We start from the raw sequence: 56,602 nt of genomic DNA on the forward strand, positions 1-56,602 counted from the left end.
CTTGAGCGGTGAGCAGCGAGACACCTTCTAACAAACGAGAGACATGTGGGTCTTCTACATTTTCTTCGCTCATGCGTAAGCGCCCAGCTACTTTTGGGTAACGCTCGGCAAACTCTGCTCCCATATGGCGCAGATACGCTAGCTCTCGATTGTAGTACTTTAATAACTCGTCGCTCATGCTCTACTCAACTATCTTGATGCCAAGACTTAGGGGCTCTACTTCTGAATCAAAGGTCATTTCTTCAGGCTCGGGATCGGCATGGCATAAGGCATGGATCCGTAATCGCATTACCCTGTCTAAGGGTTGCTCTTCACTCACTGTGGTCACCGACAAATCGATAAAACGAGGCTCAAATTTGCGAATGGTTTGCTCAACAATTTGGCACAACTTGTCGCGACCATCTTGGCTACTTAAAGGCATTGATGAAAAATCTGGCAAGCCATAGCTAAACAAAGAAAGATCCAACTCGCCGTACCATTCAGGCCAGGTATGCCAATGCAATTTGGCGTTCAACAAGGCTTCCAAATCTCGACGAATGCTGCGTCGATATGCCTGACGCCCATAATTGGAATACACATTGGTTGAGTTGATATCCTCATCCAAGGTATTACTCAATCGATCAAGCAATGAGAGTTGTAAGGCCGGTTGAACTGCGCTCATTATTCGGCGGTCTCAACTTGTTTGGCTTCAGTAAATGATTCCAGCTGCGATAAAGTTAGTGCGCCATCATTAACCAGCCATAGCTTTTGGCCACGGCCTTGGTAAAACTCACTCTCTAGCAGTGGCTGCCAATCGGTCTCACGGCCTAGTTTCTCAGCATCAGTTTCGCTGGCTAGGTAGGTCATTGGGATAAATACTTCGCCGGTTGGGCCGTCTTTAATGTCGATTTCTGCACGACGCCAAATGTGCTCAAACAAGTTATTGGCAGGCAATAGTTTTAACCACGTCACTTCAGAGAACGGCACCAAGTAATACAAACCATTAGAACCAAAGGCTTCTAGGTAACCCGCTAAGCTGTCATCTATATCGCGCAACTCCTCGCAGCTTTTTTCATTGATATCTAGCGGCGCGTTCTCGCGCAGGGCTTCCAATTGCTGAGCCGTTCTTTCAAGCTCTGGTTTATCTTGATTCAACAAGGCTAAACGCAGCTCTACCAAAGGAGTAAGGCTTTGTTTAGCACCACTGGTTAATGTGGCGGTATCGCCGCCGTTGGCAAAATCTACTCGAGATTGTGCAGCGTGCACGATTTGACGCATATTAAGCGCGCCTGGTACACATTCTGGGTGCTGCTTTACTAGCAAATCTAACTGCTGATCTGCTCTCTCTAGCTGACCGTCGATACATAACAACTCAATAAAGCTGCTGCGCGCTTCTAAATCTTTAGGTTTAACCTTTAAATGCGCGATGGTAGCGGCAATCGCTTCGCTTAATTGTCCTACTTGAATCAACTGCTTAATTTGTTGTTGCATCTGTTTATCCTGCTTGTTTATAGCTTGGAGATAACTCGGTTATCAGGCGAATACTTGAGATCATTTGGTCTAGCTGAAAGTGCGGACGTAAATGAATAATCGAGTAGTAATGGCCCGGCTTGCCGGATTGTTCCTTCACTTGAATATTGGCTTCGTTTAAGGGGTAGCGCGCTCTAATTTCATCAGAGGCTTCATCGGATGCGGTGGTGTAAGTGCGCAACCAAGATTGTAAGTCGCGTTCTATCGAATCGGCATTTTCAAAAGAGCCCACCCGATCACGCCCCATCACTTTTAAATAATGAGCAAAGCGTGAAACACACATAACGTATTGCAGCATTGACGATAAACGCGCATTCACCGTTACCGACAAGCTGTCGTAATGTTTCGGTAAATTTACTGAGGCATTGCTATACAACACCAAATGTTCGGTATGCGGCACGGTAGAGACCGGAATAAAACCACTGTCAGATAACTGTTTTTCTAAACGGTCGCCGACTTGTAAATTTACCGAGGGTTTGGCTGTTCGAATATGCCGAGACAACTTAAAACGCGAGCTAGGCAAATCAAACAGCAAACCATGTTTGTATTGGCCTGGTTGCAAGCCACGTATTTGGCTAAACCAACCGGATTCTTTAAACGCTCGCAAAGCAACAGTGGCAACGCCATAGGCTGCATTGCCCCACAAGTAATCACCTTCGGCATCGTTTACTTGCTCTACAAACATGAAGCCTTCTTGGCGACGACCATCTTGCTGGTAAGGTTCGCGCATTAAAATATTGGGTGCGGTAATGCCCAAAAAGCGTGAGTCTTCTTGGCTGCGTAATTTGCGCCAGTTAAGGTATTCGGCTTGAGAAAACTGCGCACTGATATCGCTGACCGACGCCAACTCGCTAAAGAAATCCACCCCAAACATTGAGGGAGCGGCCCCCGTAACAAAAGGTGCAAAAGCTGCCGCAGCGGCATGACTAATCGCACGGAGCGCTTCAATGTCATTGGTAGGCATGCCCGGCTTGGCTTTATGGCTGATGGCGTAATCACCCACTATCATGCCGAAAGGCTCACCACCCGGCATATTGAATTCATTGGTATAGATAAGTTTGAACAGTTCACTTTGGTCAAACTCAATCGCGCGAGATACGTCTCTACACAACTCACGCCAGTTAATGCTGATCAGCTTAACCTTGGTTACTAAGCTATGATCTTGAGTTCCCGCGTTGTCGGTGAGGTACTTAACCCCGCGCCAACTTGCTTCTAACTGCTGAAAGCGATCATGATGAATAATCGCATTCACTTGATCGTTTAAGCGTTCATCAATATCGCGAATGGCGCGCAGCAATATCGGCCTTAAGGTTTCAGCTGTCCAAGCGGTGTTGTATTGCTGGTTATCACGTTCTAACCATATACGTAGCGCTAAGTAGGCGTCTTCTGCCGCTAAAAACTTATCTACCACTTGGCTCTGGGCACACCAATCCACATCAACATGTTGAGTATCAGTCTCAACTTGATGCAGGCTTTGGCTGTCCACAAAACTCAGTGGTGGTAAAGTTTGAGTCATCGTCATAAGAAATTAGCGGGCCTTGCGACCCGCCATCTATTTAGCCACCAATTTCTGGAATTTTTGCAACTAAGCGCAATGAAGTAGTTAGCTCTTCCATTTGTAACCATGGACGTAACCACGCAACCGCGTTGTACGAACCAGGGGCACCAGGAATTTCTTTCACTTGCACTTTTGCATCAGCCAGTGGGTACTTAGCACGAATCTCTTGGCCACCACCCTCAGAAGCATTAACAAAGGTTAAGATCCAACGGTTTAACCAAGTTTCTACGTCTTCAGCTTCCATAAAGCTACCAATCTTGTCGCGCGCCATTACTTTTAGGTAATGAGCAAAACGAGAAGTAGCCATCATATAAGGTAGACGAGACGAGATGGCTGCGTTAGCCGTTGCATCTGGGTTGTCATACTTCTTAGGTTTCTGACAAGTTTGCGAACCAAAGAACACTGCGTAGTCAGTATTTTTGTAGTGACAAAGCGGTAAGAAGCCTAGTTTGCTTAGTTCAGCTTCGCGACGATCGGTAATACCAATTTCGGTAGGACACTTAAGATCTGGGTCACCATCGTCAGACACAAACAAGTGCGATGGTAAGTTTTCAACTTTACCACCACCTTCTGCCCCACGAATTGCAGTACAGAAACCGTATTTGGCAAAGGCTTCTGTCATACGTACACCTAGTACGTAAGAAGCATTCATCCAACAGTATTCGTCATGCTCAGTGGTTTTAGACATGCCAGTTTTAGGATCAACTTGGAATTCTTCGTAGTTGAACTCTTCAATTGGCGTGGTTGATTCACCATAAGGTAAACGCGCCAATACTCGAGGCATTGCTAAGGTAACAAAACGTGAATCTTCACTTTCACGGAACGAACGCCATTTAGTGTACTCAAGAGATTCAAACACTTTCTCTAAATCACGCGGCTTGGTTAGCTCTGTCCAGTTATCAAAACCAAACAATGCTGGTGAAGACGCAGATAAGAACGGTGCAAAACCAGCAGCAGCTACATTAGACATTAAGCTTAGTGACTCAATATCTTCTGGGTGATTAGTAAATTCGTAATCACCTACCAATGCGCCATAAGGTTCGCCACCTGGCGTACCAAACTCAGACTCATAAACCTTTTTAAAGATTTGGCTCTGGTCAAACTCAACCGCTTTACTTAAGTCTTTGTGCAATTCTTTCTTGCTCATGCTTAGTACGCGAATTTTAAGTGTTTGGCTGGTTTCTGAATTCATGACCAAGTAGTTAAGGCCACGCCAAGAACCTTCCAATTTTTGGAAGCTTTCATGGTGCATAACTTCAGCTAGCTGTGTAGAAATCAGTTCATCGATACCGGCAATAGCTTCTCTAAAAGTCACCGTAAGGTTTTTATTCCAGCTTACAGTTCCTTTAAGTGCTTCATCGGCTAGCGTGCGGATCAGCTCTGCTGAACGCGAGCTATCCGTTTGCTTAGTTGCGCCGATAGCTTGCTCCAAGATTGAACCTTGGGCTTCCTCAACACTTGGGTCTAGGGCAGTTTGGCTTTCTACGCTCATTCTGTGCCCTCCGCACTAGGCTCTTTATCTAACTCGCCTTTTAGCTTCTGCAGAGAATCCGTATTGTTTAATACTTCTTCCAAGATGTTTTCTAGATCTTCCGAGCGGTCAACCTTAGTCATCAAGTCGCGTAACTTGTTACGGGTATCCATTAACTTACGTAATGGTTCAACTTGGTTTACTACCGCAGCAGGGTCGAAATCTTTCATCGAGCTAAATTCAAGCGACACTGACATTTGTGAGTCATCATCGGCTAGCTTGTTATCAACACGAAACTCAAGCTTTGGATTCATGCGCTTAAGCACATCATCAAAGTTGTCACGGTCGATTTGAATAAAACGACGGTCTTTTAATGGTTTTAGTGCAGCGGTATTATCGCCTGCAAAATCACCCATTACGCCTACTACAAAAGGCAATTCCTTTTTAACTGCAGCACCTTCAGTTTCTACATCATAAGTGATGTGAACTCTCGGTTTGCGTACCCGAGACAACTTGCCGTGGATACTGTCCATATCAATCTCCTTGTTATTGATTAACACGTAGAGCGCTAAGCACCACGTTAGTCCTGTGATTCCGATGAAATACCAGTTAATCGGAAGTAACCCGTACGAGCATCGTTGTCGGAAATCAACTCTTGCAATAGATCTGGCAAGTTCATTCCACTCCAACGCACCACCTGTTCAATGGCATAAGCCATTGGCGAGTGAGGCTCGGTTTCTTTAAAAAATTCGGCAATTTTGCCTAGTTGCTGAATCGCGTCTGCACGATTCCTTAATTGATTACTTGGCCCGGCAACCGCTTCCGCGTCGCTTGGCTGTTTATCAGATTCTTCTAATATTTCTTCTATGGAAGCCTGCGCTTCTGCGGCCGACAATTTGTCTGCCGCTAAATAACGCACGGCTTCTATACAATCGGTTAAACGCTTTATGATGTGTGAGCTAGGTTGGGGTTCGCCCACCGCTTCATCCATAGCGGCTGATAGCTTTTTGTAAGCTTCGCTGGCCAGTTCAATGTCTTGCAGCAAATCAACAAAAAATGCACCCGAAGTGGCTTTTACCGTATTGGTAATATCTTCTAAGCGCACTGCACCGGAGTTATGACGTTGAGTTCGCTTCTTCTCTTCTAAGCGCTCCACTTCACTAGCTTGCTCAAATTCCCATAAAGAGTAGGGCTGTACGTCAATTAAATCAGTCAGCGGCACACAGGCGATGGGCATTAATAAAGTGCCTTCACCGTCGTAGCCATTTAGCCCCACAAGTGGAGCCACTCGGGTCACAACACCGTCTTCATCGGGGCTTGGATATAAATTATCCCAGTGGTTTTCAATCAATGTTCGAGCTATATCAAAGCCTTGGCGTAGGCCTTTAAAACCTTTACGGCGCACTAAACCTTCAATAAGCCAAGCCGCCAGCTCTAGGTCTTTGCAGTTTTCTACTAATACCTCAGGAACTTGATTAACGATCGGGTCCCATTCGTTAGCAAAGCTCAGTAGCGGTTCGTTATCCACCAACGCATTACGCTCGGCAGCACGGGCAGTGTTGCGCACATCTTTAAGCGTGAAATAAGTAGACATAGGCGAAGCATCTAAACGCGGATCTTCGCCACAAGGTTGTTCATCTGAAAGCGGCTGAGCCAGTTGTTCAAAATCGATATCGGTCAATTCTAGAAACATGCTGTTAAGTCCTTACCGCTGCGCGACGATTAAAAAATACCGGCACCGTGTCGTCACAGTGTTCGTCTTCGGTATCTGCGTCACTTTGGCTTACTTTTACCAATACACAGGTAACGTTATCGCTAGCGCCTTTCACTAACGCTGAATGCATCAGCGCTAAACCAATATCAGAGACACTTTTTGCCTGCATGCACATTGCTAAATCGCTATCGTTCAGCTCTTTAGTCAGTCCGTCGGAACACAACAAAAATTGGTCACCCGGTAGCAACTGCCCAGAGTTTTGGTCAACAGTCAGTTCATCACTCACACCAATGGCGCGGGTAATCACGTTAGACAAGGGATGGTCTTCCGCTTCTGATTCGGCAATTAAGCCTTGCTCTACCATGTCCATCACTTGGCTATGGTCACGGGTTTTACGCTGTAAATGGTTGTGACGCATGAGGTAAATACGGCTATCGCCCACCCATAAGCAGTGATAAAAACCATCGCGCACATGCAGTAATACGGCAGTACTACCAGCGGTTTTACCGTCTAAGTTTTGCTGCGAGTAATTTATAATTTGTTGGTTGGCTTGTAGAAATGCTTTACGTAAGCAGTCAATACTTAAGCTCGCCGCAGGGGTTTGCTCTACGCACTGCTTCACCGCATCAATCACCATTTGGCTGGCAACATCACCTGCCGCATGACCGCCCATACCGTCGGCAACGACCCAAACACCTTCTTCTCGCATGTCTAGCACAGCGTCTTCGTTGTAAGGTCTTACCTTGCCCGGATGGGTTTGGGCAAAACTCACAAAAAAGCCATCCATCAAGCTTGAACTAGCTACCATCCCCATTGCTCCCATTGGCCATCTAACATGGCTGAAAATTGACTGACAAGAGGTAAGCTTTCGGTCACCAAACTACATTCTGGAACAAACTCTGAACCGGCAGTCCACCATATGCAGTAACGCTCTAAGCGCTTGCGTAATTGCTGATGTAATAGGTGCTCGGGGCTAATAAACTGCTCGCTCTCCAACACTAACTGCTGGCTTTGCTTGGCATGATTAACTAAACGATTAGCGGGTTTGATAGCATCTAACCAATCTACGTCTGCCACGCTTTCTGCCCAGCGAACTACATCAGTATCATCATCTAATAGCTTCAGTACTTTTTGTTCACTTAGTTCACTCCACTCACGTTGCTGCCAAGCGTTCACTGGCGGCTGGCTAATAGGTTTAGCCATGGTGAAGTAAAAATGCCGGCCCACTTGATCTACGCTTGGCATTAACGTGCCAGCCATGGCCGACTCGCCACATACACCTGGCGATAGAGCAAAATGCCAAATCGGGCTGGTGAGATAACGGTCTAACCATTGTTCACCTAACTGCTCTCGGCTCACTGCGATAACAGCTTGTAGCCACTCGCTCCAGCCAGCGACAAAATCGCTAGGTAAATGACTCTGAATAAAGTCCCCGCGAGCCGGGACCTTACCAAAGTAACCAAATCCGTTTATAGCGTTACTGGGCATGAGAACCTCGCTAAATCTCTAGACCAGAATGGGTGCATCGCAGTAGTTGGTATCAACTCTAATTGCACTTTATTACCTTTAAATTCAATGTCTAAAACGTTGTCTTTACGGCTTTCTGGACGCTGCATAGCTAAACCATCTAGCATTCTGAACAAGCCCCAATGACCTGGGTAAGTTTCAGAAATAGAGTGACCAGATTTAGGTGGTACAAAGGCTAAGCGGGTACTACGGCTTGAGTCAGTTGGCCAAATAAAGTGCGAGGTTCGCTGCGGGCCATGGCGATACACCAACTCTTGCTCGCCTAACTCAACCCGGAAGTTATTAATGTGGCCATCTAAGTAAAGTGGCTTCAAGCCAAACTCAACCCTTGGTGTTTGCGAGCCAGGCTCAAAAAATACGTCGCGAATACGGCGTGCTTGTTGGAATACTTTTAATGACGCAGGGTCTATGCCTACCGAACGCTCCAGTTTCCAATTACGCTTACTGGTATCAACCGATGATTTTAAGTAGCGCTCAAAGAAGGTATCCATGGTGCCGCCGTAACCAAAGAAGCGACCAAAGTCTTTTAGACGAACCTCTTCACCCGCTTTACTATTGAATGGGTATTTGCCACGAATCGCGGCGCGGTATTCTTTGTAAACACTGTCTTTCCAGATTGCGTTTACATGCACTTGTGCACCGCGTTTAGCCAATGATGAAGTTTGGCTAGATAGCTCACCCATCATATTCGAGAACGGCGCGGGTAAGTCTTTACGCGAACGACGCAGCGCACTAGTCACCGCTGATTGACTGTTGTCATCCATTAAGCTGGTATAAGCGCGTTTGTTATTTGATTCTGACAGTACTTCTAAGTAATCACGTAGCTGCAGCATTGAAACGTGCATGCCTTCCAGATCAGCTTCATTAATGCTTAACAAGTCTTCAAATTCGGCTTCTACTTCAGAGCCAGGCAACGAAATTTTGGCCTTAGACATATCGTTAGGCAAGAAACGATTTAAACGTGCCTTTTGGCTCTTTAAGGCAACATCTGTAACGTTTCCGGCAACTTCACCAGCCATTTTTGCGTTATCGCTCACTGCGATATCGGTTAAGCGAAGCTCTTTTTGCACCGCCATAATGAAGCTTTGTAAGGGACGCTCTGAACCAGTTAAGTTTTTAGCCAGTTCTGCACCTTCTTTAGCCGAAGAATATGGGCGCAACTGAACGTCATCTAACAATTGCTCCCAAACATAAACATAATCCCGGAAGTAGCGTTCACTCACCGCTTTAACGACTTCATCGCGAGTCGCTTCATCAATTGACAAGCTGTCGCCGTATACCCAACTGTCTTCCATTAGGCGTTTAACGATGCGGTTGTTTTCAATGCGGAATAAGCCGTGGAAGCCACTGTAGGTATATAAACCAGGAATACCTTCGTGCAGGGGCTCGCCACTGTTTCGAATAAATACTTGGCGACCTTGGCGGCCAAATACGTCACTCAACCTAAAGTCGGCTACGTGGCTAGACAAAAACTCAATGCGTAATCGTTGATAAGCACGCTCGGCCAAAGGCATACGCGTTAATACGCTACGCGCTTGGGCAATTGCGTTTTGATTTACCGGAATAATGTTCACGCCATCAGCAAACAAGTTGCGGGTATGAGCCATTAAATCTTGGCGAAGCCCAGTGTTAATTTCACCAGGCAAGTGACGCTCGTAGTAGATTTCAAACCAGCTATAGATTTGCTCAATTTCACGATGTTCGGCATCGTAAATCATCAAATAAGTTTTAAGCGATTCGTATAAATACTCGAGGTATTCTTCGTTTTCGGCCAACTCGGTGGTTAAGGCATCTGTTAAGTAAGAAGCAAAGAAGCCTTGCAAGGCACGTTGATAAGCCATTTGCGCAGGCTGACCAATTTTTTCACCTTGGTATAAACCCATGCGGTGAACGTCTTGATCAATCAGTTTTTCACTAAAACCCGCTGGTAAATCGCGTAAAGCATTAAGCGCTTGTACCAAGGTAATCACGTCGGTATCAGTACTTAGGCCGGGTTTTACAATGTCTTTGTATTGGCTAACAGCCGTTTCACTGTGATCAACTAATTGTTTGTTCCAGCTATAACTGTTGTACCAAAGAACACTACAAGTCAGCAGGGTAAAAGCACAACCACCCGCCACAATACGACGGGTCCACATTGAATGTTTCTGGTGATGGCGATTAACCGAACCAACAAACTTCTCGGGGAAAATTACGTCTTCAAGCAGGCGTTTAATAAAGTAACCTTTGGTCTCACCGCCCTGTTGCTTCAGAGGCACTTGGCCTAAGCCCAAACCGTTAGACGTTTCAGCCATCACTCGGTCAATCGGCTTACCTTCTTGGGTGGCACTGGCAATGTATAAACCACGCAGCATTGGCGCTTCTTCAAAGGCATTGGGTGAGAAAATCTCTTTTAAGAAATCATCGATGCTTGATTGCAATAAATGCATTTGCTTAGGAAATTCGTACATCAAGGTACGTTTATCAATGTCGCGCTCTTGCTGCAGGCGAACATTTAAGCGGGTTTGAATACGTTTAAGTAAACCGTGGAACTCACGGTTGAACAATCCCACTACGCCAGTATCTTGGTTTTCAGCAATAAGTGGGAACGTAATACCCCAAATTTGCTCTCGCTCATTGGCGTTTAAGTCAGCAAAGAATTCGCTAAAACCAGCGATTAAGTCAGCCTTAGTTAGTACCACGTAAACTGGGAACTGCATGCCTAACTGATTTTTAAGCTCTTGAATACGCTGTTTAATAGCGCGCGCATGCAAGTTACGCTCGGTGCGAGTTTGTTGTAACAGGCTAGCCAAACTCACCGTAACAATGGCACCGTTAATCGGCCGCTTAGTACGATATTTTTTAAGTAGTCCTAAAAAGCCCAACCAAGCACGGGAGTCTTTAGCACTGTTACTGTCTTGCGTGGTGTAGCGCCCGGCGGTATCAATCAATACTGCTTTATTGGTGAACCACCAATCACAATGGCGAGTACCACCTACCCCAGCTAAAGGATCGTCACCTAGCTTGTCTTTAAGCGGAAACTCTAAGCCTGAATTTTGTAGCGCGGTGGTTTTACCGGTACCAGGAGGGCCAATCATGATGTACCAAGGCAATTGATAAACGCCTTGGCCTTTGGCTAAACTCGAATTTTTTAATACATCTAAAGCCGTTACCACTCGCTCACGCAAAGTTTCTACTTCACGGCGGCTTTCTTCATCGTCACCATGCTCATCTTCACCATCGAGTAAAGACTGAACCGCTTGTTGGTTTTGCTTAGTGCTTTGTATGTGCTGCCAAAACTGATAAATAATACAGATTAAGGCCAAGGTAATAATAGTGAACCAACGCGCAGCAGCACTACCTAAAGGCTCTGAACCAGCAATCGCGATTAACGGGCCACCAAACCAGATGAGAAAGGCTACGGCAAGAAACCCTAGTAAGGTAATTGCCCATTTAGACTTCAACATTTGAATTAAGCGTTGAAAAAACAAACTGTTAAACATTTTTCAATCCTTTAGCCTTGCTTAGTAAAGCAAATCAATCTCTACACGACGGTTCAAAGCACGTTCCGATTCAGTGTTATTGCTAGCACGTGGATCAGAATCTCCTCGGCCTTCTGGCCATAACCTGCCTTGTAACAAGGTACCTATCGACATGGTGTTGGCGACTGAAGTCGCGCGCGCCAATGACAAGTGCCAGTTAGAGGGATAGCGGCTAGTAAAAATAGGTTGGTTGTCGGTGTGGCCGGTAATAAGTACTCGCCCGGTCGTGGACTCTAATGCCCGAGACAGCTTTTGCAGTACTGGCACAATTGACGATTTAACTTCGGCGCTGCCTGCACTAAATAACTCGCTAGAATTAATAGTGATTCGAACACGATCACTCAGCGGAGCAATTTCGAGTAATTGGCGATCCACCTCTGTTTGCAGGCGTTGCTGCAGCATAAGAATTTGTTGGTCGTCTACCGCAACGGTTGTTGTTGACGTGCTTTCCCAGCGAGCTAAGGTATTGATTTGGTTAAACACCTGATTTGAATAGCTATTAATGAAATAGCTGCAGCTCATATAAATAGATAACAACACCACACCAAAAATTGCCGCTATCACCCACAGTGGTAAACCACCGTTGGCTTCATTACCAATACTCACACTCGCTTGGCTTTGTGGAGACAAATCAATATCAGCTTCGCCATGGATAGACTGCAAACGGTCAAATGCTTGCTGGCGGTACTCTTCTAGCCTCTCTTGGCCGCGTTCTTCTAAACGCATTTTACCAACAAACCCTAGCGACAAACTGAGATACTGCAGCTCTAACAATTGGGTTTTAGCGTGCGGAGAAATTAGGTTTTCATCTAGCAAGGTGAAGAAATGCTCCCCACCTGAGGTTTGCGAATGAAACGTAGATAATAAGCTGTCACTCGCCCAAACAGATTGGCCACCCCAGTTGGTATTGAGTACGGTTTCATCAATGAAACAGCACACACAATAACGGGCAGCATCAATAATCTCGGGGCTTATTTGTTGATGCCTAAGATTAGCTTCGTAATCACGAATCTTGTCGATACACACTTGGCGTAATGACGCGATATCGCCATGTTTAGAAGTACAGCGAATCTGGCCTACCATTGACAATAGCGCGCTGGCCTCGTCAATCAGAGGGTTATCACCAAACTTTGGTAGTTGTACACCACGCTCTTTGTTTTTAGAGGGGGTGATAACCACGGTACACTCTGCTTCAGCAGCATTTGCGGCAATTTTACCAAGGTCGCTCACTGGCTTATTACCACCGCGGCTTCCTGGTCGAGGCTTCATCACTGTAGCTTCAGACATCTATATTCATCCTTGGAACGTTGATTACTGGCTAATCGCCCAAATTTGCATTTCAAGCTCGGGGTAGTTCCCCGAAAGGTGGATGGCGACACCACCACTGGCGCTAAGGCGCGACCAGTAATCGTTGCTTTTATCCAATTTGAAATAGTGAAAACCAGCGTGGTATGGGATTTGGCGTGGCGCTACGGGCAAACCAATCGCAGAAATGCCCGGGAGCTGGTTATTAACCAAGTCTCGAATGTGCTCAACAGGGCCAATTTTCACCTGTGACGGGAAGCGTTTACGCAACTCGTCTGGGCTAATGTTGGCGTTAACCGCAAGTACAAACTCTGCACGCTCTAGCAAGCCTTTATCTTGTACCTGCGCAATACGAATCCCGTAGTTGGTTTCATCTAAGGCAATTTGTACCGCTGTTTGTTCTAGTACCATGCTCATGAATTGGTTCAATACCACCATCACGTCACCGAATACGCGGGTTAACTCATCATGTTGGTAACCAGGTAATTGCGGGGCGCGTTTTTCTTTACTAGAGAACGTCGCCAACTCACCAGCAAGACCTGCTAGCTCTTGATATAAGCGCTCCGGATGCAAACCGTTGGTCGCCAATATATGTGCAAGCACCGCGTCGTAACGGTTGAGCAATTGCAGCATTAAAAAATCTGCGATTGAGCTGGCACTGCCTTGGCCAGCGCCAATACGAGCAGCCAAGGCTTCGGCGCGTTGGCGCAACATACCGTGAACTTCTGTTAACTGTTGTTTTAGTACCGGGTTAGCCTGAGCGTTTAATGACGCGGGAATAAACTTTTCATCGAGGCTAACTTGACCTTCTTCCGACACTTCGATGATTTTGGCTATCGCCAATGTGTCGTAACCCGATAAGTTGTCACTTTCCAGCTTCAGTTCAAAACCCGCTTGGGCTAATTGCAATACTTCAACTGCGTCATTACCAATGTTGGTATCAACCACCTCGTGATCAACAAAGCGATAACGAGTAACACTGCGGCCTTGGGCTGATACGTTCAAACCGTTCGACTTTTCAGTAGGAAGAGCAATAAACACCAATTGGTCTCTAATGCTGCTATCTAAAGAAAGAGGCTCTGGAATAGGGTCTCGAGTAGGGCTAATAATTGCCGCGCCGTCTTGTAAACAAGCCTTTAGAGTAGATAAACCAAACTTGCCATTACTTAATAGAGCACGGTCAAAATTGAGTTCGCTCACACCCCAGTAATAACTCGATTGCTGTAATAGATTTTGCTGCAACTGAAAATTCAAACTGCGTTCTTGCTGCTGAAAGTGTTGCGGACGCAAAAACATCCCCTCGCTCCAGGCGACACGACAAAAGTCACTCATGTTTTAATCCCGTGATACTGCTTTATGGATTGCCAACAAATACGGCGAGTTCACCCACATGAACGTCGAAGGTTTTGTAGTTGGTAGGGTCAATAGTTACTACTTCACGCCAGCTGGCGGTATCGATATCTCGATAAGCAACTAATACACCGGCATAACGAACGCCCGGCGATAACGACAGTTTGTATTCAAACTGGCTACCTGGTTCAAATTCGAACTCGGTGCGATTGATTAGGTCAGGACCAAGCACTTGCGATGCATCGTCGTACAAAGCAAAGAAATCTTGGCTATCGAATAAGGTGCGAGACGATAATTCAAAGACTTTCACTACGACCGGCGAAGCACGCCCAGTAATGTCTGGATTAACCCCTTCGTCGACATGAAACTGTAGTTTTGAATATGGTTCTACTACGTAATTGGCTACGGTACAGCCAAACATTGAAACACTTAGTAATACACTAAGTACTAACTTCCCTATGTTGCTCATCGTTATCCCTTTTGCTCTATGCTTTTTAAGCTTGATTCATAAGCCTTGGCAAAGTCTTCCATATAGAAAGCGTTGCTGTTTCGGCTAAACTCATTTTCCAAATCACTGTAAATTGAACAGTAACGGTTCCAACTCTTATGCTTTTCAATTGCCGAATACACCTTGGCAATTCCTTTAGCATGTTGATCTTTGGATTCTATCGATTTAGGGTCAAGCAGTTGCATCACTCCAGCAACCGCACCTTCAATCCCCGATAACAGGGCGTATTCATGGCGCTCTAAATCAATAAACGCTTCTTTAACCGCTCGCTCTGGAGGCAGAAAACCAGCAGTTTTGCGTTGTAATAAGTTATGAATGGCATCTTCGGCATTAGTAGAAAACTTAAGCGGGTTGTTTTCATTCCTTCTGAAAGTCGTTTGATTGATTCGACTGTTTTCTTTAAAGGCAGCACGGTTATGCAAGGTATTCATGATGCCATCCAAAGAGTCGCGAGTAATCACGCCTAGTTGGTGCCACCAGCGTACCGGATTATCTTGAGAAACAAGCTCAGCAGATATTCCCATGCCTTCTAAAAAAGCAGTGAGATGGGCGTGTTCATCAGCAACTGTTGCCGTTGGTTTAGCCTGATTTTGCTGAGTTGGCGCACTAACTGCTGGCGCCACGTGATTTGAATGCTGAGCAGTATGTTGCGAGGTTGCGAAGGTAAGCCCTTCATCAACTCGAGGGGCAACTGGCTCTTGAGCAACAGGAACATGAGGTACTGCTGGGGACGGTGCAGGAGCACTCACTACCGCTGCTGTAGGCGCTGGTTGTTCTGCAGGCTGACTGTTTTGGGGCGCCGGTTGAGACACCGTAGCAGGACTAGAGAATAGGGCATTCCAATCTTCTGGAATGCTAGATTGCTCGTCATTGGTTAAGGTTTTTGGCAGTGCAAACGCATCATCTAGATTGGCATTTAACCTAGAATCTAAGCTGGTTGCCGCAACTGCTACCGGCTCTGGTTCAGCCAATACACCAAAGTCTTCTGCCACCGGTTGAACGGGTGCAGAGCTAACCGCTGCAGGAGCAGCAACACTAACAGGCTGGGCCTGCGCGGAGATAGCCACTTCAATCTCGTAGTCACCAATAGCTAACACATCACCATCGTTTAACTGATAAGGCGTATCTTTAGCTAATGGCTCAACCGAGCGGTTTACAAATACGCCATTGGTAGACGTATCGTAAAGCCAAAACTGACCATTATTCGATTCAATTCGAGCATGGCGACTTGAGATAACACGCTCGGGGTCTAGCAGACACCATGAGCATTGGCTAGCTCGGCCAATAGTAATTACAGACTCCCCTGAATCAGTAGAAAGAAATTTCTTTTCTTCCACGCCAGAGGTAAACCTGTGATAACTCATCACAGACAAACACAAATTCATTTTCTTCCCGTCCCTTAGAAGTACTTTTTTACTTTAGGTTGAACCCATCACCCTAAAGATACTAATGATTTATATATCACCAGAAAAAGAAGCGGTATTATTACACTTAATAAATAAACCAATCAATATCAAAATAAATAATTTTAATAATAAAATTATTTTTCCCCACCTTTGATTTCTGACAATATTATTGTTAGCATCCGAACCTTTGTTTTACTGGGCTAAAAGCTAAAAACCATGTGAAGCAATGACTAAAAAACAGTCAAAAAAGTAAAGCAAACGGATTTCACAATAAATTTCTTATGTTTCTTAAAAATACTTTTAATTTTCTTCCATTAAAGAGACTTTAATTCGAGAAAATTAAAGACTAGAAAAACCGAAAATAGTATTCTTACTATTAATATATTTGTCACACATTAATGATATAATGTGTTTTAGCCTGATAGGGTAGTTTCCATGGATGACGTTAATAAAGACCAAACCGCCACACCGAAAAAAAAGGCTGAACAATCAGCTAATTCTTCAGGTTCTAATGACAAAACCGTAGTAAGTAATACAGAAACGGTAACCCCGAAAAAAAGCAAAGCGCACACTCCTAACGATCAAATGCTCAATCGCGTCATCAAAAAGCGCTATCAAATTGAAGGTTTGGTTGGCCACGGCGGTATGTGTGATGTGTATCGCGCCAAAGACTTATTGCTAGAAGCCGCTGGTGATAGCCAGCCTTATGTGGCGATTAAGCTGTTACAAAAAGAATTTCACGATCAGCCAGATGCTGCACGTATTTTGATTCGAGAAGCTCGAAAAACGCAGCGTTTAAGCCATCCTAATATTATTCGTGTGTACGACTTTGGCGTAGACCAAGAAGACTACTACTTGGTGATGGAGTGGTTAGATGGGCAAACCTTAGATGAAGTGATAAAGAGTCATCGACCAAATGGTTTGTCTTATAAAAGCAGCTTGGCGCTACTTCAGCAGCTGACTTCTGCACTGAGTTATGCCCACGAAAATGGCGTAGTACACGCCGACTTAAAACCAGGCAACATCATGCTATCGCGAGATGGCACCATCAAAATCTTTGATTTTGGTGTATCACGCGCACTTAACTTAAATGCCGATCAGTATGCTGCAGACAAGCCTGAAGAAACATCACCAGTGAGTGGCTTTACACCGACTTATGCTTCGCCAGAGTTGCTGAATGGCGCTGCGCCGAGTATCGCCGACGATGTATTTGCCTTTAGCTGTATCGCTTACGAGTTGCTATCTAGCAAGCACCCATTTAATCGCAAAACAGCAAACCAGGCAGCAAAAGAAAAGATTATTCCAGCTAAACCTAAACATGCTCCTTTAATTCGTTGGGCTAGTTTGAAAAAAGGCTTAAAGTTCGAGTTAAATCAACGCACAACAGATCTTTCCAAGTTGGAAAAAGGCCTAACTAATAGTTACTTTAAGCCTACTTTTGCTGTTGCTTGCGGCGTAGCATTAATTGGCTCTGCAGCTTACGGCTACCAACAAACCGAGCTGCAATTTAGCCAAAGCCAGCAAGCCCTAGAAACCTTGCAACGAGTAGAGCTTGCTAACCAAGAGTTAGTGGCCTTAACACCTCAGCAATTTTTGCCTATTCTCAGCACTATTCCTGCAAAGCAACATGTGCCTAAACAAGCGATGCTTCGTGATAAGCAACGTTTAGTGATTGATTATTATGAGAAACAAATCGACGATTTATTAAATAATCGAGACAGTGCTTACCCCGATTACTACGCTATTCAGTCTTTACTTCAAGAAGTGAATCGAATTTATCCTGATTCCTATAGCTTGGCTTTAATCGCTGAAGACGTAAACCAAGGCTGGATGGGAACTGTTGAAGCACTGAGCCAACGTTTAGACACTAACCTAGAGCAAGGTAGATACCAGCATAGCGAAGATGGCGACGATATTTACCTTATCTATCAAGATTTGTTGCAAGTAAGAACTGACTATCAGTTTGCGCCCAATGAAAAATCAGAAAAAATGTTCACTCAGCTTTTCGATAAAGCCGCAGACGACTTAGATGTAGTTGCTCTTGCCGACATGATTTCAGCGGGTGAGACCTTTTTTGCTAATAGCGAACAGCAACAAGCGCGCATTGCTCGTGCAGCAGAGTTGAAGTCATCAATTAGTGCCATGGCAGAGTACAAGCAAGCCATAGCCAATGAACAAGAGGCTGATTTTCCTTATCAAGCCGCTGAAGTATTTTACCAAAATCACTTCGCACAAATGCAAGAACGCATCGATGGTTTAACCCGTGTGAAAACGCTAGATAAAATGGCGCGCGAAGTAGACGTGATGGCCAAAGAGTTGCCTAACGACTTCTCACACCTAGTCGAAACACGCCAATCCATGGCTAATAAGTACCTACGTTTTTCAGATTACTTATTGAAGAAACGCCGTACTAAAGAAGCCAGCGCCGTAATGAAAAAAGCGCAAGACTTAATGACCAAAGTACAAGACGCTCGCGTTGCCGATAACGCTTAAACGGCTTCACCCGCGCTTATAGTTACCCTTAAGTAATGACAGTTTAGAGTGGTTCAAAGCAGGTAGGCCGAGTCATCGGTCTACCTGCTTTAGCTAAAAGCTCATTGGCTACGCTCTGCAGGTATATTCGGTGCTCAAGCGTCTAAAACTCAATAGACTGATAATGTTATTCCTCCACTGCTTATCCATTCTTAAAGCACTGCGCCTGTAATCCTGTTTACTCGAAAGCCAGCCTCGTTATTGCCAATTAGCCTTAAGTAAAATGGCTAAACCAACACTCACCAAGCGCTAAACCTCTGCCATCAAAAAATGCCGTCAATCCAGGCTGTTTAAACAATCTACAAAAACGCGAGTAGGTTCACAGCAAACCCGCCTTAAATTATATAATAATACAAATATAATGGGATTTATCGACGACTCAAAAGGATTACCTATGCGCTTACAAAAAACAATCGCTCTTGGTGCTGGCATTCTGGGCACTTGTATTGCCCTATCCGCTCACGCTTATGTTCAAGATCCGCAGCTCACCAACTACCGCGCCGACAAAGGTAAAAGTGCTGTATGGCTAAGCCACGAAGATTCAAGTAATGGTTTAGGCGATGTGGGCAGCTCAAAAGATAGCGCTTTTGAAGGAGAAGGCTCATCTCGTTTTCGCTTTAAGCGCGATGTCAGTAACCATAATTTTTCAGCTATGCCTGGTTTAAGTCAGCTGGTACGTGATTTACCAGCTAATACAGACATGGTGTTCTCTCTATTCTATTGCGATAAAAAAGGTAATAGCTCACCAACACAACTATATTTTGGTGTTCGAGAAGTTGGCGATGCATCACTCACCGGCAATATGCTAGCCGAAACTCGCGCGCACGTGCGTGATCTAGCCGACGCGCCACAAGGAGAGAACAAGAAGTGTTTCCGCCAAGTCAGTGTCGACTTCAATACTGGCGATAATAACCAAGTGGAAATATTTAGCCTTTTAGAAGTAGACACCAGCACGACACCTAGCTTAGATAAAGAGCTAGAAGTACGCGTAGATGCCTTTTCTATCAGCAGAAAATAGCAACACACTACGCCATTAGTCACTCACGGCTAGCGCAAAGCTAGCCACGTTTTAATTCCATAAAGTCCTACTCTCGGCTCTGCAATAAGCACCCTACGTAGCAGTATTCTTAGCAATGACAGCCAGTTTTAAGCGGAATACAGCCTTTCTCACCCAAGGTGAGTATTTTGCCCCTGCTTAAATGCCAATGACGAATTTGTCTTCAAAAACACCCTAAGAAAAATGGTAATTACTGCTATATGAGCAGTATTTATATTGCTTAATGTTTAAGCTAGCCCCCGTTTTTACTTATAAACATAAGCTAGAGCGGGGCTTTTCATAACCAGCATGTAATAATGTTTAATACATCAAATAGCCGCCAGTCATTTCATAGCCACCAGCTTAGAGAGCGCCTAGTGAAAAAAATAGCCGTATTCGCCGATGTTCAAAACATCTATTACACCTGCCGCGAGGCCTACGCTAAACAGTTTAATTACCGCAAACTTTGGCAGCAGTTAAAAGAGCAAGGCGAGATTGTTGCAGCTTATGCTTACGCGATTGATCGCGGTGATAACCAGCAGCTAAAATTTCAAGACGCACTTAAGCACATTGGTTTCAAAGTAAAACTTAAGCCTTTTATTCAACGCAGCGATGGCTCAGCCAAGGGCGACTGGGATGTTGGCATTACCATCGACGTATTAGAAGCGGCACGTAACGTAGACATGGTAGTCTTGCTCTCTGGCGATGGTGACTTTGCCATTTTGCTAGATAAAATCACTCAAGAGTATTCGGTTGAAGCCTTGGTCTATGGCGTACCTAGCCTTACCGCCAATGCCTTAGTTAACTCGGCCAGTGAGTTTCAAGCCATCGAGCAGCCTTTATTACAATAAACTGCCCACATTAGCACCCAGCAAAATGCCGCCTAGTTTTGCTGTTCGGCCCTTCTAAAACACCTCAAGTAACATATATTTTTACAAGACAAGCTCAGTAAAGTGAAAAACTTGCTATTTTTTACACAATTGTGCCGTGTTTTCAGCTATCATCGCGCCCCCGAAAGCAATTGCTGCTGCGGTTATACCTTTATTTTTCCCTCGAAGAGGACGCCATTGTGAGCCAAACTGATTTTTCTACTCTTGCCCTACACCCTGATTTATTAGCAAATCTGGAAACTCTGGGTTATAGCTCCATGACGCCAATTCAAGCGCAAAGTCTGCCAGAGATTCTGGCAGGTAAAGATGTTATCGCTCAAGGCAAAACGGGTTCAGGTAAAACCGCCGCTTTTGGTTTAGGTTTGCTTAATGCCTTGGAAGTTAAACGCTTTCGCATTCAAACATTAGTATTGTGCCCAACCCGTGAACTAGCCGACCAAGTGGCTAAAGAGATCCGCAAACTGGCACGTAGCATTCATAACATTAAGGTGCTAACCCTATGTGGAGGCATGCCTTTTGGCCCGCAAATTGGGTCGCTAGAACATGGGGCTCACATTGTTGTTGGCACACCGGGTCGCGTAGAAGAGCACTTAAACAAAGGCACGCTGAAGTTAGATAACATTAAGAACCTGATTCTTGATGAAGCAGATCGCATGTTGGAAATGGGCTTTCAATCGGCCATTGATGCCATTATTGAATTAGCACCGAGTGATCGCCAAACCTTATTGTTTAGTGCCACCTTCCCAGCTCAAATTGAGAGTATTTCTCAGCACATAATGCGCAAACCAGTGCGTATAGAAGTGGCTAGCACTCACGATGACTCGTCTATTTCTCAGCACTTTTATAAGGTAGATGACAATGAGCAACGTATGTTAGCGCTACGCTTGCTGTTATTACAGCATCGCCCTAAATCTAGCGTGGTATTTTGCAACACCAAACGCGAAGCGCAAGAAGTTGCCGATGAATTACGCCTACTCGGCTTTAGCGCTGTTGCCTTACATGGTGATTTAGAACAGCGTGATCGCGACCAAACCTTAGTGCAGTTTGCCAATAACAGTGCCGCCATTTTGGTGGCAACCGATGTTGCCGCTCGAGGCTTAGATATTGACTCGCTTGATGCCGTGATTAACTACCACATTGCGCGCGATGTAGAAGTGCATGTGCACCGCATTGGTCGTACCGGACGTGCTGGCAGCAAAGGTTTGGCTTTTTCATTCTTTAGCGATAAAGAGCATTACAAAGTCGCCTTACTGGAAGACTACTTAAGTCGTCCCATTGAAGACGAAGAACTTCCAGACATGTCTTTACTAAACAAGAAACCTGCGGGCGCACTAATGGCTACCCTACAAATTGACGGCGGTAAGAAACAAAAAGTAAGAGCCGGCGATATTCTGGGTGCGTTAACGGGCGAAAATGGTATTAGCGGCGCACAAGTTGGCAAAATTAACCTGTTTGATAACCGCGCTTATGTAGCAGTGGAGCGCGAAGTACTTAAGCAAGCACGTAAGAAGCTAGAGCACGGAAAAATGAAAGGCCGCTCGTTTAGAGTTAGACACCTAACTTGCTAAGTTAAGCAAACTCACACTCCGCCAGTGATCGCTGGCGGACCTAATAGGTATTGTAATTAAAGACCAAACTGCCACCTTTTAGCACGCTGCCATAATTAAATAGCAAGCCAATACTCACATTATCTAACCAGCCCTCGCCATATGCACCAGTGCCCATTAACAAATCAAAACCAAATTCATAGTAATGCGGTGTTTGAAAAGCCTCGTTAGTATTGCCAGTTAAATCAACCCGTGAAGCCGATAACTGCCCAGCAAATGAGATATCTAAAGCGCGACCAATAGGGTGAGCGTAATACAGGGTATTACGCCACGACGTAGCAGCAATTTGCACTTGATGTGAAGCAACATCGGAGCCAAAGCTTTCTCCGCGTAGGTACTCAAAACGGGAACGATATTTTAACTTATGGTTAGTCCAACGTCGCTGGTACTGCAGCGCAATACTCGGGTGTAGCATCCACGCATTCAAAGAAAAGTTAGTCAGCACTCCGTCAAATACTGGCTGAAAAATCTGACTTATCGAGTTGTTGTAGGTGTAATTCTGATTCAAGCGACGCAAACTTCCACCTAGCTCCGCACTTAAGCGCCAATTAGACCAAGGGTCTAGATGCAGACCACCACCAAGATAAGCAGAATAAACCTGAAGTTTTTCATGGTCACGGGTAGAGTCGATTTCTTCGAACAGCGCCACATCATGAAAGCGTTGGGTATAACCCAACCGACCAGTGGTATAGGTTTCCCAACCAGAACCATGCCAAGGTAAAGTTAGCGTTAGCGGTAATGTGATGGTTTTCAACTCATTTTTTAAACGATTAGCATCGTCTCCACCGAGATTGTCATCGTCAATGGGAATAAAACCTGAGGGGTCAAAATTAACAAAACCAATAGTTACCGTTTCGCGATCATGAATAATGGCATCTGCGGCAAAGGTACCCGACAAATTGCGCTCTAGTATAGGTAAGATTTCATTCTCTAAATGCCCCTTTACCAACGCTGCTTGAGCCATAAACGGCAAGCAAAAGCCAATCAAGATAAACCGGCTACATCGCTTAGCTAACACTTTTTTCATCCTTGAAATAGTGATTCCCTCTTTGGTGAATAGTTAGTGTGTTTTATCTAAATGATAGCGCAACGCCATAGCGATACATATCTTGAGCTCAGCAAGAGGCCATGCTTGATCGACGCCTAACAAGATTGCACGCTGCTTCTGATAACAAAACAAGCCTGGAAACAGAGTACCAAACGAAGCAACTAAATGCGTTTGGCAGTTAACGTATAAACCTATGTAATCGGGGTTTGCTACTTTCCAATCAATTCGCAAGGTAGAGCCAGATTTGCTTTGCTCGGTAAGATAAGCCAGTTCGCCCCATTTGCTGGTTTCGGTCAACTCGCCTACCCCTTCTGTATGTTTAGCAACTTGAAAGATTTCTTGGCGCAAAACCATTAGTTGGCGTTGCACCGTTACCGGGTAGTCGGCGATGATTAACTTAAGCTCTGGTGCAAGCTCACTTTGCATCACCAGTTCTCCGCCTCTTTTAGAGTATGTTTGAACAATGGCCAAGCCATTAAATGATGCTGATAGCGCCCTGCAGCATCGTCTAACTCAATCCCATAGTTGAACAGCCGTAACGCCATCACTGCATAAAAAGCGTCTACTGCGCTAGCTTGGCCAAAGGCAAAGCAGCCGTCAAAGGATTGCCAAATAACACTTAATCGCTGTAGCTCTTTTTCCAGACTGCTGCTTAACATCGGCTGTTCTACCCGCTTAAGCTGAAAGGGTAACTCGGTGCGAATGTTGATAAAACCAGAATGCAGCTCCGCTAGATAGCTACGAGCTAGGGCGCGTTTGCCTTTATCAACCGGGAGTACAGTTCCCGGAGAAAGCTCATTAGCATATTCACTAATAGCCAAAGAATCATGGAGCAATAAATCGCCATGCTGAAGGACCGGAACTAAGCCAGTTGGCGATAAATTAGATAGCGTTTGTCTATAACCCTTTTCACCTAAAGGCACTGTAGTTAACTCAAGTTCTAATTCAGCTAACTGCATAGATAAGTAGGCGCGGATCGACCAGGTAGAATCTCGCCCTACTACCAGTTTAAGTGGGTTGCTCATTCTGTGAATCCTTCTTTGTTACTTTCTCCATACTTGCTCTGCTGTATATTGTAAGTAGTATGCCACCCAGTACCAGGCTGGCTGACACCACAAAGTTCAAACCTAAGCCTTCACTCGCAAATAGCCAACCACCTAGCGCTGCAATAATCGGCACTAACAGCTGCAAAACTGCTGCTTGGCTTGCCGATAGGCCGGCAAGTGCCAAATACCATATCCAGTAACCTAAACCCGATGCCAATGCACCAGATACCACTGCCAACACTACACCTTCAGCACTCAGGTTTGAATCCATCAACAGCCAAGGTAACAACAGCACTAAAAACGGTAAGCTACGCCAAAAGTTATAACAGGTATCACGGCTTGCACTGTTTGAGCCTCGACCGTTGAGGGTGTATACCCCCCAAGCGCCGCCCGCGACTAACATTAACCCAAACCCTAACCAAGAGATTGAGATTTGCTCATTAGGCGCTAATAGCCACACTAAACCACTAAAGGCCAAAGCAATGCCAAAGCCCTCACCCACAGATAAGCGAGCACCTTTTACCATAGAAATACCCACCATGCTTAGTTGCACCGCCGCAAATAAGATTAATGCACCAATGCCAGTATCTAGATATAAATAGGCAAAAGAGAAGCACGCGGCATAAGCAAATAGCATAAAACCAGACCACCAACTGCCTTTGGCGGAATTCACTGAATTTTGTCGAGCCACACCAATAAGTATCGCCAAAGTCACTGCGCCCGCAAGTAAACGTATGGCGGTAAAACTGGCAGCATCTATTTGTTGCTCGCCTAACGCTAAACGACACAATACCGAGTTACCGGCAAAGGCAATTAACGCAACAAGAGTGGTTAAGTAGGTGCGCATAGGCTGGGAGTTACTCAAGCTCAGACCACACTGCAAATTCGTTACCACTAGGTTCGCAAAAATGAAAACGTCGCCCACCGGGGAAACTGAAAATAGCTTTAACTATCTTCCCGCCAGCCCGCTCCACTTTAGAAAGAGTCTGCTCTAGGTCTTGGCTATAAAACACCAACAAAGCAGCACCGTTTTCGGTTGACGACTTTAACGGCGCTTGAAAAAAGCCACCATCTAAACCCTGTCCAGAAAACGCGGTGTATTGCTCACCAAAATCTTCAAACTGCCAAGCAAAAACGGTGCTAAAAAACTGCTTGGTGGCAACGAGATCACTGCTGGGGAATTCTACATAGTTAAGCTTTTCGTGCTGATTCATTAATTCACTCCTTGAAAGTTAATTGAGTTAGCACTTACATAAACACAGTGCCCTGCATATAGGTTGTAGCATGCCCAGCAACAGTGACACTTTGCGCATTTAACGCGCAATGCAACACTCCACCGCGGTTCGAAGCTTGGTAAGCCACCATTTTCTTCTTACCTAAACGCGCCGCCCAGTATGGTGTGAGTCCAGCATAAATAGACCCAGTAACTGGATCTTCATATCCCCCATTGGCCGGCCAAAAGTAACGCGACACAAAATCGTAATCACGAGCTTTAGCGGTTACAACCACATCATAAGGGCCAAGGGTTTTAATTAACGCTTCATCAATAACTATCGACTCAACCTGCGATTGCTGATCATAGACCAGAAAATAAGCCTGTTGATTTCGCAAAATCTTACTCGGTTGTATCGATACGCCCTTTAATAGAGCATCTGGAATCTCTTGTATTGACTGAGGCGGGTGAATGGGGAAATCCATAGCAATTAAATGGTCTTCCGCTCGGCGTGCGCTTAGCTCTCCTACTTTAGAAGTCGCAAATCTTAGTTCTAATGCCTCAGTATTGTCTTCAAAGAGAACGTGTGCAGCCGCCAGCGTGGCATGCCCACAAAAATCAATTTCACAAATAGGCGAGAACCAGCGGATAAAATAATAGTTGGTCGCGAGAGGTACTAAGAATGCGGTTTCAGACAAGTTATTTTCTATGGCTATCGCCTGCATTAACGCGTCGTCCAGCCAGCGTTCAAGAATGATCACCGCTGCCGGATTACCTTTAAATAAGTCTTGGCTAAAGCTATCCACTTGATGGATTTTCAGGTTCATTGTGTTCCTTATCATTAGACTAATTGCCTATTGTCAACGGGGGGAGAGATATGGGCTCGTCAACTTTACAAGACGCACTCCTCTGAACAGTGAGCGAAAGATCACACATACACCTTTACATTAATCCAATATACGTTACACTTCGCTCGCTGGTAAAGGTTACAGCGGATATTTATGCCCCATACAAATGCGTTGATTTCTTAGATTTCATACCTGTTTGTTCGTAAGTAATTTCTGCATCTTTCGGCACCCTTTAACTTACCCGTTTTTGGTGTAAGTTTTATTTATTATATTTTGGAGATTACTCATGGCTACAGGTCGCGTAAAATGGTTTGACGAGCAAAAAGGTTTTGGTTTCATCGAGCGTCCAGATGGTAAAGATGTATTCGTACATTTCCGCGCTATCAAAAGCGACGGTTACAAAACTTTAGCTGAAGGCCAAGAAGTACAGTTTGAAGTAGAAGAAGGTCCAAAGGGTCCTCAAGCTGCTAACGTAACTGTTGCTTAAGCTGCTCTTAAAGGCATAGTATCCAATTAGTCTTTGATTAATTAGACACTAGCTTTAAGCTAAAAAAACGGCCTGCTTGGCCGTTTTTTATTGCCTGTAGAAAAGTAAGCATAGCGATTAATCCGCTAAGGCGAACTGCGCAGCCGCAGCAACATGAATAGCGGTAGTATCGTAAAGCCTAATGGCGGTATCTGATTGCTGCACCAACAAGCCAATTTCGGTACAGCCTAAAATAATGGCCTCCGCCCCTGCTGCTCTAAGCTTTTCCATTTCCTGTAAATAAACATCTCTAGAGCTGTCTAACACTTTCCCCTGACATAGCTCTTGATAAATAATGGTATGCACTAACGCCATACCAGCATCGTCGGGCACCAACACATCTAAACCACTCTGCTGCAAGCGCCCTTTGTAAAAATGCTGTTGCATAGTGAACTGAGTGCCTAATAAACCCACTCGCTTAACACCATCTTTAAGCAACTCACTCGCGGTAGCATCCGCTATGTGCAGCAGGGGAATATTTAAAGCTTGCTCTACATGCTCTGCTACTTTGTGCATTGTATTAGTAGCAATTAGCAGAAAATCTGCGCCTGAGGCTTGAACCGACAAACCAGCAGCCACCATTTGTTCAGCTAAAGCCTGCCAATTCCCCTGGTGTTGTAAGCGTTCTATTTCAGCAAAATCGACACTGACTAGATTTATTTTGGCTGAATGTAAGCCACCTTTTGCATGCTTAACGGCAAGATTCAGTTGCTGGTAATACATCAGGCTCGATTCCCAACTCATGCCGCCTATAATGCCAATTGTTTTCATCACTACCTCAATACTCGCCCAGCTACCACTTGGTAGGCTTTTCTATTTCATACAAATCGTCAGCAATGTTATCAATGCGCTTTTGCATTACCACTTGCGCATCTTGCAAGCCCTGGTTGTAATAAAATGCGCCAATTTCTTCAGAGAAAAAATCCAATAGAAACTCGGCATCGAACTGACCAATTTCAACATCTAACTGTTGCTCACAATAACTTTGGACTTTACTCACTAATGCGCGTTTTTGTTCAACTGAAAACTCAATAGCAGACATGGTTAATATTCCTCTAGAACCTCTTGTTCCAACTCATCTATTTGTTGCTCGGTTTTAATTTGCTGCTGCCAATAACCTACATTGACCCATTCGCCAAATTTTCGCCCTACCTTTTCAAACTCAGCCACCTTATGAAAGCCCAAGCGCTCGTGAATGGCTACACTAGCCGGGTTAGGCAAAGCAATACCTGCGATAACAGTGGCAATAGGATAATCCTGAAGGCGGTTTAACAAAGCTTGGTACAGCTGAGTACCAACTCCTTTGCCAGCGGCGCTATGCGCAACGTAAATGGAGCTTTCAACGGAAAAGCGATAGGCACTACGTCCCTTCCATGGGCTCACATAGGCATAACCCAATATCTCACCTTGCTGTTCGTACACCAACCACAGCAGCTCTTTTTGCAGAGTTGCGACCCGCGAAGCAATATCACTAGGCTCCACCTGTCGCTCTTCAAAGGTGGCACGACTGTTTTCAATAAAATAATTGTAAATACTGCAAATTTGCGGGCAATCACTTAACTGTGCATCTCTGATCATGGTCATCCTTTTCCTATCGAATACCGCTCTGTATTCACCAAACAAGTCGCTTGACTGTCAGCGACTTAAAAACAAAGCCAACTTGATACAAGACAAAAGTAAAATATTTGATGACGTTCCTTCAACAAGATTATGCTTCAATGTTGAAACTAAATTGGGCTATAAGCTCCCTAATACAGAGTTAAACTAACCCCACAATAAAACATTTTTTCAAGATTAGAAGGGCAATTAATATATTGTTTGATCTAATAGAAGCATAAGATTTTGTATAGCCTGTTATAGCCGTAAACTCCATCCAACGCCAAATGATAAAGAAGTAGCAATACCCAACTTAGTTGCTTTAACCCTTAGTTCTCATAACGAGAGTGCACAGTCAGCATCGAAAGTAGGAAGAAAAGTCAGCAAACAATCATAGTGACATCTGGTTTGACGGCCCAAAACCTTAAACGAATACTGTATTTGAGCTCAACACATCTAACTAGGGCAAATATCTTCAAGCTGAATTACTCAAATTTGTAAACAAAAATTGCCTTTAAAGCGTTAGCGATAACACAAATATGCTAGTTTTTTGATCTTAAATATTGTAGGACAAATTAGACCAAAGTATAGTGCAAAAAAAACGGACAGATAGGTTAATAAGTGAACTAACTATAGAGATATTTATCAAGGAACTTCCGTGAGAACATTAGCGATAATACTAGGGACACTTAGCACTCTGTCCTTCTCCTGCTGGGGCTTTAATAGCCACATAGTAGAGTCCACGCCATCTGAATTCATTAATTCAAACGCGCAAATTAACTACCACTATTACAACACCAGCCTAGGTGATCGCCCGGCGCGTATAAAAGGTCTGGTGGGGATTATTGATGGTTACGCAATTTTAAAGCTTAGCTGCGCGAATAATGGCGCGGTATCGGTGAAACACAATGTGATTAAAGCGCCTGAACAGCATGTATCCATTGACCACAAACAACTGAAAACTACGCTTAGCCAATTCAACTATAGCCTTAGCTCTCAAGAACAAATTACCCAACTAAAACAAGGTAGATACTTGCAGTTTTCTCAGCAACCTACGCTAACAGCAAATTTGAAGTTAAAGACCACATCAGTATCTTTACAAGGCTTTACTGCTACTTACGATCGGATGAAGCAACTTTGCGCACAAAGCGCTGGCCTAGCAATGCGTTAAGTCAAATAGCAATAACGCTCGACCTTATTGTTATTGAAAGGTACTGCTTTGCTTAGTTGCTTAGTTGCTTAGTTGCTTAGTAAAATGATGGCTTTTAATATCAAAGCCATGGCGTAGATAAAATCGGTGAGCGGCAAAGCGTTGTACTCCAGATCCTAAATGAAACTGCTCACACTGTTGTTGCTTGGCATAGTCTTCTAGCCAATGCAGCAACTGCTTTCCAACACCTTTCGAGCGGCAACTTGGCAGTGTTACTAAATCATCCAAATAAAGGTGTTTGCCCCAAGATAGTTTCCAAGCAATCACAAAACCGGCAACTGCAACAATTTGCTGCTGGTCACTTAAGTAACTCAACTGATAACCCTGCAGCTGCTGCAACTTAATTTGTTCAATCAATGTAGCTTTGGTGAAGCTTGGGCGAAGCGCCAGCATAACATCAGCCACTTGCTCTAATTCAGTATCAGATTGCTGTAAGCTCACTTGCATTCTATAGGCTCTCTAAAGGATTAACCATGCTACCTATAGCAGCACAACGTTGAGTATGAATGCTTGAATTTAAGACTAGGGTATTTAGCTAAGCCCTATAAAAACGGCTTACAAGGAAGGAATAAACTCAAGTCTTGCTAAGCGATATTAGCAAGACTTGTTGACATATTTATTTCGAAACAAGCGCTTCTTTATTAGAGTCAGCGTCTACTTCCAACTCTTCAGGCTCGGCAAATACTTCGGCCACCGACTTGCGAGTTAACTCACCTTTGAGGTTGCCGTCATCATCTACTACAGGCAATGAGAAATCACTTTCTAAGCTGTCAGTTATAACACTCTCAATGGCCGCGTCTGGTGAAATAGTCGGCACGTCTTGATACTCACACGTTTCGAATTGCTCATCAGCATTTGCTTTCGATGCTTGCTCAAGCGAATCTTGCGTCACAATGCCTTGGTAGCCATCTTCGGTAACATGATAAGCGTAGTCGCCTTTGATTTTTTTCATTTGCTGCAAGGCTTCACCAATAGTATCAGCCGTAATTCGCCGCGCAGGAGGCCGCATTACCGTTTCTACAGTAAGGGCACGAGCTCGGTTTACGTCTTTTACAAAAGCTTCAACATAATCGGTAGCGGGATTTAATAGAATATCGTCTGGCGTGCCCTGCTGTACTACCTCACCATCTTTCAAAATAGCAATTTTGTCGCCAATGCGCAGCGCTTCATCTAAATCGTGAGTAATAAAGATAATAGTTTTGTGCAGGGTTTCTTGGAGTTCAATCAGCTGATCTTGCATTTCACTTCGAATCAGCGGGTCAAGGGCTGAGAAGGCTTCATCCATCAGCAAAATTTCTGCATCGGTGCTTAAGGCACGAGCTAAACCTACACGCTGCTGCTGACCACCTGAAAGTTGCGAAGGATATTGCTGCTCATAACCGTTTAAGCCCACGGTATCTAACCACTCTTGGGCTTTTGCTAAACGCTGCTCTTTAGGCACGCCCTGCACGGTTAAACCATAAGCGACATTTTCAATCACACTACGGTGTGGCATCAAACCAAAACGTTGGAATACCATCGACATTTTATGACGACGGAAATCTTGCAGCTCTTTGCTGCTCAGCTTCATTACGTCAGTGCCCTCAATGCTAATCACCCCTTCGGTAGGGTCAATTAGACGGTTGAAGTGACGAATCAAGGTCGATTTACCAGAACCAGACAAACCCATTATTACGTAGATTTCGCCTTGCTGTATCTCTAAGTTAATGTCTTTAAGACCCAAAGTGTGGCCAGTTTCCGCCAGAATTTTATCTTTAGATTCTCCGGCCTTTACTCGCGGCATCACCTGCTTCGGATTTTCACCAAACAGCTTGTATAAGCCCTGAATTTTAATTAGCGGCTCAGTCATGCTTAAATCCTTGAAGATGTGCTTGGGTGCGCTTAGCGTAGGCTTGTGAGACACGGTCAAATATAATCGCCAGCGCTACAATCGCTAAACCGTTGAGTAAACCCAAGGTAAAGTACTGATTGGTAATTGATTTTAATACTGGTTGGCCTAAACCTTTCACCCCAATCATTGAGGCAATCACCACCATCGATAAGGCCATCATAATGGTTTGGTTTATTCCCGCCATAATGGTGGGCATCGCCAAGGGGATCTGCACCCCAAACAAACGTTGCGTGGTACTTGCGCCATAGGCTGTAGCGGCTTCTAACACCTCTTTATCCACCAAGCGAATACCTAAATTAGTTAAACGAATTACCGGAGGAATGCCGTAAATAACCACCGCGATCACGCCAGGAATTTTACCAATGCCCAGCAGCATAACTACCGGAATCAGGTATACAAAAGCTGGCAGCGTCTGCATAACATCTAGCATAGGGGTAATAATTGCTTGGGTTCGATTAGAACGGGCCATCACAATACCAATAGGAATACCTAAGGCAATGGCCAGCATAGTACACACGGTAATGATGCTCATGGTTCGCATCATGTCTTCCCACATGCCGAAGTAACCCACCAGTAGCAGTGATACAACGGAGCCAATAACCAGCTTCCAAGAACGACTCGCGGCGTAAACCAAACCTGCACACACAATCAATACTAACCACCACGGAGTGGTAATAAGCAATTTTTCAAACCAAACTAGAAACTGTAAAAGGGGCTCAAAAAATGATTCGATGGCTTCGCCATACTCTCGGGAAAAATTTCGATATGCACCATCTAAAGACTTACGAATAACGGTGAGATCGGCTCGACTCATTTGTGGAAAACGTTCCAACCATGACGAATCCGCCATAAATAACTACCTCTATTAAAAACGCGAAAGGCCAACCCGAGGTTGGCCTTTTTTTTACTTAAACTACATACTGGCTAAAGCTTTACTGACCTTGGCGGCAACGTCATCTGATACCCAAGCTTTCCAGCTTTCTGGGTTTTCAGTTAAGTAGTGATACATTGCTGCATCGCCATCCGCTTGGCTTTCTTCCATCCACGCTAATAAACTATTCATTTCAGCATTAGTGAATGAACGCTTAGTAATGTATTCATAAGCAGCCGGAGCCTTAGTGGCAAACTCTTCAGTCGTTACTGAGTGAACTGGCGAAGGTGGGTACATGGTTACTTTAGGGTTTTCACAATCTTCTTGAGTGGTACAGTTCAAGAATTCTTGCTCGTCAATACCGTTTCCAGTATCCACTTTAACCATTTCGTATTTACCTAGCACAGCAGTAGGTGCCCAGTAATAACCAAACCAGCCTTGTTCGCGGGTGTAGGCTTTAGCAATAGAACCTGAAAGGCCGGCACTCGAACCTGGATCAATCAGTTCAAAACCTGATTTCTCTAGTTCTAAAGCATCAAATAAATTACTTGCAGAAATTTGACAGTTCCAACCCGCTGGGCAGCCGTAAAAGCCAGATAGCTCTTTGCTTTCAGGGTGAACAAATAATTTAGCGTGTTTTTTAACGCCTTCGATAGTGGCAATTTCAGGGTACTTTTCTACTAAGTACTTCGGTACCCAAAAGCCTTCTTCACCGCCGTCAGACAATGACTTACCCGCAAAGCGAATACGCTTTTCTGCTACGCCGCGATCTAATACTTCTTTAGCAGAGTTACTCCATAACTCAGGAGCAATATCAGGTTCGCCTTTTTCCATCATAGAAACGGTGGTTGGCATGGTGTCGCCTGGTACAAGTTCGGCATCACAACCGTAACCATGTTCCAGAATAAATTTATCTACATTGGCAATAACGGTTGCAGAACTCCAGTTCATGTCTGCAATGGTAACACTGCCACAGCTGTCTTCAGCTTGAGCAAATCCGCTCACTAAAAGCAGTGCTGCATATCTTAACTTCATATCCCTATCCTTCCCTGTGTGCTTTCTTAGCGTTAAGAATCATACACTTCAAATAATTAGAGTTCAAACTAACTACTGTGTATACCCTCTGGTTTGAGTATGGGATATACTCCGAAAAACCCCAAAAAAGCATTTAAATAGTTATGCAAAAATCTGCTTACTGGCAAGACGTGTTGATTTCCTTACGGAAAATTATCCGCGCTACCGACCTACAATCCAAACGCATTGTAAAAGCCTGTGGCTTAACCATTCCGCAAGTGATGGTATTACGGGCGATTGAAGAAATGGGCACCGTTAATGTTAAACGTCTTTCCGACCAAGTCTCATTGAGTCAAGCCACAGTAACCACTATTCTTAATCGATTGGAGGAGCGGCAGCTGATCGAGCGAGTACGCTGTGCCACCGACCGACGCATTGTAAACCCGCGCCTTACCAGCCGCGGCCACGATATTCTTACTACTGTGCCGCCATTACTGCACGAAGAATTTATTCAACGCTTTGAGAGCCTAGAAGATTGGGAGAAGACCCAAATACTCTCATCTATGCAACATATTGCTTCAATGATGGATGCAGAAGCGATTGATGCAGCCCCATTATTAGACATTGAAGCGCCGGTAAAAGATCTACAACGCTAAGAAAATTACTTTCAACTCAAACTAATTCAGGATTTAGTCAGTTATTTTTGATAAGGCTAGGATATGGGTATCAACCCCATCTAAGCTTTGCTGGTTTTTCTTCGCCCAATATTGCTCAATACCTTCCTCACCTTGCTTAGCCGCCCACTGACTTAGCTCTTCTCGAGGCGCTACATAATCATAAAATGGCACCGACATTCCGCACGAGCTCTGCACCATATCAATATCTAATAAATAGAGTTGCCGAGCGCCATTTAGGTTAGAGAACAATTGACTATAGTTTTGCCACAATTCATCTCTGCGATGAATCGCTGTCGCTTGCCCGTATAAACGCAAGATAACGGGTTTGCCTTCAAAGGCACAAAACATAATCGTCATGCGTGGATCTTGGCTCACGTGAGCGGCCGTTTCATTGCCACTGCCGGTATAGTTTAGCCACACCACTTGGTGTTTATTCAGCACTCGAAACGAGTCCATACCTTTTGGCGACAGGTTCACTTTTCCGCTTGGCGCTGCTGTTGCCACAAAAAACATCTGTTGTTGTTCGATGAATTCGACGTGAGGGGGGATCATCGCACTAAACTGTTTACCCATTAGTTGTCATCCTAGAAAACCTAAACGCAAGTGGTTTAGTTTATCAACAAGTGATGACAGTTCAGTGATCAATCAGCGCTTTAACCCACTAAGCACCTTGATAAACAAGCTAAAATGACGGGGTAACGTCCAGCGCTTATAGCCTTATTTATGTTTGGCGAGAATAGAATCTAAATGGCTAGCAAAGGCTTTTCGGTCGGCTTGGCTAAGCGCAGCTGGCCCGCCAGTATGCACGCCGCTGGAGCGCATGGTGTCCATAAAATCACGCATGTTAAGTCGCGATTTAATATTGCTTTTCGTATACAGCTCACCGCGGGGACTAAGTGCTTGGCCTTGTTTAGTAATCACCTCATCGGCCAATGGAATGTCTGAAGTAATCACTAAATCACCTTCGCTCACTCGTGCCACAATTTCGTTATCGGCTACATCAAAACCAGCACTCACCTGTAAGCTAGAAATAACTTTTGAAGGCGGCGTCTTTATGTATTGATTCGCCACCAAGATAAGCGGAATTTGGGTGCGCTCGGCAGCACGAAATAGTATCTCTTTAATCACCACCGGACAGGCGTCGGCATCTACCCAAATCTTCATTTATAATTACTCTTCAACAATCGTGCGGCTACTATGCCAAATTAATGATTGATTACAAGATCGCTCGCATGTCGATATTATAAATCTCGGTATGAAAGCCACCGTATTCTTCAAAACCACAAGCCTTATAAAAATGTCGCGCGCGATGGTTGCTTTCTTGAGTCCCGCCCATTAACACTATGCTTAGCGCACCTTGCTGCTTAACATGTTGCATCAAAGGTTTAATGGCTGCAGAAGCTAAACCTGCATTTTGATATGCATCAGCTATACACGGCGCAAAAATTACGTCTAATTCAGCCTGTAAGCTTACGCCTTGGCGACTGTAACGCTCAGCTTCCTCTGACGATATTTGATGCTCAACTATAAAGTAACCCGCAACCAGGTCTTTATCCATAATTACCCAGCGTTCTGCGCTATCAGTGCTAATGGCTTCACATAAGTGTTTAGCTTGCTGCTGAGTTAATGGATGCGGCCCAAAGCGGCAAGTGGTTGCGGGGCTTAAACCTTGGAAAAAAGCACCTAAAGCTTCAGCGTCACCCCGCTCTATTAAACGCAAAATAAAAGTACTATCGTGCTTAGCTTCAATCGATATCACTGCCATTTTCCTTCTATTTGGGCGCGAGGCTATGCACAAAATTAAGGCAGTAGTCTAACCATTTTTCGCGCTGCTCTGCAGTGAGCAAACCCTCAGCAGACACATAAACCATGCCCTTCATCGGTTTACCGGTAAAAGTCATCTCCGACGCATAGTCTTGCTTTAAACACTGTAAATACTGGTTAGGCCCTACCCGCGCCATCAACCTATCGCCGTTAATACCACAGGCCATGTGCCCTGCTACCATAAAACACAAACCGCCAAACATCTTTCGTTCGCTAATCTCCACCTTGTCATTTAGCTGCAATCGAATCTTGTGGGCTAAGTCTGTGTCAAAAGCCATTACTCAGCCACCTCAAATATCGAATCAATCACCAGCGGTAAGTTCGCTCTAAGTGATACCGCAGCAAATACCGAGCGCGCATGCAGACCTCGCTCACCAAATACTTCTACCATTAACGCTGAACAACCATCGAGCACTTCGGGGTGTTGCTCGAATTGCTCAGTAGCATTTAGAAAACCCTGTAGCTTCACCACTCTACTCACCTTGTCTAAGGAACCTAGGTGCTGCTGTACTGCGGCCAAAATGTCTAAACCCGCTACACGAGCAAAATCAGCCCCTTGCTGACAGGTAAATTCGCGGCCTAGCTTTCCTTTTGGAATGTTTGCTAATCCAGCAACCGGCCCCTTGCCCGATACATAAAGCAAGTTACCGGTTTGCACGCAATTGCTGTAGCTTGCTGCAGGGCCTGTAGGTGTGGGTAAAGTAATTCCTAGCTCAACCAATCGCTCGGCTATACTCATATTGGTTCCTTATATGCTGGTACAAGAGCAAGTAATAGTGTCTTTCAGACTAGCATGATTACCGTTTATTCGACGTAATCTAGGCCACTGGCATTAATTAACTAAAAAAACTCGCGAATTAAATGCCAAGATTAAGCCAGAAGCCTAGCCCAAGCATGGTACTCACTAGCAACTTACTGTAAGCTGCACGCCCGCCACAAGTGCGGCCATGCATACCTAATTACCACAAGAGAATATTCTATGAGCTTTGACTCCCTGGGTTTATCTAAACCCCTTTTAGAAGCGGTAGCCGCTCAAGGTTACGACACACCTTCGCCAATTCAAGCCAAAGCTATTCCTGTGATTCTTGAAGGTAAAGACATTATGGCCGCCGCACAAACTGGCACCGGTAAAACTGCGGGCTTTACCCTGCCCCTGCTTGAACTGCTGAGCAAAGGCCCTAAAGTACGTAACAACCAAGTTCGCGCCTTGGTATTAACCCCAACCCGCGAGCTAGCAGCACAAGTGGGCGAAAGTGTTAGCACTTACGGTAAAAACCTGCCATTAAGTTCAACCGTAGTATTTGGCGGGGTAAAAATTAATCCACAAATGCAAAAGCTGCGTCGCGGTGCCGATGTATTGGTAGCAACACCCGGTCGTTTATTAGATTTGTACAATCAAAACGCGTTTCGTTTTCAGCAACTTGAAGTGATTGTTTTTGATGAAGCAGACCGCATGTTAGACATGGGTTTTATTCACGACATTAAAAAGATTTTGGCTCTATTACCTAAAAAACGCCAAACCTTAATGTTCTCAGCCACCTTTTCTAACGAAATTCGCACCCTAGCCAAGAGCCTTGTGAGTAATCCTGTAGAGGTATCAGTTACGCCGCCTAACGCTGCAGCACCAACTGTAGAGCAGTGGATTGTGCCGGTAGATAAGTCGAAGAAATCGGCCTTGCTAACTCGCTTGATTCACGACAATAAATGGCAACAAGTACTGGTATTTAGCCGCACCAAACATGGTGCTAATCGCTTGGCTAAGCATTTAGACCATAGCCAAATTACCGCGGCGGCCATTCATGGAAATAAAAGCCAAGGCGCACGAACTCGCGCATTGGCAGACTTTAAAAGTGGTGACGTAAGAGTATTAGTAGCTACCGACATTGCCGCTCGCGGTTTAGATATTGATCAACTACCACAAGTCGTGAACTTTGACCTACCCAACGTAGCCGAAGATTACGTACACCGTATTGGGCGTACTGGTCGCGCTGGCTCAACAGGCCAAGCGATATCTTTAGTGTGTGCCGATGAAATTGCTGATTTGAGTGGCGTAGAGCATTTAACGGGTAAACTGTTAGAGCGCAAAGTAATGGAAGGGTTTGAGCCATCAACCGCCTTACCACCTACCACCTTAAGCGGTAAGCCAATTAAACCTAAAAAGCCGAAGAAGCCAAAGCAACACCGCAATGACCATCGCGACGGTCAGCGTTCGAGTGAGAACTCTCGAGGCAATAAGCCGGTTGGCAAAAATCGACGCCACGCTGGCGGCGGTACGGCAAAAACCAGTTCTAGGTTTGCTAAGCCTAAACCGGCTAATTCTGGTAACAGATAAATAAAAAGCCCGACGACATGTCGGTTTTTTTTTTGAAATTCTGACCAGTAATACTAAGGCAGTTAACAGCTTAAACGGCTCTCACGCTCAGTGAGCACATCACCTACGTCTCGTTTATGCGCCTGCATTAATATCGATGCTTAACCTAAAAACTCTCTACGAACCGATTTACTCGTCTTAAACAACCCGCCGTAAGCCGACGTTTGGGTGCTTGAACTGGCATCCATTACCCCGCGCGCTTTTACACAAAAGTGGGTCGCATCCATAGTGATGGCCACATCATCGGTGCCTAGCAGGCTTTGCAAAGCAACCAGTACTTGCTGAGTTAGCCGCTCTTGCACTTGAGGCCGCTGGGCAAAAAAGCGCACAATACGGTTAATTTTAGATAACCCGATTATGTTGTCTTTAGGGATATAAGCCACTTTGGCTAAACCATCAATGGTGACAAAATGGTGTTCACAAGTACTGGTGAAAGCAATATCCGAGATCTTCACCATCTCTTCTACCGCCATTTTATTTTCAATGATGCTGATTTTTGGAAAACGCGAATAATCCAAACCAGAGAACACTTCATCAACAAACATCTTGGCAATACGATGCGGAGTTTCAGCTAGGCTATCATCTTTTAAATCCAAGCCTAAGGTTGCCACTACGTCAGTCAAAGAGGCCTTAATTTTTAAGTACTTTTGCTCGTTGGTTAATTGATTTTCCAGCAAAGGGGTTTCAATACCTTTATCAATTAATGCTTGGCGTACTTGAATTGCCTCTGGTGACAAGCAAGCGTCTTTTCTAAATTGTTTTTCAGCTAACGCTACTTTCATAATCACTTCCTTTAGATTGTCTTTCTTTTCTCACCCACTGCGGTTTACGTAACAACACTACTAACCCTAGACCAGATGGCGCCCGCCGTCTAAGCCGATAGTGCGTCCAGTGAGGTATTGGCTGCTCATTATATAGTTAACCGCTTGTACCGCTTCAGCCGCACCAGGCTCAACAGCCATTAGCGATTTAGCGAGCGCTTTAGTTTTGTATTCCGGCTTGTCGCCTTGGTTAAACATCAACAGCGAAGGCGCAATACTATTCACTTTTACCCTTGGTGCAAGCCGTGCCGCAAAAGAATGCGTTAAATTAGCCAAGCCAGCTTTACTGGCCGCGTAAGCAATGTGTTTACTACTGCCTTTTTCTGCAACGTAATCAGTCATATGAATGATATCGGCCAGCTGATTATGGGTTTGGTTTTTCAGTAACTCTTCAAAAGCCAAATTAAGTTGATAAGGGGCGCTAACATGCACGCTCCACATTATTCGCATCAGCTCATGCTCATTATCCAAAGCGCCATTTTTAAGCCACTGTGAGGCATTGTGAATCACTGCACGTAATGCTTGGTAATGCTGCAGTACGTAGGCAATAAACGCGCTAATTCCAGCGTCATCAGCAAAATCAGCCTGAATACAATCGGCCCCTTTATCTCGTAGGGCCTGCACTGCAGGTTTGTCGCGACGATAGGTGACTATCACCGAGTAACCCTGCTCCAGCAGATTTTCAGCAATGGCCAAGCCTAAACGCTGAGTGCCACCGGTAATAAGCACCGGAGCCGATGAACCAGTTATCGCATTCAATGGCTTATTCACTATCACGCGAGCCTGATAAGGTTACCGATACTGAATCGGCAAACCGCAAGGCGTGAGGTTTGTCTACGGTAATGCTGGCGCTAATCACTCGTGGTTCTTCCATGGCTAACGAGAGTAAGTCGGCGCAGAGTTTCTCCAACAAGCGAAAATGACCTTGTTCTACATGGGCAATCATCGCCTTGGTAATCACTTTATAATTAAGCGCTAAATCTTCGCTGTCGGCTTCACACGCTTTGGTGGCTTGATAGCGAATCTCGGCATTAATCACTACATCTTGCTGCTTACTTAACTCTTCTTGGTTAAAACCTATGTAGGTGCGTAAACGTAAATTAGTAATAGTAATTAACGCTGGACCTAAACTAAAACTGCTGGTCAGTGGTGCAAGATTAGATACCTTACTCATTTAACTCTCTCTTTAATTCATGTTGCTTACTACATACCTAGCGCATTTAAGTAAGCATTAACAAGTTAGTTGCTCTTTTAAGTTAGCTTTTGTGCACTCGGCAGTTTTAGCCAAGCACCTGCTTTTGAATCACCAAACTAACGGAGCCTACTTTAAAACCAAACTTTTTCATGACCGACTCGTTAACAATAGTGGCCGGGTTTACTAGATACATTTTGTCTTCTACCACCACGTCCATCTGGCTTCCCTTATAATCAAGCGTAAGTACGTAGTCCATAAACAAGGCATTACCGGCCAAACGCATGGTTGCCGCTTGGCTTACATCATTTGCGCTGGCTAAAAAGCTGCCATCAGTTTGGCGGACTAAGGTCCAAATGCGCTGTTGCTTTTCACCGTCGTCAAAAACAAAATGCTCGTCTAGAGTGCCTACGCCTTGTTCGTCCCAACTGGCATCAATCTCCACATTAAAGTAACGAATCAATTCCCCTGAGCGGTTTTTCACAATGCCGTGAGCAGTAAGCTTTCCGCTAAAGAAGTCTTCGATGACTAGTTTGGGTTGATTGGCCGCATAACTTGCAACATCAGCGCTGGAGCAGCCTGCCAGCCCAGCTAGCAATCCAAGTAACAATAGGTAGCGTTGATAAACGCTAGATGCAATTTGCATAGGGTTTTCGCCAAACAGGAACAATACAAATAAAACGAGGGGAGCAGGGAAAAAGATCTATCAACTTGAAATAATTGTTAGTTCCAGTCGCGAGGAGCCTGTTCTGTGCACTTAACGCAGTTAAGCGTTTGGCCAATCATTGATGAGCGGCCTTTATAGTCCATTACCCATGGGCGGTTTTGCCAAGGCGGCTGATGCCGTACATGCTGATAATGCCCACAAGCAAGTCGAGCCACCCAATGCCGCTCATCGTCTAGTTCAAAACCCACGATCACTTGCTTCATCTATGATCTTAACGGCTAAACATGTCACGCAATACCATGTGAGTACGCACCATCACCATTTTATCCATTTGTTCTAATTGCAGACGGATCTCTTCAAGCCGTGCCATGCTGGCCACTTCAATATACAGCAGCATATCTACGTCTCCTGAAATAGCTTGGCAGCGCTTTACTTCGGGAATACCACGCATAATCTCGGCATAAGCTTCACAATTATGTTCTTTATATCGTAGCTCTAAATGCGCAGCGATGGGCGCGGCTTGTTGGGCATGACCTAAACGGGCGTGGTAGCCACTTATTACACCTTGCTTCTCTAGGTTGCTTATTCGCTCTGCGGTGGCCGAGCGAGACAGATTGACCTCTCTGGCAATTTGACTCACCGGTGTTCGTGCATTGTCGACCAACATAGCGACAATTTTTTGATCAAACTTATCCAAGCATTACTTCCCTATATCTACCCATTTTGGCTTAACCAGACATGTTGGCTGGTGTGGCTAATATGGCTCGGGCGTGAACCAAGCAAGCTCTTGATGCAACTCGGTAACGCTGCCTACCACAATTAGCGATGGACTGATGGCTTGCTCGGCCAGTATCGCTAGCTCTACCAATTTGCCGGTAAGCACCCGTTGTTGTGGGGTTGCGCCGCGCTCGATAATGGCGCAAGGAGTGGCGTCGTCTAAACCATTGCTCACCAAATTGGCTTGAATTTGCGGGCACTGTTTCAAGCCCATGTAAAACACCAAGGTGTGGTTTGAATGGGCCAACGACGGCCAATCAATGTCTTCACCATGTTGTTTTAAATGACCAGTAATAAACTGCACACTCTGCGCATGGTCGCGATGGGTTAGCGGAATGCCAGCATACGCCGTACACCCTACCGCAGCAGTAATGCCAGGCACTACTTCAAAAGGCAGATTTTCTGCAGCTAACGATTGTAACTCTTCACCACCACGGCCAAAAATAAACGGGTCTCCGCCTTTTAGGCGCACCACATGTTTACCTAGCTTGGCTTGGTCTACCAGTATTTGATTGATATCGGGTTGCGGTACAAAATGGTGGTCAAGCTGCTTACCTACGTACACCATCTCAGCCGTTGGCGAAGCTAAATCGAGGATCTCTTGCGATACCAAGCGGTCATACACAATCACGTCTGCGGTGCGGATCCGCTTAACCGCTTTTACCGTTAATAAGTCTGGATCACCCGGACCAGCTCCCACCAATGAAACAAAACCCAAGTCGCCATTTGGGGCAGAGGGAGATAAAGACATTTGCAGCATCCTTTTAAAATCTATTACTAACAGTTTAGCGGGCTAACGCCGATGGCGTAGAGTACCAGCTCTGTGGCTTGCTGCCTATATTAGCCTTGGCCTTGGTGTGGGTAAGTTAATATTCTTTAGAAACAAAAAAGCCCCTAAGCACAAAGGCTAGGGGCTTCTATCTTTTCAGCAAAGTGCGCTGCTTAGTGATTAAGCGGCATTGCGTTGTGGCAAGGTTTTACCATGAGTCACATAAATGCTCATACCTGTCACCAATAAACCGCCCACAATGTTACCTAAAATAACCGGGATAAGGTTCCAGCCTAACCAGTCAGCAATAGTAAACTCAGCGCCTAACATCATGCCCAATGGGAATAGGTACATGTTTACGACGGCGTGTTCAAACACTAAACCGAAGAAGATGAAGATGGGGAACCACATGGCCAATACTTTGCCGCCAACGGTTTTAGAGGTCATGGCACCAACCACGCCTAAACACACCATCCAGTTACACAAAATGCCTTTAACAAATACGGTAATCCAGCCGTTTAAGCCGTGCTCAGCAAAACCTAGAGTACGCGCGGTAGAAGCTTTGATAAACGCTTGGCCTACAGCACCCGGCTCAACACTAAAGTTCATGGTAAAGGTTAAGGCCACCAAAAACGCCACTGCCACAGAACCAATTAAGTTACCTAAGCCTACTAAGCCCCAGTTACGTAATACACCCGCTTTAGTCACACCAGGACGTTTTTCTAACAACGGCAATGGTGCAAGTGCAAATACACCGGTCATTAAATCAAAACCCATCAGGTTTAAAATACAAAAACCCACTGGGAATACCAATGCACCCACTAGCGGAATACCAGTTTGCACGGCTGCGGTAATCGCTACTGCTACCGCAATCGCTAAAATAGCACCAGCCATAATGCCGCGAACAATGGTATCGCGGGTCGACATAAACACTTTGCTTTCACCAGCATCGATCATGGTTTGAACGAATTCAGCGGGTTTTACGTAAGACATATTAGTCCTTAATGTTAAAGTTAAATCGAAATTCTTTAGGCGCTTACGGCTACCTTGCCGGCGCTAACTTTTACTGGATAGCTAGCAACAGATACTGTTGGGTTTTCTAGGCATTCACCGCTGGTTAAATTGAAGCGTTGTTTTTTAAGTGGGCTAGCAACCCAAAGTTGACCTTGATGCTCAACAATCAATCCGCGTGATAACACGTTAGATTGAGCAAAAGGGTCCATGTTATTAATCGCAAATACTTGCTCGTCATCACGTGGGCGGAACAAAGCTACTTGAGCCCCGTTCACTAATGCGCAAATACCGGTGCCTGGGGTGATGTCGTTTAGTTTACAAACTGTTTCAAAGCTCATGATTATGCCTCCAACTCAACGTGTAGAATGTCGCCTTTAGCGCCGGGATTTTTTTCTGAGAACGTCGCAGGGCGATGCTGTTCACGCTCGTCCACAAACACCACGTTGTTGTCACGTTGGTCACTGTTAATAAAGTGAGCAAAGCGTTTTAGCTGTACCTCGTCGTTAATGGTATCGGTCCATTCACAACTAAAGTTTTCAATTAACTTCGTCACGTCGGCTTCGAGCTGTTGGTTAATGCCCAATTTGTCGTTAACGATCACTTCACGCAGGTAATCTACGCCGCCTTCTAGGTTTTCTAACCACACTGAAGTACGTTGTAGTTTGTCGGCAGTACGGATGTAAAACATCATGAAACGGTCGACATATTTAAGTAGCGTGGCTTGGTCTAAGTCAGCCGCTAATAAGTCACCGTGGCGAGGTTTCATCCCGCCATTACCGCCAACATACATGTTCCAACCCGCGTCGGTAGCAATAATGCCTAAGTCTTTACCTTGCGCCTCGGCGCACTCGCGGGTACAACCCGATACACCAAACTTCATTTTGTGCGGGGTTCGAATGCCTTTGTAGCGATTCTCTAGCATGACACCTAGGCCAACACTATCTTGCACACCAAAGCGACACCAGGTGCTACCCACACAGGTTTTAGCCATGCGTAGCGCTTTACCATAGGCTTGGCCGGTTTCGTAACCCGCTTCGATTAGCTTGCGCCAAATAGTAGGAAGGTCGTCTTTTTGCGCGCCAAATAAACCAATACGCTGCGCGCCAGTAACCTTGGTGTAAAGCTTGTATTCTTCGGCCACTTCGGCCAATACGCCAAGGGCTTTCGGCGTTACTTCGCCGCCCGGCATGCGCGGAATCACCGAGTAAGTGCCGTCTTTTTGCATGTTGCCAAGGAAGTTGTCGTTGGTGTCTTGTAAGCTCACCAATTGCGGTGCTAATACATGATCGCCCCAGCAAGAAGCCATAATTGAGCCAACTGCAGGCTTACATACTTCACAACCATAACCTTTGCCGTGCTTAGTGAGCACTTGGTCGAAGCTTTTCAGGCCTTCGATGCGAATCAGGTGGAACAACTCTTGGCGTGAATATTCGAAGTGCTCACATAAGTGGTTGTTTACTTCTACGCCCGCTTTAGCCAGCTCTGCATTAAGCACTTGGCCAATCAGTGGCAAACAGCCGCCACAACCAGTACCTGCATTGGTAGAGGCTTTAATTTCGGCCATAGTGGTTTGACCGTCAGCCACTGCAGCAGCGATCTTACCCTTGGTAACATCAAAACAAGAACAAATCACCGCTGAGTCAGGCAAAGAGTCTGCGCCCATTGCCGGCTTTTCGCCTCCAACATGAGCAGGTAAAATAAGCGTGTCTGGGTGCTCAGGTAAGTCAATGTCGTTAAGCTTAAGCTGCAGTAAGTTACCGTAGTCTGCGGTATCGCCTACTAATACTGCGCCCAGTAGTTTTTTACCGTCTTCAGATACGATTAAGCGCTTGTATACGCCCTCTTCATCGTTTTGGTAAACAAAGCTCTTACAGTTTGGTGTGCGGCCGTTGGCATCGCCAATGCTGCCTACCTTTACGCCGAGTAACTTAAGCTTGGCACTCATGTCGGCGCCTTCAAAGGCGTTGTTATTACCCAATAAATGATCAACGGCCACTTGCGCCATTTTGTAACCAGGTGCGACTAAGCCAAAGAAGCTCTCATTCCAAGACGCACATTCGCCAATCGCGTAAATGTGTTCGTCTGACGTTAAACACTGGTCATTAATTGCAATACCGCCACGAGGCGCAATGCTTAATTCAGATTGACGCGCCAACTTATCTTGTGGGCGAATACCGGTAGAAAATACAATGAAATCCACTTCTAATTTGCTGTCGTCGGCAAACTGCATGGTGTTGCGAGCTTGCTCGCCTTGCGCTTGGATTTCTAAGGTGTTTTTGCTGGTATGCACTTGCACACCCATGCGCTCAATTTTGTTGCGCAGCAATAAACCGCCTTGCTGGTCTAATTGCTCGGCCATCAGTACTGGAGCAAATTCAATCACGTGGGTTTCTACACCTAGTGCTTTAAGTGCACCCGCAGCTTCTAGCCCTAATAAACCGCCGCCTACTACTGCGCCGCTTTTACTCTTTTTAGCGCTAGCTTCAATGGCTTTTAAATCTTCAATGGTGCGGTAAACAAAACAGTCTTTATTTTCGCTGCCCTTAATAGGCGGTACCCAAGGGTAAGATCCCGTCGCCATTACTAGCTTGTCGTAGTTAATTTCACGACCAGTGCTTGAGTAAACCACTTTTTGCTCACGGTTAATGTTGATAGCGCGCTCGCCTAACAACACCTCAATACCGTGTTTCTCGTAAAAGCCATGCTTCACTAAAGATAATTCTTCAGCGGTGTGATGAGAAAAGTATGAAGACAAATGAACGCGGTCGTAAGCTACTCGCGGCTCTTCACAGAAAACGGTTACGTCTAATTGGCTCAGATCAGCTTTATCAACCAAATCTTCCAAATAACGGTGACCCACCATGCCATTGCCAATTACAACTAGCTTCAACTTGCTCATAGAATTCCTAGGGACAAAATAAGATTAATGCGCGGATAATAGGATGTAACAAAAATAAAAGAATGATGTAGATCAATAACAACTTTAAACTACCCTAAAGAGGTATACTGGTTATTTATACTGCAAATTCTGAAATATTCTTACACTTGAGTAATAAAAACACACTAAAAAACACGTATTTCGCCTAACGTGATTTTGTAAACAGATGAAATTATTTTTCACATACCTACTCAAAATAGGTAGTTGGTGTGAATATTGAGCACTGAGTTTACACACTCAACTACAGTTAAATCAGGTGAGCGTTAACAAACAGAGCAGGTAATGATAAATAAGTTAAGTAAATGTTATCGCAGAAAATTTAGACTACTTGCAGGTATTGCTTGGCTAGTTTCTCACTCGGTCATTGCCGTAGAAAATATCAATTTAACCAGTGGCGAGTGGCCTCCTTATTTGTCAGCTAAATTAAGCAAAGGAGATATTGCTGCGCAGATAGTTAGCGAGGCTTTTGCCCTTAATAACATCAGTACTTACTATGGCTATTATCCTTGGAAGCGCTCTTATGAGTACGCTCGCCGAGGACTTGGTGCCGCTAACGTTCAATGGCACGGCAGCCTTGCATGGGTCAAAACCCCGCAACGCGAGCAACACTTTTGGTTTAGCGATCCCATTGTTAGTGACAAAGAGGTTTTGTTCTTCTTAAAATCTAGGCCGATTCACTGGCAAAAAATAGAAGATTTACAAGGAGTCACTATTGGTGGAACCATGTTTTCTGTTTACCCCTCGCTTGAGAAAGCCGCCAAAAACCAGCTTATAGTGTTAGAAAAAGTAGGCGATTATCAGCGTCTATTCGAACGACTGCTACACAAACGGATAGATGCGGTTGCTCTCACCAAGCATGTCGCGCTGCATTATATCAACTATCACCTCAGTAACAGCGATGCTCAGCAAATTAGCTATTCAGAAACCTTGCTCGAACAACGTAAGTTTCGTTTGATGTTATCTAAGCAATATCCAAACAATCAACGATATCTGAAACAGTTTAATCAAGGATTACGAACGCTAAAATCTAGTGGGAGATATTCCGAAATAATCGACCAATTTACCCCGCGTTTATTGTCACCGTTAAATTAACGGCAATAGGCGACTAATTCACGTGAATTTCCGCTAAGTTCACAGCTTTCAAGTAGGTCATTTAGGACTATGATTGAGTTTTCCATCCTCTAGCAGTTGTTACCTATGAGTCGTTTACATCAACAATTAGGCATTAGCCAAGGCGTTGCCTTGCTTGCCACTTCTCTTCTTGGCACTGGCATATTTGTGGTGCCCGCCATTGCTGCCAGCATCGCTGAGCGCAGCTCACTATTAGCCTGGGCCATTCTCATCGCTTTGGTACTGCCTATCGCCTTTACCTTTGCCGCCTTAGGCAAGCGCTATCCACACGCAGGTGGTGCCGCTCACTTTGTGGGAAAAGCCTTGGGGCCGCGCGCCGAAAAACTCACCGCCTTTTTATTTCTGTCGGTACTGCCAGTAGGTTTACCAGCCGCGCTAGTGATGGCCACGGGGTTTTGGCAGGCGGTATTCGAGCTAAGCCCAATCATGTCTCTGGGTATTCAACTCTTTACCTTGCTATGTATGCTCTTGCTGGGTTTAGGCGGCGCTAAATTGTCGGCCAATGTGCAAGCCATTATCGCCTTGGCCATTGTTACTTTAGTGGCGGCATTATGGTGGCAAGCCGATATAGTGAGCAGCGATTACCAATTGCCCAGTGACCTAGGCAGCCCCAATATTGTGCCTGCGCTGGCGGTGATGTTTTGGTGTTTTGTTGGCATTGAAGCTTTCGCTCACATGGGAGAAGAGTTTCGCCGCCCTGAGCGTGACTTCCCCATCGCTTTATTGCTTGGCGTATTTGTAGCTGGCGCCGTGTATTGGGCAGCGTCGGTAGTGGTTCTAAAGTTTGGTGCTTACGGTACTCAGCATGCTAATACGCAATCACTGCCGCATGTAGTCGCCTTGCTGTTTGGCCCTCATGCAAAGTGGCTAGCCGCCATAGTTGGCTACCTAGCCTGCTTTGCTAGTATGAACATTTATATTCAAGGTTTTGCACGGCTGCTTTGGAGCATGGCTGACGAAGGTCACTTACCCAAGCAACTGGCACATTTATCAACAAACAAAGTCCCCACCCGTGCACTAATTACTATTGTTAGCGCCTGTGTTATTAGCTGCGTTGTAGCGTGGTTATTTAAACTGCCGTTAGATGAGTTGATTCGCTACGCCAATGGCAATTTCATTGTGGTATACCTATTAAGCATGATCGCTGGTGCCGTATTGCTTAAGGGCGTATTCAGAATACTGGCTATCACTGGCGCCGCCTTATGCTGTTTGCTGCTGCTTGCGTTGGGCCAACAAAGTATCTACGTATTGCTGCTATCAATAATATTTTTGTTAATTCAGCCTTTGTTTATGCAAATAAAGAAACAATGGAAAGTGTCTAAGCTACCCAAGGGTTGATAGCTTTAGGCGCCGTTGCCTCATAAGTAACCACTCGCAAAAATGTATCAAGCACCACTTTGTCGTGGTGCTTTTTAAACTTTAAGCTTCACTTGCAGCCTTTTCGCTATTGCCGTAGGCTAAAAGTTCATCACTTAGGAAATGACATGACCCAAGTTTTCATCACCGCCAAGTTCAGCAGTTTGCTCGCATTAAATGTGAACACTACTGCGGTTAAACTGTGGCTGCTGCTTACTACAAGCAGTGGTGAAGATTAGTTATACATTTTCACTGGCTGCGAAGCGCAGCCAGCCCCTTTGCCCTTCGTAGCCTACTTTTTTTACCCATAATAAGGCTCGTAAGGACATGAATAATCACAAACCGATATACCGTCAAATCGCTAGTCGCTTTTCTGCCAACACTATTGGCCTAGTACTCGCGCTGGTTGCTACTGCGCTGTTCTCCCTCAAAGCGATTTGGATCAAGCTTGCCTATCAACACGATATCGATCCCGTGAGCTTAATGACTTTGCGTATGGCGTTTAGCTTACCCATTTACTTGGCGCTAGCAGGTTTTTGGTGGAAACAGGGGCGCTTTACCAATAAACCGATTGCCGGTTTTGCCCTAAGAGCATCTATTGTAGGTATTGCGGGTTATTACCTTGCCAGCTTTTTGGATTTAAGCGGTTTGCAGTACATATCAGCCCCTTTGGAGCGGGTGGTATTGTACGCTTATCCTAGCTTCACTATTTTATTGGCTTGGTTGGTCTATCGGCAAAAACCACAAGCGATATTTGTTATCGCACTACCGCTAAGCTGGGTGGGTGTGGCGCTAATGATGTGGCACGAAGCAAGCGCAACTCAGTTAAACAACAACGTGGCTCTAGGCACTAGTTTAGTGGTGGCGAGTGCGTTTAGCTTTGCCGTATACCTGGTATTTAGTAAAGCCATAGTCAGTAAAATAGGCAGCCAAGCATTTACGTGTATTGCAATGATAGCGGCAAGTTTGGCAATTTTTGTCCATTATTTCCTGCAAAGTAGCAGTATTTCCCTAAGTGCTTATCCATCTCAAGTATATTGGTACGCACTAAATATGGCGATATTCTCTACGGTGATACCGTCCTTTTTATTTAGCGAAGCAATTCACCGTATTGGCGCGCAGCGTACCTCTATTTCCGGCAGCGCTGGGCCGGTATTTACGCTACTCATGGCAGTGTGGATTCTAGACGAGCAGGTAAACATCTTTCAGCTAATAGGTATTGCCCTAGTGGTGGCTGCGGTAGCCTTGCTCAATAGAAAATAACCGCTAACAGCGCGGTAGCTTGCTAGGTCGATGTTCAGCCAGTTACACTAGGCTAAACATCGACTTTTAATGACTCATGAACACGCTTAAATATCTCGGCGGCTATCCCGACACGCTACATTCGCAAATACAAAACTTGATTGAGCAGCAAAAACTGGGCGACTTTTTGTTAGCTAAATACCCCACCATCCACAACATTCATAACGACCAGGCGCTAAGGGAATACGCCACTGAACTAAAAAACCGCTATATGCGAAAATCAGCCCCATTAAGCAAAGTTATTTACGACAAGAAAATTCATGTCGTGAAACACGCCTTGGGTTTACATAGTTATGTTTCACGTGTTCAAGGCAGCAAACTAAAAAGTAAAAATGAGATTCGAGTTAGTAGCCTGTTTCAAAAGGTGCCAGAACCGTTTTTGAAGATGATTGTGGTACATGAACTGGCGCATCTAAAAGAAAAAGAGCATGACAAAGCGTTTTACCAACTCTGTCAGCATATGCTGCCTGATTATCATCAATTAGAATTTGATACGCGGGTGTATTTAACCCAGCTAGAATTGGTTGGGCCAATTTACTAACCCAACCAGACCGCCAATTAAGCGAATACGCCATTACCCTTGGGGTTTGCGCCGTAGTTATTGTCGTCGTGGCTATCTGAGGCCAAGAACACAATCAACACAATAAGGCCGATAATCGGTATTAAAGCAATTAGCGGCCACCAACCACTACACCCCGTGTCATGTAAACGTCTTGCGGCAATGCTGATGCAAGGAATCAACATTCCTAGTGGGAAGATAAGTGACAATAACTGCATGCCAATAGCAACATCAATAACACTTAAGATGATGCTAATTACCATGTAAATCAGGCTAAACATTCAATATACTTTTCTGCGAGCTCGCCCTGAAAATTCGGCATATTTCTTCAACGCGCTAATAAAGTATTCCATCATAATCCTTTTCAATGAGTCAGATAAATTCAAACTGGTATGACTAACACCAGCTAAAAAACACGCTAACCCATTGTTAAAAACAAACTATGATGCAAATAAGTGATCAGTCAATAAAGAAAAGGGTAAGTAGCAGCGAAAGCAATCCAGCCACGCAGTGCCTATTTGATAGCGGCAAATTCAATACTTATGGCATCACCTCTTTATACATTTATAAAGGCTATAAATGATTGAATATATTCGCTTAGCCAAAATGAATAACAGGCCTAATCACTAAGTTTTACATCCATTTGGGGAACACTTCCCAAGTTAGTTATGGCAGGCACCTAGCGATGCAGAAAAACTCGATGCTATCGTTAATATTTCAATTACTTAAGCCACCATTTATGAGTTACTCGTGGTTTTAAGTTACCTGCTATGCTTTAACAGAAAATGCTTAGCTAAATAACTTGAATCGCAACAGCGAACCCAATAGAGTAATTACTCTATATTGTTAAGGATGATACTTAGTGATTACTCGATTTAAGAGCCCTAAACTCTTTTCGGTAGGTTTAGTCGGATTATTCTGTGCGCTAGTGAGCAGTACTTGTTTCGCAATGAGCTTTGAACAAGCATGGCTAGAAGTGCTAGAAAAGAACGAAAGCCTCGCCGCGAATAAAGCCAGCGTAGCTCGCTCTGAGGCAATGCGCGATGCCGCCAAAGATTTGTATTTTCCCAAGGTGGACTTAACCGGTAACTATACCCGTTTGGAAAAACCGGTCTCTCTTGATCTAAAAGACTTAGAACCACTCGCGTCTTTAGATCTAAGCGGGCTTGACCCAGCATTAGGGCAAATTCTAGCGCCTTTATTAAACTTACCCACGGTAACAAACTTCACTGAACAAGATATAACTACTAGCTCTATTCGCGCCATTTGGCCTTTATATACCGGTGGCCGCCGTGGCGCCGCTATTGATATTGCTCGCGAGCAAAATATTGAAGCAGGCAAAGTGCTGGCCATGCAACAACAAGCTAAGTTTGAAGACTTAGCCAAAGTGTACTTTGGTGTAGTGTTGGCCGCCCAAGTAGCAGAAACCTACAAAGATGTTGAAGACGGCTTAAAGAAGCACCAGCGAAACGCATTAAAACTAGAGCAGCAAGGGCAAATTGCTTATGTTGAGCGGCTGCAAGCCGACGCTTCATTTGATAAAGCGAAAGTCGATACCAAAAAAGCGCTACGCAACTACGAAATAGCCCAACTGGCCTTAAATGAGTTAGTGCATAGCCAGCATGCAGTGCAACCCAGCACAAGCTTATTCACCGAAGAGCAGATCCCCGAATTAGAAAGCTTTATGAGCCATACGCTTAATAGTTATCCGGGTTTGGCCATTCTCGACAGTAAATCAGAACAAGCCAAGAAAATGGTCACCATTGCCAAAGGCAGTTATATGCCAGAGGTTTATATGTTTGGTAACTACGATATTTATAAAGGTGATAGTTTAGCCGCTAAATACGCGCCCGACTGGATGGTAGGGGTTGGTGTATCGGTACCGATTATTGATAACTCTGGACGCTCGGGCAAAGTGCTAGCAGCCAACAGTACCTTAGTGCAAATTGGCTATATTCGAGCTCAAGCCGAACGTGATTTAGGCTTGTTAGTAGAGAAAACCTACCGCGAAGCGGAGCAAGCTTTAGAAGAATATCAAGGCTTGGAATCTACTTTGGCACTGTCGAAAGAAAACTTACGGATCCGCTTAAAAGCCTTTAGCCAAGGTTTGGCTACTTCGCTAGATGTAGTAGACGCCGAGATGTACCAAGCTAGCGTAAAAACGCAACGCCAATCGGCTGCTTATCACCATGTTATCGCCTTAGCAAAGCTCACTGCACTCAGTGGTGAAATGGCGCAGTTTTCACAATATTACCGATTTAACTAGGGTTTACTTATTATGCGCAAGCTTTCAGCTGTTTTACCCATTGTTCCGCTTTTGGCCATTATTGCTTGGGTGGCATACTCATTTTGGCAAGCCTACCAACCTAAACCGCAGATTTTGCAGGGCCAAATCGAGGCGCAGCAATACAACATATCCTCTAAAGTGGCCGGTCGTATTGACCAAGTATTGGTAAGGAAAGGCGATCAAGTGGAACCGGGTCAGCTGATATTTTCTATTACTAGCCCAGAATTAGACGCCAAATTAGAACAAGCAAAGGCCGGACAAGAAGCCGCGTCAGCCATCGCAGAGCAAGCTGAAAACGGCGCACGCAGCCAAGAAATATCAGCTGCTAAAGATCAATGGCAAAAGGCACTAGCAGCCTCTAAATTGGCAGAAAAAACCTACCAGCGAGTAGATAACCTATTTGAAGACGGCGTAGTGTCTGAGCAAAAGCGTGATGAAGCCTATACCCAGTGGCAAGCCTCTCGTTATACCGAGAACGCCGCCTCACAAATGTACCAATTGGCGAAAGAAGGCGCCCGTGACGAAACCAAACGCGCAGCGCTAGAGCAAGCTCGCGCAGCCGCTGGAGTAGTTGCCGAGGTGGAAGCCTTTTCTAGCGATACCTTGGTAAAAAGCTGGCATTCCGGCGAAGTGAGCCAGTTGCTATTACAGACCGGTGAGCTGGCTCCTACCGGGTTCCCAGTGGTATCGATTATAGATATGCAAGACGCTTGGTTAGTACTGCATGTGCGAGAAGACCAACTCAGCCAGTTTCAAACTGGCGAGCAATTTGTAGCGAAGTTACCCGCGTTAGACAACCAAGAATTTAAATTTGAAGTGTCTCATGTAGCGGTAATGGGAGACTTTGCCACGTGGCGAGCCACCGACAGCCGTACTGGTTTTGATTTGCGTACCTTTGAGATTGAAGCAAGACCGTTGCAGCAAATTGAGCAGTTGCGGGTAGGCATGAGTGCCATTGTGGCGCTTGAGCAATAAGCCATGCCACATACCGATGATTCAAGCCTTAGCCTAAGGCAGTTAGTTGCCCAGCAATGGGCATTGCTGCGCGATAACCGTTGGTTAATGGCCATGCTAACTTGGCTGCCTTTACTGGCTTTTGTTGGTGTGTGGTGGGTATTTTCCTCAGGGTTAACCCGCGATTTAGATATTGCGGTGGTGGATCACGACCACAGCCAGCTATCGCGTAGTTTAATTCGTCATTACGATGCCAGCCCCACCTTAAAAGTCGTCAGTGTGAGCGGCGAACCGGAAGCGCGTTCATTGCTACGAACTGGCGAAGTATCTGCTTTAGTCATTATTCCCAGAGATTTAGAGAAACACACCAAGCTTGCCCATGCCCCAACAGTAGCGGCGTATTACAACAGCCAATTTATGGTACTGGGTAAACAAATTAACTCTGCGTTGCGCCAAAGCCACGGTACGTTTAGTGCCAAAGTTGAAGTGGCGCGGGCACTTAGCCACGGCAATACTCAAATACTACAAGCGCTAGGCTCAGCCTTACCCATACGTAACCAAATTAGTGCTTTGTATAACGGTAATAGCAATTATGCCCAGTTTATTGTGTCGGCTGCACTGCCTGCCTTTTGGCAAATTTTGATCATGGCAGTAATGATTTTAGTCTTAGGGGCGGAACTGCGTGACCATAGCTACAAAACCTGGTTAGCCAAACAAGCTTGGCAAAAAATCACCGTAAAGTTACTGTTTTTTGGCAGCCTACTGTGGTTGCAAGGGGTCTTGTTATGCACCTTAATGTTCCACGGTTTTGATTGGCCAATGCGCGGTTCATGGAGTGTATTATTGCTCGCGTTACTGCTATGTGTGATCGCTTCTCAAGCAATAGCGTTAATCTTTATGCTGTTGTTTCAAGATGTTGCCCGAGCATTGAGTTTTGCTGGGGCGCTTACGGCACCAAGCTTCGCGTTTATGGGAGTGACTTTTCCGGTTAGCGACATGCCTTGGTTTGCCCAGTTTTGGCGACAACTTATCCCTATTACCCATTACATTGAAACCCAAGTATCGCAAGCCAACTATGGTGCAAGTGCCCTGCAATCTTTACCTTCTTTACAGGCTTTGTTGCTATTTAGCGTCGCGTTTATTAGTGCCGCTTGGCTGATTCGAATTCGCTTTACGCAACCAGGCGCTCAGGAGCTACGGTCATGAGTTGGTGGGTATTACTGCGTTTAGAACTGCGTCGAATTTTGGCCAATCGAGCCTTGTTGTTAACAGTATTTGGAGGCTTGCTGCTCTATGCGTTTTTATATCCGCAGCCCTATATAAAACAAACACCCCTGCAGCAACCGATCACCGTTATTAATGCCGATGGCAGCCAATTAAGCCGCCAGCTCATTCGTATGGTAAACGCCAGCCCTTTGCTAGAAGTCACCAGCCAAGTCGCCAGTATTGAGCAAGCTCAACAGCTATTGGTTGAACGCAAAGTGGGAGGCTTGCTAGTAATCCCAGAAAACTTCTATCGCGATGTTCTAATGGGTCGCTCACCCACTCTCTCTTATGCCGGTGATGCCTCTTACTTCTTAGTGTATGGCACTATTGTGCAAGGCTTGGCGGAAACGTCGGCCACCTTGGCAGCTCAGGTTAAAGTCGCCAAAATGGTGGTCGATGGCGTGCCTATCTCTCTTGCTAGCCAACTGCATTCACCCGTACAGCTCAGCACCAACGCAGCCTTTAATGCTCATCAGGGTTACTTGGATTACGTTATTCCTGCGGTATTTATTGTGATACTGCATCAAACTTTGTTGATTGCCATAGGCTTACACGCCAGCCCGACCAAGCCAGCAATAAAACCGAATTTAGTTCGCTTTTTTCCGGCGTGGAAAATAGTCATGGTTCGCAGCATTTTGTTTGTAGCGATTTACTGGTTAATGAGCAGCTTTTACATTGGCATAGTATTGGATTATTACGGCGTACATCACTGGGCAAATGTGGCCGATATTTACAAACTATTGCTGCCATTTTTGCTAGCCGCCAGCGGTTTAGCCATGTGCATCGCCAGCTTGCTGCCTAAACGAGATTACGCCACTATCGTTGGCTTAATGACTTCGCTTCCCATTGTGTTCGCCTGTGGCTTTATTTGGCCTTTGAGCTCCATTCCCATGCCTATCAATATTATTGCGGATTTAGTTCCGGCCAAACCGATGGTATTGGGCATGCTAAAAATGAATCAGATGGGAGCAAGCTTTAGCGAGATTCAACATCACTTCACTCACCTATGGTCATTGGCAGGCTGTTACTTTGCTTTGGCTGTCGCGATGATTTATTGGCAATCGACCTCAACCCCTAAGGTAGATGCTGCCAAATCAGCATTGCCTTCTTCACTCTCAGAGTGAAAACGGCATGGAATAAGTCGGTATTTGAACTGAGCTGAAAATAAGACAATTCAAGAGCTTATACTTCTAGCGTAAATAGAACCTAGCAATACGCGGGCAGATCACAAAGAACATACACAAAAGCAACAAATCATCAACGTCCGTCACAGATCCATTTGCTCACTCTGTAAACAATTGTGGCCAAAGTTTATCGTTTACTGGTAGAGCAATTAGCTCGCACCTTGCAGTTTGGCATTTTGCCGGCTGTGCGTGCGATTAGGCTGTCGGCCTAACGCATCAGTGACTAACATTGGATGGTGGGAATACTATGGAACAGTTTTATTTTACTTATTACGTAAACCTTTTTGCTAGAAAAGCGAATAAGCTTAACAAGAGA

General features: G+C 45.1%; 59 protein-coding genes (1 of these 59 only partly in view). 16 read left to right on the plus strand and 43 right to left on the minus strand.

What is annotated here, in order from left to right; translation table 11 throughout:
* The 14 genes in view from tssF to tagH are tightly spaced (at most 47 nt apart) and all read right to left on the minus strand, a layout consistent with a single transcriptional unit that may run on beyond the window.
* Positions 1–178, minus strand: the 5' portion of a protein-coding gene (tssF, locus tag Q4592_RS15250; protein ID WP_303514663.1) for a type VI secretion system baseplate subunit TssF. The gene continues 1,652 nt to the left of window position 1, outside the view; 178 of the gene's 1,830 nt are visible here — the first part of the coding sequence; its start codon is at positions 176–178; its stop codon lies beyond the left edge, outside the window.
* Positions 179–181: 3 nt separating this feature from the next.
* Positions 182–661, minus strand: a complete 480-nt coding sequence (gene tssE, locus Q4592_RS15255; protein ID WP_137672479.1) for a type VI secretion system baseplate subunit TssE — start codon at positions 659–661, stop codon at positions 182–184.
* Positions 661–1,470, minus strand: coding sequence for a type VI secretion system accessory protein TagJ (locus tag Q4592_RS15260; RefSeq protein ID WP_303514666.1), 810 nt, complete (start codon positions 1,468–1,470; stop codon positions 661–663). The genes tssE and Q4592_RS15260 overlap by 1 nt, the downstream gene beginning before the upstream one ends.
* 4 nt (positions 1,471–1,474) lie before the next feature.
* Complete coding sequence (gene tssC, locus Q4592_RS15265; RefSeq protein ID WP_303514668.1) at positions 1,475–3,031, minus strand: type VI secretion system contractile sheath large subunit; 1,557 nt, start codon at positions 3,029–3,031, stop codon at positions 1,475–1,477.
* Positions 3,032–3,065: 34 nt separating this feature from the next.
* Positions 3,066–4,559, minus strand: coding sequence for a type VI secretion system contractile sheath large subunit (tssC, locus tag Q4592_RS15270; protein WP_137672482.1), 1,494 nt, complete (start codon positions 4,557–4,559; stop codon positions 3,066–3,068).
* Complete coding sequence (gene tssB / locus Q4592_RS15275) at positions 4,556–5,071, minus strand: type VI secretion system contractile sheath small subunit (RefSeq protein WP_137672483.1); 516 nt, start codon at positions 5,069–5,071, stop codon at positions 4,556–4,558. Before tssB ends, tssC (Q4592_RS15270) begins: the two co-directional genes overlap by 4 nt.
* Before the next feature lie 47 nt (positions 5,072–5,118).
* Positions 5,119–6,231: a type VI secretion system protein TssA gene (gene tssA, locus Q4592_RS15280; RefSeq protein WP_303514671.1), complete on the minus strand. Its 1,113-nt coding sequence runs from the start codon at positions 6,229–6,231 to the stop codon at positions 5,119–5,121.
* 4 nt (positions 6,232–6,235) lie between these two features.
* Positions 6,236–7,060: a PP2C family serine/threonine-protein phosphatase gene (locus Q4592_RS15285; RefSeq protein WP_303514674.1), complete on the minus strand. Its 825-nt coding sequence runs from the start codon at positions 7,058–7,060 to the stop codon at positions 6,236–6,238.
* Positions 7,054–7,740, minus strand: a complete 687-nt coding sequence (gene tagF / locus Q4592_RS15290) for a type VI secretion system-associated protein TagF (protein WP_303514676.1) — start codon at positions 7,738–7,740, stop codon at positions 7,054–7,056. Before tagF ends, Q4592_RS15285 begins: the two co-directional genes overlap by 7 nt.
* A complete protein-coding gene (gene tssM / locus Q4592_RS15295; RefSeq protein WP_303514678.1) occupies positions 7,722–11,261 on the minus strand; it encodes a type VI secretion system membrane subunit TssM in 3,540 nt (1,179 codons plus the stop codon). The genes tagF and tssM overlap by 19 nt, the downstream gene beginning before the upstream one ends.
* Before the next feature lie 21 nt (positions 11,262–11,282).
* A complete protein-coding gene (gene tssL / locus Q4592_RS15300; RefSeq protein WP_303514680.1) occupies positions 11,283–12,587 on the minus strand; it encodes a type VI secretion system protein TssL, long form in 1,305 nt (434 codons plus the stop codon).
* A 24-nt stretch (positions 12,588–12,611) separates the two neighbouring features.
* Positions 12,612–13,937, minus strand: coding sequence for a type VI secretion system baseplate subunit TssK (gene tssK / locus Q4592_RS15305; protein ID WP_137672488.1), 1,326 nt, complete (start codon positions 13,935–13,937; stop codon positions 12,612–12,614).
* A 22-nt stretch (positions 13,938–13,959) separates the two neighbouring features.
* Positions 13,960–14,424, minus strand: a complete 465-nt coding sequence (tssJ, locus tag Q4592_RS15310) for a type VI secretion system lipoprotein TssJ (protein ID WP_137672489.1) — start codon at positions 14,422–14,424, stop codon at positions 13,960–13,962.
* Between the two features lie 2 nt (positions 14,425–14,426).
* A complete protein-coding gene (gene tagH, locus Q4592_RS15315; protein WP_303514682.1) occupies positions 14,427–15,848 on the minus strand; it encodes a type VI secretion system-associated FHA domain protein TagH in 1,422 nt (473 codons plus the stop codon).
* Positions 15,849–16,304: 456 nt separating this feature from the next.
* On the opposite strand from tagH, the gene Q4592_RS15320 reads away from it, so the two are divergent.
* The 4 genes from Q4592_RS15320 to dbpA all read left to right on the plus strand — a co-directional run bounded on the left by Q4592_RS15320 (position 16,305) and on the right by dbpA (position 21,895).
* The gene (locus Q4592_RS15320; protein ID WP_303514684.1) at positions 16,305–18,362 is read left to right on the plus strand and encodes a serine/threonine-protein kinase; all 2,058 of its coding nucleotides are present in this window, start codon (positions 16,305–16,307) and stop codon (positions 18,360–18,362) included.
* 433 nt (positions 18,363–18,795) lie between these two features.
* Positions 18,796–19,419 carry a hypothetical protein gene (locus Q4592_RS15325; RefSeq protein ID WP_303514687.1) on the plus strand — a complete coding sequence of 208 codons (624 nt, stop codon included), beginning with the start codon at positions 18,796–18,798 and terminating at the stop codon, positions 19,417–19,419.
* A gap of 395 nt (positions 19,420–19,814) precedes the next feature.
* Positions 19,815–20,288 (plus strand): NYN domain-containing protein, encoded by a 474-nt coding sequence (locus Q4592_RS15330; RefSeq protein WP_303514688.1) that lies wholly within the window; start codon positions 19,815–19,817, stop codon positions 20,286–20,288.
* Positions 20,289–20,506: 218 nt separating this feature from the next.
* Positions 20,507–21,895, plus strand: a complete 1,389-nt coding sequence (gene dbpA, locus Q4592_RS15335; protein ID WP_303514690.1) for an ATP-dependent RNA helicase DbpA — start codon at positions 20,507–20,509, stop codon at positions 21,893–21,895.
* A gap of 40 nt (positions 21,896–21,935) precedes the next feature.
* Here the strand turns inward: dbpA and Q4592_RS15340 are convergent, their stop codons facing one another.
* Genes Q4592_RS15340 through Q4592_RS15365 form a run of 6 tightly spaced genes read right to left on the minus strand, consistent with a single transcriptional unit; the run spans position 21,936 to position 26,068 of the window.
* The gene (locus Q4592_RS15340) at positions 21,936–22,952 is read right to left on the minus strand and encodes a Solitary outer membrane autotransporter beta-barrel domain (protein WP_303514692.1); all 1,017 of its coding nucleotides are present in this window, start codon (positions 22,950–22,952) and stop codon (positions 21,936–21,938) included.
* Between the two features lie 42 nt (positions 22,953–22,994).
* Positions 22,995–23,408 carry a DUF1801 domain-containing protein gene (locus Q4592_RS15345; protein WP_303514694.1) on the minus strand — a complete coding sequence of 138 codons (414 nt, stop codon included), beginning with the start codon at positions 23,406–23,408 and terminating at the stop codon, positions 22,995–22,997.
* Complete coding sequence (locus Q4592_RS15350; protein WP_303514696.1) at positions 23,408–24,007, minus strand: glutathione S-transferase N-terminal domain-containing protein; 600 nt, start codon at positions 24,005–24,007, stop codon at positions 23,408–23,410. Before Q4592_RS15350 ends, Q4592_RS15345 begins: the two co-directional genes overlap by 1 nt.
* Positions 23,991–24,893: a DMT family transporter gene (locus Q4592_RS15355; protein WP_303514699.1), complete on the minus strand. Its 903-nt coding sequence runs from the start codon at positions 24,891–24,893 to the stop codon at positions 23,991–23,993. Before Q4592_RS15355 ends, Q4592_RS15350 begins: the two co-directional genes overlap by 17 nt.
* On the minus strand, positions 24,886–25,242 hold the full coding sequence (locus tag Q4592_RS15360) for a VOC family protein (RefSeq protein ID WP_303514701.1): 357 nt from the start codon (positions 25,240–25,242) through the stop codon (positions 24,886–24,888). Before Q4592_RS15360 ends, Q4592_RS15355 begins: the two co-directional genes overlap by 8 nt.
* A gap of 34 nt (positions 25,243–25,276) precedes the next feature.
* Positions 25,277–26,068 carry a PhzF family phenazine biosynthesis protein gene (locus Q4592_RS15365; protein WP_303514703.1) on the minus strand — a complete coding sequence of 264 codons (792 nt, stop codon included), beginning with the start codon at positions 26,066–26,068 and terminating at the stop codon, positions 25,277–25,279.
* Positions 26,069–26,375: 307 nt separating this feature from the next.
* Here Q4592_RS15365 and Q4592_RS15370 point away from each other — a divergent pair, with 307 nt between their 5' ends.
* Entirely contained in the window at positions 26,376–26,576 is a 201-nt protein-coding gene (locus Q4592_RS15370; protein ID WP_137672498.1) for a cold-shock protein, read from the plus strand.
* A 117-nt stretch (positions 26,577–26,693) separates the two neighbouring features.
* On the opposite strand, the gene Q4592_RS15375 is transcribed toward Q4592_RS15370, so the two are convergent.
* The 3 genes from Q4592_RS15375 to Q4592_RS15385 are packed head-to-tail and all read right to left on the minus strand — an operon-like array spanning position 26,694 to position 28,199.
* The gene (locus Q4592_RS15375; RefSeq protein ID WP_303514809.1) at positions 26,694–27,386 is read right to left on the minus strand and encodes an aspartate/glutamate racemase family protein; all 693 of its coding nucleotides are present in this window, start codon (positions 27,384–27,386) and stop codon (positions 26,694–26,696) included.
* Positions 27,387–27,408: 22 nt separating this feature from the next.
* Entirely contained in the window at positions 27,409–27,657 is a 249-nt protein-coding gene (locus tag Q4592_RS15380; RefSeq protein WP_303514707.1) for a DUF2164 domain-containing protein, read from the minus strand.
* A gap of 2 nt (positions 27,658–27,659) precedes the next feature.
* Entirely contained in the window at positions 27,660–28,199 is a 540-nt protein-coding gene (locus Q4592_RS15385) for a GNAT family N-acetyltransferase (RefSeq protein ID WP_303514709.1), read from the minus strand.
* 670 nt (positions 28,200–28,869) lie between these two features.
* Between Q4592_RS15385 and Q4592_RS15390 the strand changes: the two genes are divergently transcribed.
* Positions 28,870–29,382 (plus strand): hypothetical protein, encoded by a 513-nt coding sequence (locus Q4592_RS15390; RefSeq protein ID WP_303514711.1) that lies wholly within the window; start codon positions 28,870–28,872, stop codon positions 29,380–29,382.
* Positions 29,383–29,442: 60 nt separating this feature from the next.
* Here the strand turns inward: Q4592_RS15390 and Q4592_RS15395 are convergent, their stop codons facing one another.
* The 4 genes from Q4592_RS15395 to Q4592_RS15410 form a co-directional block, all read right to left on the minus strand.
* The gene (locus Q4592_RS15395) at positions 29,443–29,868 is read right to left on the minus strand and encodes a GNAT family N-acetyltransferase (protein ID WP_303514712.1); all 426 of its coding nucleotides are present in this window, start codon (positions 29,866–29,868) and stop codon (positions 29,443–29,445) included.
* A 169-nt stretch (positions 29,869–30,037) separates the two neighbouring features.
* Entirely contained in the window at positions 30,038–31,270 is a 1,233-nt protein-coding gene (locus tag Q4592_RS15400) for a glycine betaine/L-proline ABC transporter ATP-binding protein (protein WP_303514714.1), read from the minus strand.
* Positions 31,263–32,162, minus strand: a complete 900-nt coding sequence (locus Q4592_RS15405; RefSeq protein ID WP_137672504.1) for a proline/glycine betaine ABC transporter permease — start codon at positions 32,160–32,162, stop codon at positions 31,263–31,265. The genes Q4592_RS15400 and Q4592_RS15405 overlap by 8 nt, the downstream gene beginning before the upstream one ends.
* A 63-nt stretch (positions 32,163–32,225) precedes the next feature.
* The gene (locus Q4592_RS15410; protein WP_303514716.1) at positions 32,226–33,218 is read right to left on the minus strand and encodes an ABC transporter substrate-binding protein; all 993 of its coding nucleotides are present in this window, start codon (positions 33,216–33,218) and stop codon (positions 32,226–32,228) included.
* 143 nt (positions 33,219–33,361) lie between these two features.
* Here Q4592_RS15410 and Q4592_RS15415 point away from each other — a divergent pair, with 143 nt between their 5' ends.
* On the plus strand, positions 33,362–33,853 hold the full coding sequence (locus Q4592_RS15415) for a MarR family winged helix-turn-helix transcriptional regulator (protein ID WP_137672506.1): 492 nt from the start codon (positions 33,362–33,364) through the stop codon (positions 33,851–33,853).
* A 33-nt stretch (positions 33,854–33,886) separates the two neighbouring features.
* On the opposite strand, the gene Q4592_RS15420 is transcribed toward Q4592_RS15415, so the two are convergent.
* The 5 genes from Q4592_RS15420 to Q4592_RS15440 form a co-directional block, all read right to left on the minus strand.
* Complete coding sequence (locus Q4592_RS15420; RefSeq protein ID WP_303514719.1) at positions 33,887–34,447, minus strand: pyridoxamine 5'-phosphate oxidase family protein; 561 nt, start codon at positions 34,445–34,447, stop codon at positions 33,887–33,889.
* A gap of 144 nt (positions 34,448–34,591) precedes the next feature.
* Positions 34,592–35,038: a YaiI/YqxD family protein gene (locus tag Q4592_RS15425; protein ID WP_303514721.1), complete on the minus strand. Its 447-nt coding sequence runs from the start codon at positions 35,036–35,038 to the stop codon at positions 34,592–34,594.
* A 52-nt stretch (positions 35,039–35,090) separates the two neighbouring features.
* Entirely contained in the window at positions 35,091–35,639 is a 549-nt protein-coding gene (locus Q4592_RS15430; RefSeq protein WP_303514724.1) for a GNAT family N-acetyltransferase, read from the minus strand.
* Positions 35,640–35,646: 7 nt separating this feature from the next.
* On the minus strand, positions 35,647–35,976 hold the full coding sequence (locus Q4592_RS15435) for a TfoX/Sxy family protein (protein WP_303514727.1): 330 nt from the start codon (positions 35,974–35,976) through the stop codon (positions 35,647–35,649).
* Entirely contained in the window at positions 35,976–36,437 is a 462-nt protein-coding gene (locus Q4592_RS15440) for a RidA family protein (protein WP_303514730.1), read from the minus strand. Before Q4592_RS15440 ends, Q4592_RS15435 begins: the two co-directional genes overlap by 1 nt.
* A 240-nt stretch (positions 36,438–36,677) precedes the next feature.
* Here Q4592_RS15440 and Q4592_RS15445 point away from each other — a divergent pair, with 240 nt between their 5' ends.
* Positions 36,678–38,030: a DEAD/DEAH box helicase gene (locus Q4592_RS15445; protein WP_303514732.1), complete on the plus strand. Its 1,353-nt coding sequence runs from the start codon at positions 36,678–36,680 to the stop codon at positions 38,028–38,030.
* Positions 38,031–38,170: 140 nt separating this feature from the next.
* Here Q4592_RS15445 and folE read toward each other — a convergent pair whose 3' ends face one another.
* The 10 genes from folE to nirB form a co-directional block, all read right to left on the minus strand.
* On the minus strand, positions 38,171–38,851 hold the full coding sequence (gene folE, locus Q4592_RS15450) for a GTP cyclohydrolase I FolE (RefSeq protein WP_303514735.1): 681 nt from the start codon (positions 38,849–38,851) through the stop codon (positions 38,171–38,173).
* A gap of 66 nt (positions 38,852–38,917) precedes the next feature.
* Entirely contained in the window at positions 38,918–39,661 is a 744-nt protein-coding gene (folM, locus tag Q4592_RS15455) for a dihydromonapterin reductase (RefSeq protein WP_303514736.1), read from the minus strand.
* Positions 39,654–40,064, minus strand: coding sequence for a dihydroneopterin triphosphate 2'-epimerase (gene folX / locus Q4592_RS15460; protein ID WP_303514738.1), 411 nt, complete (start codon positions 40,062–40,064; stop codon positions 39,654–39,656). The genes folM and folX overlap by 8 nt, the downstream gene beginning before the upstream one ends.
* Positions 40,065–40,170: 106 nt before the next feature.
* Complete coding sequence (locus Q4592_RS15465) at positions 40,171–40,728, minus strand: DUF3833 domain-containing protein (protein WP_303514741.1); 558 nt, start codon at positions 40,726–40,728, stop codon at positions 40,171–40,173.
* 77 nt (positions 40,729–40,805) lie between these two features.
* Positions 40,806–41,012 (minus strand): DUF3565 domain-containing protein, encoded by a 207-nt coding sequence (locus tag Q4592_RS15470; protein ID WP_303514743.1) that lies wholly within the window; start codon positions 41,010–41,012, stop codon positions 40,806–40,808.
* A gap of 8 nt (positions 41,013–41,020) precedes the next feature.
* Complete coding sequence (locus tag Q4592_RS15475) at positions 41,021–41,446, minus strand: Lrp/AsnC family transcriptional regulator (RefSeq protein ID WP_303514744.1); 426 nt, start codon at positions 41,444–41,446, stop codon at positions 41,021–41,023.
* Between the two features lie 57 nt (positions 41,447–41,503).
* Positions 41,504–42,277 carry a uroporphyrinogen-III C-methyltransferase gene (cobA, locus tag Q4592_RS15480; protein WP_303514746.1) on the minus strand — a complete coding sequence of 258 codons (774 nt, stop codon included), beginning with the start codon at positions 42,275–42,277 and terminating at the stop codon, positions 41,504–41,506.
* 198 nt (positions 42,278–42,475) lie between these two features.
* On the minus strand, positions 42,476–43,288 hold the full coding sequence (locus Q4592_RS15485) for a formate/nitrite transporter family protein (RefSeq protein WP_137672519.1): 813 nt from the start codon (positions 43,286–43,288) through the stop codon (positions 42,476–42,478).
* A gap of 35 nt (positions 43,289–43,323) precedes the next feature.
* Positions 43,324–43,647: a nitrite reductase small subunit NirD gene (nirD, locus tag Q4592_RS15490; protein WP_368411618.1), complete on the minus strand. Its 324-nt coding sequence runs from the start codon at positions 43,645–43,647 to the stop codon at positions 43,324–43,326.
* Between the two features lie 2 nt (positions 43,648–43,649).
* Positions 43,650–46,208, minus strand: a complete 2,559-nt coding sequence (gene nirB / locus Q4592_RS15495) for a nitrite reductase large subunit NirB (RefSeq protein WP_303514751.1) — start codon at positions 46,206–46,208, stop codon at positions 43,650–43,652.
* Between the two features lie 321 nt (positions 46,209–46,529).
* On the opposite strand from nirB, the gene Q4592_RS15500 reads away from it, so the two are divergent.
* From Q4592_RS15500 to Q4592_RS15515, 4 genes are all read left to right on the plus strand, one after another.
* Positions 46,530–47,339 carry an ABC transporter substrate-binding protein gene (locus Q4592_RS15500; RefSeq protein ID WP_303514753.1) on the plus strand — a complete coding sequence of 270 codons (810 nt, stop codon included), beginning with the start codon at positions 46,530–46,532 and terminating at the stop codon, positions 47,337–47,339.
* 105 nt (positions 47,340–47,444) lie between these two features.
* Complete coding sequence (yjeH, locus tag Q4592_RS15505) at positions 47,445–48,716, plus strand: L-methionine/branched-chain amino acid transporter (protein WP_303514756.1); 1,272 nt, start codon at positions 47,445–47,447, stop codon at positions 48,714–48,716.
* A gap of 345 nt (positions 48,717–49,061) precedes the next feature.
* A complete protein-coding gene (locus tag Q4592_RS15510; protein ID WP_303514758.1) occupies positions 49,062–49,997 on the plus strand; it encodes a DMT family transporter in 936 nt (311 codons plus the stop codon).
* Positions 49,998–50,073: 76 nt separating this feature from the next.
* Positions 50,074–50,577: a M48 family metallopeptidase gene (locus tag Q4592_RS15515; RefSeq protein ID WP_303514760.1), complete on the plus strand. Its 504-nt coding sequence runs from the start codon at positions 50,074–50,076 to the stop codon at positions 50,575–50,577.
* Positions 50,578–50,594: 17 nt separating this feature from the next.
* Here Q4592_RS15515 and Q4592_RS15520 read toward each other — a convergent pair whose 3' ends face one another.
* Positions 50,595–50,876 carry a DUF805 domain-containing protein gene (locus Q4592_RS15520; protein WP_368509300.1) on the minus strand — a complete coding sequence of 94 codons (282 nt, stop codon included), beginning with the start codon at positions 50,874–50,876 and terminating at the stop codon, positions 50,595–50,597.
* A 581-nt stretch (positions 50,877–51,457) separates the two neighbouring features.
* Between Q4592_RS15520 and Q4592_RS15525 the strand changes: the two genes are divergently transcribed.
* The 4 genes from Q4592_RS15525 to Q4592_RS15540 are packed head-to-tail and all read left to right on the plus strand — an operon-like array spanning position 51,458 to position 56,226.
* The gene (locus Q4592_RS15525) at positions 51,458–52,861 is read left to right on the plus strand and encodes a TolC family protein (RefSeq protein WP_303514763.1); all 1,404 of its coding nucleotides are present in this window, start codon (positions 51,458–51,460) and stop codon (positions 52,859–52,861) included.
* A 12-nt stretch (positions 52,862–52,873) separates the two neighbouring features.
* The gene (locus Q4592_RS15530; RefSeq protein WP_137672527.1) at positions 52,874–53,857 is read left to right on the plus strand and encodes an HlyD family secretion protein; all 984 of its coding nucleotides are present in this window, start codon (positions 52,874–52,876) and stop codon (positions 53,855–53,857) included.
* A gap of 3 nt (positions 53,858–53,860) precedes the next feature.
* Complete coding sequence (locus Q4592_RS15535; RefSeq protein WP_303514766.1) at positions 53,861–55,042, plus strand: ABC transporter permease; 1,182 nt, start codon at positions 53,861–53,863, stop codon at positions 55,040–55,042.
* Positions 55,039–56,226, plus strand: a complete 1,188-nt coding sequence (locus Q4592_RS15540; protein ID WP_303514769.1) for an ABC transporter permease — start codon at positions 55,039–55,041, stop codon at positions 56,224–56,226. Before Q4592_RS15535 ends, Q4592_RS15540 begins: the two co-directional genes overlap by 4 nt.
* Positions 56,227–56,602: the final 376 nt, after the last annotated feature.

This window comes from Agarivorans sp. 1_MG-2023, assembly GCF_030548385.1.
Taxonomy (GTDB): Bacteria; Pseudomonadota; Gammaproteobacteria; order Enterobacterales; family Celerinatantimonadaceae; genus Agarivorans.

What these genes read in the sequence shown, in the direction of transcription:
- Q4592_RS15410 (WP_303514716.1), bottom strand. Translation starts at nt 33,218, where the DNA reads ATGAAGTTAAGATATGCAGCACTGCTTTTAGTGAGCGGATTTGCTCAA.
- Q4592_RS15405 (WP_137672504.1), bottom strand. Translation starts at nt 32,162, where the DNA reads ATGGCGGATTCGTCATGGTTGGAACGTTTTCCACAAATGAGTCGAGCC.
- tagH (WP_303514682.1), bottom strand. Translation starts at nt 15,848, where the DNA reads ATGAATTTGTGTTTGTCTGTGATGAGTTATCACAGGTTTACCTCTGGC.
- Q4592_RS15520 (WP_368509300.1), bottom strand. Translation starts at nt 50,876, where the DNA reads ATGTTTAGCCTGATTTACATGGTAATTAGCATCATCTTAAGTGTTATT.
- tssM (WP_303514678.1), bottom strand. Translation starts at nt 11,261, where the DNA reads ATGTTTAACAGTTTGTTTTTTCAACGCTTAATTCAAATGTTGAAGTCT.
- tagF (WP_303514676.1), bottom strand. Translation starts at nt 7,740, where the DNA reads ATGCCCAGTAACGCTATAAACGGATTTGGTTACTTTGGTAAGGTCCCG.
- nirD (WP_368411618.1), bottom strand. Translation starts at nt 43,647, where the DNA reads ATGAGCTTTGAAACAGTTTGTAAACTAAACGACATCACCCCAGGCACC.
- Q4592_RS15510 (WP_303514758.1), top strand. Translation starts at nt 49,062, where the DNA reads ATGAATAATCACAAACCGATATACCGTCAAATCGCTAGTCGCTTTTCT.
- Q4592_RS15365 (WP_303514703.1), bottom strand. Translation starts at nt 26,068, where the DNA reads ATGAACCTGAAAATCCATCAAGTGGATAGCTTTAGCCAAGACTTATTT.
- tssE (WP_137672479.1), bottom strand. Translation starts at nt 661, where the DNA reads ATGAGCGCAGTTCAACCGGCCTTACAACTCTCATTGCTTGATCGATTG.
- cobA (WP_303514746.1), bottom strand. Translation starts at nt 42,277, where the DNA reads ATGTCTTTATCTCCCTCTGCCCCAAATGGCGACTTGGGTTTTGTTTCA.
- tssK (WP_137672488.1), bottom strand. Translation starts at nt 13,937, where the DNA reads ATGAGTGACTTTTGTCGTGTCGCCTGGAGCGAGGGGATGTTTTTGCGT.
- Q4592_RS15485 (WP_137672519.1), bottom strand. Translation starts at nt 43,288, where the DNA reads ATGTCTTACGTAAAACCCGCTGAATTCGTTCAAACCATGATCGATGCT.
- Q4592_RS15395 (WP_303514712.1), bottom strand. Translation starts at nt 29,868, where the DNA reads ATGCAAGTGAGCTTACAGCAATCTGATACTGAATTAGAGCAAGTGGCT.
- Q4592_RS15515 (WP_303514760.1), top strand. Translation starts at nt 50,074, where the DNA reads ATGAACACGCTTAAATATCTCGGCGGCTATCCCGACACGCTACATTCG.
- Q4592_RS15530 (WP_137672527.1), top strand. Translation starts at nt 52,874, where the DNA reads ATGCGCAAGCTTTCAGCTGTTTTACCCATTGTTCCGCTTTTGGCCATT.
- Q4592_RS15415 (WP_137672506.1), top strand. Translation starts at nt 33,362, where the DNA reads ATGCAAAAATCTGCTTACTGGCAAGACGTGTTGATTTCCTTACGGAAA.
- Q4592_RS15375 (WP_303514809.1), bottom strand. Translation starts at nt 27,386, where the DNA reads ATGAAAACAATTGGCATTATAGGCGGCATGAGTTGGGAATCGAGCCTG.
- Q4592_RS15360 (WP_303514701.1), bottom strand. Translation starts at nt 25,242, where the DNA reads ATGAATCAGCACGAAAAGCTTAACTATGTAGAATTCCCCAGCAGTGAT.
- Q4592_RS15535 (WP_303514766.1), top strand. Translation starts at nt 53,861, where the DNA reads ATGCCACATACCGATGATTCAAGCCTTAGCCTAAGGCAGTTAGTTGCC.
- Q4592_RS15425 (WP_303514721.1), bottom strand. Translation starts at nt 35,038, where the DNA reads ATGAAGATTTGGGTAGATGCCGACGCCTGTCCGGTGGTGATTAAAGAG.
- yjeH (WP_303514756.1), top strand. Translation starts at nt 47,445, where the DNA reads ATGAGTCGTTTACATCAACAATTAGGCATTAGCCAAGGCGTTGCCTTG.
- Q4592_RS15285 (WP_303514674.1), bottom strand. Translation starts at nt 7,060, where the DNA reads ATGGTAGCTAGTTCAAGCTTGATGGATGGCTTTTTTGTGAGTTTTGCC.
- tssC (WP_137672482.1), bottom strand. Translation starts at nt 4,559, where the DNA reads ATGAGCGTAGAAAGCCAAACTGCCCTAGACCCAAGTGTTGAGGAAGCC.
- folX (WP_303514738.1), bottom strand. Translation starts at nt 40,064, where the DNA reads ATGAGTAAGGTATCTAATCTTGCACCACTGACCAGCAGTTTTAGTTTA.
- Q4592_RS15385 (WP_303514709.1), bottom strand. Translation starts at nt 28,199, where the DNA reads ATGACCATGATCAGAGATGCACAGTTAAGTGATTGCCCGCAAATTTGC.
- Q4592_RS15420 (WP_303514719.1), bottom strand. Translation starts at nt 34,447, where the DNA reads ATGGGTAAACAGTTTAGTGCGATGATCCCCCCTCACGTCGAATTCATC.
- tssA (WP_303514671.1), bottom strand. Translation starts at nt 6,231, where the DNA reads ATGTTTCTAGAATTGACCGATATCGATTTTGAACAACTGGCTCAGCCG.
- Q4592_RS15380 (WP_303514707.1), bottom strand. Translation starts at nt 27,657, where the DNA reads ATGTCTGCTATTGAGTTTTCAGTTGAACAAAAACGCGCATTAGTGAGT.
- Q4592_RS15320 (WP_303514684.1), top strand. Translation starts at nt 16,305, where the DNA reads ATGGATGACGTTAATAAAGACCAAACCGCCACACCGAAAAAAAAGGCT.
- tssB (WP_137672483.1), bottom strand. Translation starts at nt 5,071, where the DNA reads ATGGACAGTATCCACGGCAAGTTGTCTCGGGTACGCAAACCGAGAGTT.
- Q4592_RS15435 (WP_303514727.1), bottom strand. Translation starts at nt 35,976, where the DNA reads ATGGCTTTTGACACAGACTTAGCCCACAAGATTCGATTGCAGCTAAAT.
- Q4592_RS15370 (WP_137672498.1), top strand. Translation starts at nt 26,376, where the DNA reads ATGGCTACAGGTCGCGTAAAATGGTTTGACGAGCAAAAAGGTTTTGGT.
- tssL (WP_303514680.1), bottom strand. Translation starts at nt 12,587, where the DNA reads ATGTCTGAAGCTACAGTGATGAAGCCTCGACCAGGAAGCCGCGGTGGT.
- Q4592_RS15500 (WP_303514753.1), top strand. Translation starts at nt 46,530, where the DNA reads ATGATAAATAAGTTAAGTAAATGTTATCGCAGAAAATTTAGACTACTT.
- Q4592_RS15325 (WP_303514687.1), top strand. Translation starts at nt 18,796, where the DNA reads ATGCGCTTACAAAAAACAATCGCTCTTGGTGCTGGCATTCTGGGCACT.
- tssJ (WP_137672489.1), bottom strand. Translation starts at nt 14,424, where the DNA reads ATGAGCAACATAGGGAAGTTAGTACTTAGTGTATTACTAAGTGTTTCA.
- Q4592_RS15465 (WP_303514741.1), bottom strand. Translation starts at nt 40,728, where the DNA reads ATGCAAATTGCATCTAGCGTTTATCAACGCTACCTATTGTTACTTGGA.
- Q4592_RS15400 (WP_303514714.1), bottom strand. Translation starts at nt 31,270, where the DNA reads ATGACTGAGCCGCTAATTAAAATTCAGGGCTTATACAAGCTGTTTGGT.
- Q4592_RS15445 (WP_303514732.1), top strand. Translation starts at nt 36,678, where the DNA reads ATGAGCTTTGACTCCCTGGGTTTATCTAAACCCCTTTTAGAAGCGGTA.
- Q4592_RS15440 (WP_303514730.1), bottom strand. Translation starts at nt 36,437, where the DNA reads ATGAGTATAGCCGAGCGATTGGTTGAGCTAGGAATTACTTTACCCACA.
- Q4592_RS15540 (WP_303514769.1), top strand. Translation starts at nt 55,039, where the DNA reads ATGAGTTGGTGGGTATTACTGCGTTTAGAACTGCGTCGAATTTTGGCC.
- Q4592_RS15470 (WP_303514743.1), bottom strand. Translation starts at nt 41,012, where the DNA reads ATGAAGCAAGTGATCGTGGGTTTTGAACTAGACGATGAGCGGCATTGG.
- Q4592_RS15260 (WP_303514666.1), bottom strand. Translation starts at nt 1,470, where the DNA reads ATGCAACAACAAATTAAGCAGTTGATTCAAGTAGGACAATTAAGCGAA.
- Q4592_RS15345 (WP_303514694.1), bottom strand. Translation starts at nt 23,408, where the DNA reads ATGCAAAGTGAGCTTGCACCAGAGCTTAAGTTAATCATCGCCGACTAC.
- folE (WP_303514735.1), bottom strand. Translation starts at nt 38,851, where the DNA reads ATGAAAGTAGCGTTAGCTGAAAAACAATTTAGAAAAGACGCTTGCTTG.
- Q4592_RS15350 (WP_303514696.1), bottom strand. Translation starts at nt 24,007, where the DNA reads ATGAGCAACCCACTTAAACTGGTAGTAGGGCGAGATTCTACCTGGTCG.
- Q4592_RS15430 (WP_303514724.1), bottom strand. Translation starts at nt 35,639, where the DNA reads ATGGCAGTGATATCGATTGAAGCTAAGCACGATAGTACTTTTATTTTG.
- nirB (WP_303514751.1), bottom strand. Translation starts at nt 46,208, where the DNA reads ATGAGCAAGTTGAAGCTAGTTGTAATTGGCAATGGCATGGTGGGTCAC.
- tssC (WP_303514668.1), bottom strand. Translation starts at nt 3,031, where the DNA reads ATGACGATGACTCAAACTTTACCACCACTGAGTTTTGTGGACAGCCAA.